The organism is Zeimonas sediminis (assembly GCF_023721795.1).
Taxonomy (GTDB): domain Bacteria; phylum Pseudomonadota; class Gammaproteobacteria; order Burkholderiales; family Burkholderiaceae_E; genus Zeimonas; species Zeimonas sediminis.
Window position 1 is genome coordinate 2345288 of the sequence record NZ_JAMQYE010000001.1, and the last position, 53871, is coordinate 2399158.

The 53871-nt window shown below is 67.8% G+C and carries 63 protein-coding genes (1 of these 63 running past the window's edge); 26 read left to right on the forward strand and 37 right to left on the reverse strand.

The genetic code is table 11. The features are described 5' to 3' along the window. Positions 1-44: 44 nt before the first annotated feature. Positions 45-1025: a LysR family transcriptional regulator gene (locus M6I34_RS11060; protein WP_272485736.1), complete on the reverse strand. Its 981-nt coding sequence runs from the start codon at positions 1023-1025 to the stop codon at positions 45-47. A 25-nt stretch (positions 1026-1050) separates the two neighbouring features. On the opposite strand from M6I34_RS11060, the gene M6I34_RS11065 reads away from it, so the two are divergent. The 5 genes from M6I34_RS11065 to M6I34_RS18270 all read left to right on the forward strand — a co-directional run bounded on the left by M6I34_RS11065 (position 1051) and on the right by M6I34_RS18270 (position 5082). Continuing rightward, the gene (locus tag M6I34_RS11065) at positions 1051-1950 is read left to right on the forward strand and encodes a LysR family transcriptional regulator (protein ID WP_272485737.1); all 900 of its coding nucleotides are present in this window, start codon (positions 1051-1053) and stop codon (positions 1948-1950) included. A gap of 152 nt (positions 1951-2102) precedes the next feature. Next, positions 2103-3557, forward strand: a complete 1455-nt coding sequence (locus M6I34_RS11070) for an aldehyde dehydrogenase family protein (protein ID WP_272485738.1) — start codon at positions 2103-2105, stop codon at positions 3555-3557. Beyond that, positions 3550-4389, forward strand: coding sequence for an aspartate dehydrogenase domain-containing protein (locus M6I34_RS11075; RefSeq protein WP_272485739.1), 840 nt, complete (start codon positions 3550-3552; stop codon positions 4387-4389). The genes M6I34_RS11070 and M6I34_RS11075 overlap by 8 nt, the downstream gene beginning before the upstream one ends. A gap of 57 nt (positions 4390-4446) precedes the next feature. Next, on the forward strand, positions 4447-4737 hold the full coding sequence (locus tag M6I34_RS11080; protein WP_272485740.1) for a nucleotidyltransferase family protein: 291 nt from the start codon (positions 4447-4449) through the stop codon (positions 4735-4737). 93 nt (positions 4738-4830) lie between these two features. Continuing rightward, positions 4831-5082 carry a HepT-like ribonuclease domain-containing protein gene (locus tag M6I34_RS18270; RefSeq protein ID WP_418953553.1) on the forward strand — a complete coding sequence of 84 codons (252 nt, stop codon included), beginning with the start codon at positions 4831-4833 and terminating at the stop codon, positions 5080-5082. 10 nt (positions 5083-5092) lie between these two features. On the opposite strand, the gene M6I34_RS11085 is transcribed toward M6I34_RS18270, so the two are convergent. After that, the gene (locus tag M6I34_RS11085) at positions 5093-5887 is read right to left on the reverse strand and encodes an SDR family NAD(P)-dependent oxidoreductase (protein ID WP_272485741.1); all 795 of its coding nucleotides are present in this window, start codon (positions 5885-5887) and stop codon (positions 5093-5095) included. A 223-nt stretch (positions 5888-6110) separates the two neighbouring features. Between M6I34_RS11085 and M6I34_RS11090 the strand changes: the two genes are divergently transcribed. Beyond that, entirely contained in the window at positions 6111-6806 is a 696-nt protein-coding gene (locus M6I34_RS11090) for a TVP38/TMEM64 family protein (RefSeq protein WP_272485742.1), read from the forward strand. Here the strand turns inward: M6I34_RS11090 and M6I34_RS11095 are convergent. The 7 genes from M6I34_RS11095 to M6I34_RS11125 all read right to left on the reverse strand — a co-directional run bounded on the left by M6I34_RS11095 (position 6803) and on the right by M6I34_RS11125 (position 12085). Beyond that, a complete protein-coding gene (locus tag M6I34_RS11095; protein WP_272485743.1) occupies positions 6803-7495 on the reverse strand; it encodes a thioesterase family protein in 693 nt (230 codons plus the stop codon). The genes M6I34_RS11090 and M6I34_RS11095 overlap by 4 nt on opposite strands. 278 nt (positions 7496-7773) lie before the next feature. Continuing rightward, positions 7774-8613 (reverse strand): restriction endonuclease, encoded by an 840-nt coding sequence (locus M6I34_RS11100; RefSeq protein ID WP_272485744.1) that lies wholly within the window; start codon positions 8611-8613, stop codon positions 7774-7776. 106 nt (positions 8614-8719) lie between these two features. Beyond that, positions 8720-9037, reverse strand: coding sequence for an addiction module antidote protein (locus tag M6I34_RS11105; RefSeq protein ID WP_272485745.1), 318 nt, complete (start codon positions 9035-9037; stop codon positions 8720-8722). A gap of 6 nt (positions 9038-9043) precedes the next feature. Beyond that, positions 9044-9337 (reverse strand): type II toxin-antitoxin system RelE/ParE family toxin, encoded by a 294-nt coding sequence (locus M6I34_RS11110; RefSeq protein WP_272485746.1) that lies wholly within the window; start codon positions 9335-9337, stop codon positions 9044-9046. Positions 9338-9523: 186 nt separating this feature from the next. Beyond that, a complete protein-coding gene (locus tag M6I34_RS11115) occupies positions 9524-10339 on the reverse strand; it encodes an acyl-CoA thioesterase (RefSeq protein ID WP_272485747.1) in 816 nt (271 codons plus the stop codon). 121 nt (positions 10340-10460) lie between these two features. Further along, positions 10461-11411, reverse strand: a complete 951-nt coding sequence (locus tag M6I34_RS11120) for a hypothetical protein (protein ID WP_272485748.1) — start codon at positions 11409-11411, stop codon at positions 10461-10463. A gap of 113 nt (positions 11412-11524) precedes the next feature. After that, a complete protein-coding gene (locus M6I34_RS11125; RefSeq protein WP_272485749.1) occupies positions 11525-12085 on the reverse strand; it encodes a TY-Chap domain-containing protein in 561 nt (186 codons plus the stop codon). Between the two features lie 117 nt (positions 12086-12202). Between M6I34_RS11125 and M6I34_RS11130 the strand changes: the two genes are divergently transcribed. Together M6I34_RS11130 and M6I34_RS11135 are read left to right on the forward strand one after the other, a co-directional pair. Next, a complete protein-coding gene (locus M6I34_RS11130; protein ID WP_272485750.1) occupies positions 12203-12868 on the forward strand; it encodes an NUDIX hydrolase in 666 nt (221 codons plus the stop codon). Further along, positions 12865-13404: a cyclin-dependent kinase inhibitor 3 family protein gene (locus tag M6I34_RS11135; RefSeq protein ID WP_272485751.1), complete on the forward strand. Its 540-nt coding sequence runs from the start codon at positions 12865-12867 to the stop codon at positions 13402-13404. Before M6I34_RS11130 ends, M6I34_RS11135 begins: the two co-directional genes overlap by 4 nt. 7 nt (positions 13405-13411) lie before the next feature. Here the strand turns inward: M6I34_RS11135 and M6I34_RS11140 are convergent, their stop codons facing one another. From M6I34_RS11140 to M6I34_RS11155, 4 genes are all read right to left on the reverse strand, one after another. Further along, positions 13412-13747, reverse strand: coding sequence for a helix-turn-helix domain-containing protein (locus M6I34_RS11140; protein ID WP_272485752.1), 336 nt, complete (start codon positions 13745-13747; stop codon positions 13412-13414). Positions 13748-13916: 169 nt separating this feature from the next. After that, positions 13917-14198, reverse strand: coding sequence for a helix-turn-helix domain-containing protein (locus M6I34_RS11145; protein ID WP_272485753.1), 282 nt, complete (start codon positions 14196-14198; stop codon positions 13917-13919). 19 nt (positions 14199-14217) lie between these two features. Continuing rightward, positions 14218-14433 carry a type II toxin-antitoxin system RelE/ParE family toxin gene (locus M6I34_RS11150; RefSeq protein ID WP_272485754.1) on the reverse strand — a complete coding sequence of 72 codons (216 nt, stop codon included), beginning with the start codon at positions 14431-14433 and terminating at the stop codon, positions 14218-14220. Between the two features lie 167 nt (positions 14434-14600). Continuing rightward, entirely contained in the window at positions 14601-15482 is an 882-nt protein-coding gene (locus tag M6I34_RS11155) for an arginase family protein (RefSeq protein ID WP_272485755.1), read from the reverse strand. A gap of 175 nt (positions 15483-15657) precedes the next feature. Between M6I34_RS11155 and M6I34_RS11160 the strand changes: the two genes are divergently transcribed. Continuing rightward, positions 15658-15837 (forward strand): protein-tyrosine phosphatase family protein, encoded by a 180-nt coding sequence (locus M6I34_RS11160; RefSeq protein ID WP_272485756.1) that lies wholly within the window; start codon positions 15658-15660, stop codon positions 15835-15837. A 29-nt stretch (positions 15838-15866) separates the two neighbouring features. Here the strand turns inward: M6I34_RS11160 and M6I34_RS11165 are convergent, their stop codons facing one another. The 10 genes from M6I34_RS11165 to M6I34_RS11210 all read right to left on the reverse strand — a co-directional run bounded on the left by M6I34_RS11165 (position 15867) and on the right by M6I34_RS11210 (position 26203). Next, positions 15867-16715 carry a TetR/AcrR family transcriptional regulator gene (locus M6I34_RS11165; protein ID WP_272485757.1) on the reverse strand — a complete coding sequence of 283 codons (849 nt, stop codon included), beginning with the start codon at positions 16713-16715 and terminating at the stop codon, positions 15867-15869. Then, a complete protein-coding gene (locus tag M6I34_RS11170) occupies positions 16673-17449 on the reverse strand; it encodes an SDR family oxidoreductase (protein ID WP_272485758.1) in 777 nt (258 codons plus the stop codon). Before M6I34_RS11170 ends, M6I34_RS11165 begins: the two co-directional genes overlap by 43 nt. After that, positions 17446-18690, reverse strand: a complete 1245-nt coding sequence (locus M6I34_RS11175) for a thiolase family protein (protein WP_272485759.1) — start codon at positions 18688-18690, stop codon at positions 17446-17448. Before M6I34_RS11175 ends, M6I34_RS11170 begins: the two co-directional genes overlap by 4 nt. Before the next feature lie 32 nt (positions 18691-18722). Continuing rightward, the gene (locus M6I34_RS11180; protein WP_272485760.1) at positions 18723-19589 is read right to left on the reverse strand and encodes an enoyl-CoA hydratase/isomerase family protein; all 867 of its coding nucleotides are present in this window, start codon (positions 19587-19589) and stop codon (positions 18723-18725) included. Next, positions 19586-20767, reverse strand: a complete 1182-nt coding sequence (locus M6I34_RS11185; protein ID WP_272485761.1) for an ABC transporter substrate-binding protein — start codon at positions 20765-20767, stop codon at positions 19586-19588. Before M6I34_RS11185 ends, M6I34_RS11180 begins: the two co-directional genes overlap by 4 nt. Positions 20768-20831: 64 nt before the next feature. Continuing rightward, positions 20832-21878, reverse strand: coding sequence for a branched-chain amino acid ABC transporter permease (locus tag M6I34_RS11190; RefSeq protein ID WP_272485762.1), 1047 nt, complete (start codon positions 21876-21878; stop codon positions 20832-20834). Further along, on the reverse strand, positions 21878-22750 hold the full coding sequence (locus M6I34_RS11195) for a branched-chain amino acid ABC transporter permease (protein ID WP_272485763.1): 873 nt from the start codon (positions 22748-22750) through the stop codon (positions 21878-21880). The genes M6I34_RS11190 and M6I34_RS11195 overlap by 1 nt, the downstream gene beginning before the upstream one ends. A gap of 2 nt (positions 22751-22752) precedes the next feature. After that, positions 22753-24645 (reverse strand): AMP-dependent synthetase/ligase, encoded by a 1893-nt coding sequence (locus tag M6I34_RS11200; RefSeq protein ID WP_272485764.1) that lies wholly within the window; start codon positions 24643-24645, stop codon positions 22753-22755. After that, positions 24642-25415, reverse strand: a complete 774-nt coding sequence (locus M6I34_RS11205) for an ABC transporter ATP-binding protein (RefSeq protein ID WP_272485765.1) — start codon at positions 25413-25415, stop codon at positions 24642-24644. Before M6I34_RS11205 ends, M6I34_RS11200 begins: the two co-directional genes overlap by 4 nt. Further along, positions 25412-26203 carry an ABC transporter ATP-binding protein gene (locus tag M6I34_RS11210; RefSeq protein WP_272485766.1) on the reverse strand — a complete coding sequence of 264 codons (792 nt, stop codon included), beginning with the start codon at positions 26201-26203 and terminating at the stop codon, positions 25412-25414. Before M6I34_RS11210 ends, M6I34_RS11205 begins: the two co-directional genes overlap by 4 nt. Positions 26204-26533: 330 nt before the next feature. Here M6I34_RS11210 and M6I34_RS11215 point away from each other — a divergent pair, with 330 nt between their 5' ends. The 7 genes from M6I34_RS11215 to M6I34_RS11245 all read left to right on the forward strand — a co-directional run bounded on the left by M6I34_RS11215 (position 26534) and on the right by M6I34_RS11245 (position 33754). Further along, a complete protein-coding gene (locus tag M6I34_RS11215) occupies positions 26534-27157 on the forward strand; it encodes a methionine adenosyltransferase domain-containing protein (protein WP_272485767.1) in 624 nt (207 codons plus the stop codon). 344 nt (positions 27158-27501) lie between these two features. Continuing rightward, complete coding sequence (locus M6I34_RS11220; RefSeq protein ID WP_272485768.1) at positions 27502-28440, forward strand: hypothetical protein; 939 nt, start codon at positions 27502-27504, stop codon at positions 28438-28440. Between the two features lie 4 nt (positions 28441-28444). Then, complete coding sequence (dbpB, locus tag M6I34_RS11225) at positions 28445-29587, forward strand: DGQHR domain-containing protein DpdB (protein WP_272485769.1); 1143 nt, start codon at positions 28445-28447, stop codon at positions 29585-29587. Beyond that, positions 29584-30876 (forward strand): tRNA-guanine transglycosylase DpdA, encoded by a 1293-nt coding sequence (gene dpdA, locus M6I34_RS11230; RefSeq protein WP_272485770.1) that lies wholly within the window; start codon positions 29584-29586, stop codon positions 30874-30876. Before dbpB (M6I34_RS11225) ends, dpdA begins: the two co-directional genes overlap by 4 nt. Further along, on the forward strand, positions 30873-31946 hold the full coding sequence (dbpB, locus tag M6I34_RS11235) for a DGQHR domain-containing protein DpdB (RefSeq protein ID WP_272485771.1): 1074 nt from the start codon (positions 30873-30875) through the stop codon (positions 31944-31946). The genes dpdA and dbpB (M6I34_RS11235) overlap by 4 nt, the downstream gene beginning before the upstream one ends. Positions 31947-31952: 6 nt before the next feature. Further along, the gene (queC, locus tag M6I34_RS11240; RefSeq protein WP_272485772.1) at positions 31953-32660 is read left to right on the forward strand and encodes a 7-cyano-7-deazaguanine synthase QueC; all 708 of its coding nucleotides are present in this window, start codon (positions 31953-31955) and stop codon (positions 32658-32660) included. Then, positions 32657-33754 carry a 6-carboxytetrahydropterin synthase gene (locus M6I34_RS11245; protein WP_272485773.1) on the forward strand — a complete coding sequence of 366 codons (1098 nt, stop codon included), beginning with the start codon at positions 32657-32659 and terminating at the stop codon, positions 33752-33754. The genes queC and M6I34_RS11245 overlap by 4 nt, the downstream gene beginning before the upstream one ends. A 223-nt stretch (positions 33755-33977) precedes the next feature. On the opposite strand, the gene M6I34_RS11250 is transcribed toward M6I34_RS11245, so the two are convergent. The 3 genes from M6I34_RS11250 to M6I34_RS11260 all read right to left on the reverse strand — a co-directional run bounded on the left by M6I34_RS11250 (position 33978) and on the right by M6I34_RS11260 (position 38441). Next, the gene (locus M6I34_RS11250) at positions 33978-34691 is read right to left on the reverse strand and encodes an HNH endonuclease (RefSeq protein WP_272485774.1); all 714 of its coding nucleotides are present in this window, start codon (positions 34689-34691) and stop codon (positions 33978-33980) included. 204 nt (positions 34692-34895) lie between these two features. Then, positions 34896-36392 (reverse strand): ParB N-terminal domain-containing protein, encoded by a 1497-nt coding sequence (locus M6I34_RS11255; protein WP_272485775.1) that lies wholly within the window; start codon positions 36390-36392, stop codon positions 34896-34898. A 489-nt stretch (positions 36393-36881) separates the two neighbouring features. Next, positions 36882-38441, reverse strand: coding sequence for a DUF2779 domain-containing protein (locus M6I34_RS11260; protein WP_272485776.1), 1560 nt, complete (start codon positions 38439-38441; stop codon positions 36882-36884). A 161-nt stretch (positions 38442-38602) separates the two neighbouring features. On the opposite strand from M6I34_RS11260, the gene M6I34_RS11265 reads away from it, so the two are divergent. Continuing rightward, complete coding sequence (locus M6I34_RS11265; RefSeq protein WP_272486661.1) at positions 38603-38938, forward strand: helix-turn-helix domain-containing protein; 336 nt, start codon at positions 38603-38605, stop codon at positions 38936-38938. A 134-nt stretch (positions 38939-39072) separates the two neighbouring features. Here M6I34_RS11265 and M6I34_RS11270 read toward each other — a convergent pair whose 3' ends face one another. Continuing rightward, entirely contained in the window at positions 39073-39318 is a 246-nt protein-coding gene (locus tag M6I34_RS11270; RefSeq protein ID WP_272485777.1) for a FitA-like ribbon-helix-helix domain-containing protein, read from the reverse strand. A gap of 132 nt (positions 39319-39450) precedes the next feature. On the opposite strand from M6I34_RS11270, the gene M6I34_RS11275 reads away from it, so the two are divergent. Next, positions 39451-40161 carry an HAD family hydrolase gene (locus tag M6I34_RS11275; protein WP_272485778.1) on the forward strand — a complete coding sequence of 237 codons (711 nt, stop codon included), beginning with the start codon at positions 39451-39453 and terminating at the stop codon, positions 40159-40161. 60 nt (positions 40162-40221) lie between these two features. Here M6I34_RS11275 and M6I34_RS11280 read toward each other — a convergent pair whose 3' ends face one another. Further along, complete coding sequence (locus tag M6I34_RS11280; protein WP_272485779.1) at positions 40222-40539, reverse strand: HigA family addiction module antitoxin; 318 nt, start codon at positions 40537-40539, stop codon at positions 40222-40224. A 289-nt stretch (positions 40540-40828) separates the two neighbouring features. Between M6I34_RS11280 and M6I34_RS11285 the strand changes: the two genes are divergently transcribed. From M6I34_RS11285 to M6I34_RS11300, 4 genes are read left to right on the forward strand one after another with little or no spacing between them, the layout of a single operon-like run. Beyond that, entirely contained in the window at positions 40829-41200 is a 372-nt protein-coding gene (locus tag M6I34_RS11285) for a type II toxin-antitoxin system RelE/ParE family toxin (protein WP_272485780.1), read from the forward strand. Then, positions 41197-41487, forward strand: a complete 291-nt coding sequence (locus M6I34_RS11290; RefSeq protein WP_272485781.1) for an XRE family transcriptional regulator — start codon at positions 41197-41199, stop codon at positions 41485-41487. The genes M6I34_RS11285 and M6I34_RS11290 overlap by 4 nt, the downstream gene beginning before the upstream one ends. A 45-nt stretch (positions 41488-41532) precedes the next feature. Further along, positions 41533-41775: a type II toxin-antitoxin system Phd/YefM family antitoxin gene (locus M6I34_RS11295; RefSeq protein ID WP_147705128.1), complete on the forward strand. Its 243-nt coding sequence runs from the start codon at positions 41533-41535 to the stop codon at positions 41773-41775. After that, on the forward strand, positions 41772-42035 hold the full coding sequence (locus M6I34_RS11300) for a Txe/YoeB family addiction module toxin (RefSeq protein WP_272485782.1): 264 nt from the start codon (positions 41772-41774) through the stop codon (positions 42033-42035). Before M6I34_RS11295 ends, M6I34_RS11300 begins: the two co-directional genes overlap by 4 nt. On the opposite strand, the gene M6I34_RS11305 is transcribed toward M6I34_RS11300, so the two are convergent. The 4 genes from M6I34_RS11305 to M6I34_RS11320 all read right to left on the reverse strand — a co-directional run bounded on the left by M6I34_RS11305 (position 41983) and on the right by M6I34_RS11320 (position 44744). Continuing rightward, positions 41983-42621 carry a 3'-5' exonuclease gene (locus M6I34_RS11305; protein ID WP_272485783.1) on the reverse strand — a complete coding sequence of 213 codons (639 nt, stop codon included), beginning with the start codon at positions 42619-42621 and terminating at the stop codon, positions 41983-41985. The genes M6I34_RS11300 and M6I34_RS11305 overlap by 53 nt on opposite strands. 41 nt (positions 42622-42662) lie before the next feature. After that, a complete protein-coding gene (locus M6I34_RS11310) occupies positions 42663-42911 on the reverse strand; it encodes a YlcI/YnfO family protein (RefSeq protein ID WP_272485784.1) in 249 nt (82 codons plus the stop codon). Between the two features lie 125 nt (positions 42912-43036). Then, positions 43037-43246: an antitoxin gene (locus M6I34_RS11315; protein WP_272485785.1), complete on the reverse strand. Its 210-nt coding sequence runs from the start codon at positions 43244-43246 to the stop codon at positions 43037-43039. A gap of 10 nt (positions 43247-43256) precedes the next feature. Then, positions 43257-44744, reverse strand: a complete 1488-nt coding sequence (locus M6I34_RS11320; protein ID WP_272485786.1) for a CoA transferase — start codon at positions 44742-44744, stop codon at positions 43257-43259. A gap of 49 nt (positions 44745-44793) precedes the next feature. Between M6I34_RS11320 and M6I34_RS11325 the strand changes: the two genes are divergently transcribed. After that, a complete protein-coding gene (locus tag M6I34_RS11325) occupies positions 44794-46668 on the forward strand; it encodes an ATP-binding domain-containing protein (protein ID WP_272485787.1) in 1875 nt (624 codons plus the stop codon). 215 nt (positions 46669-46883) lie between these two features. Here the strand turns inward: M6I34_RS11325 and M6I34_RS11330 are convergent, their stop codons facing one another. The 4 genes from M6I34_RS11330 to M6I34_RS11345 form a co-directional block, all read right to left on the reverse strand. Then, positions 46884-48785 carry a TRAP transporter permease gene (locus M6I34_RS11330; protein WP_272485788.1) on the reverse strand — a complete coding sequence of 634 codons (1902 nt, stop codon included), beginning with the start codon at positions 48783-48785 and terminating at the stop codon, positions 46884-46886. 6 nt (positions 48786-48791) lie between these two features. Beyond that, positions 48792-49757, reverse strand: a complete 966-nt coding sequence (locus tag M6I34_RS11335; RefSeq protein WP_272485789.1) for a TAXI family TRAP transporter solute-binding subunit — start codon at positions 49755-49757, stop codon at positions 48792-48794. Positions 49758-49842: 85 nt separating this feature from the next. Beyond that, positions 49843-50214: an AtuA-related protein gene (locus M6I34_RS11340; protein ID WP_272485790.1), complete on the reverse strand. Its 372-nt coding sequence runs from the start codon at positions 50212-50214 to the stop codon at positions 49843-49845. Beyond that, positions 50211-51578: an acyclic terpene utilization AtuA family protein gene (locus tag M6I34_RS11345; protein ID WP_272485791.1), complete on the reverse strand. Its 1368-nt coding sequence runs from the start codon at positions 51576-51578 to the stop codon at positions 50211-50213. The genes M6I34_RS11340 and M6I34_RS11345 overlap by 4 nt, the downstream gene beginning before the upstream one ends. A gap of 195 nt (positions 51579-51773) precedes the next feature. Between M6I34_RS11345 and M6I34_RS11350 the strand changes: the two genes are divergently transcribed. The 3 genes from M6I34_RS11350 to M6I34_RS11360 are packed head-to-tail and all read left to right on the forward strand — an operon-like array spanning position 51774 to position 53185. After that, positions 51774-52724: a LysR family transcriptional regulator gene (locus M6I34_RS11350; protein WP_272485792.1), complete on the forward strand. Its 951-nt coding sequence runs from the start codon at positions 51774-51776 to the stop codon at positions 52722-52724. Positions 52725-52743: 19 nt separating this feature from the next. Continuing rightward, positions 52744-52947, forward strand: a complete 204-nt coding sequence (locus M6I34_RS11355) for a BrnT family toxin (RefSeq protein ID WP_272486662.1) — start codon at positions 52744-52746, stop codon at positions 52945-52947. Further along, entirely contained in the window at positions 52913-53185 is a 273-nt protein-coding gene (locus M6I34_RS11360) for a BrnA antitoxin family protein (protein ID WP_272485793.1), read from the forward strand. The genes M6I34_RS11355 and M6I34_RS11360 overlap by 35 nt, the downstream gene beginning before the upstream one ends. 13 nt (positions 53186-53198) lie before the next feature. Here M6I34_RS11360 and M6I34_RS11365 read toward each other — a convergent pair whose 3' ends face one another. Beyond that, positions 53199-53871, reverse strand: partial view of an ABC transporter permease gene (locus M6I34_RS11365; RefSeq protein ID WP_272485794.1) — the 3' portion only. 536 nt of this gene lie beyond the right edge of the window; the window shows 673 of its 1209 coding nt (coding positions 537-1209); its start codon lies beyond the right edge, outside the window; it ends in the stop codon at positions 53199-53201.

Genomic DNA, 53871 nt, shown 5'->3' on the forward strand with positions numbered 1-53871 from the left:
TGGATTCGCGAATTCAGTCTAGCGGCAGCCCCGCTTCCAGAGAATCACCGATTTTCGACCTTAGCCTTCTGATTTCGAGAACGCTTGGCCGATCGACTCGGCGCGCTGGCGCGGGGAGCGGCGCGGCCGGCGCCCTCGGCCATCCTTTGCTTCAGCGAGTCCGCCACGCGCTCGGCCGCCACCGACAGGGTGCGCGAGGCGCTCGCCACCAGCGTGACCCGAGTGCCCCGCAGCAGCGCGTCCTCGAGAGGCACGGCGACCAGCCGGCCGTCGGCCACCTCGGCCCGCACCGAGTCCATCGGCAGGAACGTCACGTAGTCGGTGCGCTCGACCATCCGCCACGCGAAGCTCAGCGTATTGGTCTCGAGCGCCGCGTTCATCGCCAGCCGGCCGGTGGCCCGCACCCGGTCGATCAGCTGCCGGATCCCGAAAGAGCGATCCGGCAACACGATTCGCCAGGCGACCGCGTCGGCGAGGCGGCAGGCCCGCTTGCCGGCGAGCGGGTGATGCGGGGCGACGATCGCGCAGAGCGGCTGGCTCATGGTGGCCAGCTCGAGCAGGTCGCGCCGCGGGGACTGCCCGAACAGGATCCCGATGTCGACCCTGTGTTCGGCAACCGCCTCGGCCACCGCCTGGGAGCCCATCGCCGAAACGGTCAGCGCGAGGCCCGGATGCCCGGCCAGGAAATCCTCGGCGAAGCCGGGCATGAAGCCCGAGAGCAGTCCCTCGACGCACGCGATGTCGACCTGGCCGCGCTCCAGCGCCTCGAATTCGTGGATCTGCCCGCGCAGCTTCTCCAGCCTGGCGCGGGAGTCGTCGGCGTACTGCAGCAGCAGCCTGCCCGCGGGCGTCAGTGTCATCCCGCGCGCCCGCCGCTCGAACAGCGCAACCCCGAGTTCGTGCTCGAGCACCGCGATCTGCCGGCTCAGGGCGCTCTGCGCCACGAAGAGGCGCTCGGCCGCATGACGCAGCGAGCCTTGCAGCGCGACTTCGCGGAAGTACCTTAGACTCGTCGTTTCGATCACCGCTCGCCCTCTTCGATCGCCACGGATGATGCAGCCGCAGGCCCTCAAGTACTTCGCCGAAGTGGCCCGGTCCGGCTCGCTGCGACACGCGTCCGAAGTCTTCGACATAGTACCGAGCGCGATCAGCAGACAGATCGCCCAGCTCGAGCAGCAGCTCGGTGTCGTGCTGTTCGAACGCTCCACTCGCGGCATGGCCCTCACCGAGGCCGGGCGGGTGCTGCTCGAGCACGTCGACGACGCCGACCGCCGGATCGGCGCGCTGCGGCGCCGGCTCGACGACCTCAGCGAGCTTCGGCGCGGCACCATCCGGCTCGCGGTGGTCGAGGCGGTGACCAACGACTTCCTGCCGCGCACGCTCGCGCGCTTCGCCGAGCGCCATCCGGGCATCGAGTTCCACGTCTCGGTCTGCGGCACCGGGGACATCGCGGACCGGCTCGCGTCGAACGCCGCCGAAGTGGCGCTCGCCTTCAACTCACCTTCGCGCGACGACCTTCTTCTGCGCGCGCGGATTCCCCAGCCCCTGCAGCTGGTGTGCGCGCCCGGCCATCCGCTGCTGGCGCACGGCTCGCTGTCGATGAGGCAGCTCGACGGCGTCGCGGCCGCCCTGCCCGATCGCAGCTTCGGCATCCGGCGCCTGATCGAGCAGGCCGAGGCGTCGGCGCGCGTGCGCCTGCGGGTTGCCCTGGAAAGCGACTCGCTGCAGCTGATCAAGAACGTGGTGGCGAGCACCGAGCTGGTCTCCTTCATGCCGCCGATGACCTTCACCCGGGAACTGGCGACGGGCTCCCTCGCGGCGATCGACCTCCAGGGGCCGGTGTTCGCGAAGGCCTCGATCGACGTGCTCACCGCGCGCGGCCACGAGATCTCGCACGCGGCGCGCCGCTTCCTCGACTTCCTGGTGCGCGCGGCCCGCAAGACACGCTGAGCCCCGGCCGCGCTGCCGCGGGGCCGCGCGCCGAGCGCGCCGTTCTCCGCGGCGTTCTCATTCCAGCAACGCGCCGTTGCCGCCCCGTGCCTTTTCCTGCCGCGGCGAGGGGCGTCAAATGGCGGTTTTCGCACCATTCCGGAGCACCCGAATTGCAGACCGAAGCGATCCTCTCCCCCTACGATGGCTCCAAGGTCGGCGACATGCCGGTCTGCTCGGCCGAGGACATCGAGCGTTCGATCGGCCGCGCGCAGGCCGCCTACCAGGTCATGCGCAAGCTGCCGCGCTTCGCCCGCGCCGACATCCTCGCCCGGGCCGCCGAGATCCTGCGCAGGCGCCGCGAGGAGTTCGCGCGCCTGATCGCGGCCGAGGCCGGCAAGCCGCTGTACGACGCGCGCGGCGAGGTCTCCCGCGCCACCTTCAACCTGTCGAACGCGGCCGCCGAGGCCCGGCGCTTCGGCGGCGAGGAAGTGCCGCTCGACATGGACGCCGGCGTGTTCGAGTACCAGACGACCGACAGCGAGGGCCGCGCGGTCTCGCTGGACAAGCTCGACCTGGAGGCGCTGGCGAAGATCCGCCGGCGCGTGGGCATCGCGCGCCGCTACCCGATCGGCGTGGTGCTGGCGATCGCGCCGTTCAACTTCCCGCTGAACCTGGTGCTGCACAAGGTGGCGCCGGCGCTGGCCGTGGGCAACAGCGTCGTGCTCAAGCCCGCGCCGCAGACGCCGCTCACCTCGCGCCTGCTGCAGGAGGTGCTGGCCGAGGCCGGGCTGCCCGACGGCGCGCTCGAGGTCTGCCACTGCCCGGTGCCGCTCGCCGAGGCCATGGTCCGGGACGAGCGCTTCGCGATGGTCAGCTTCACCGGCAGCGCGAAGGTCGGCTGGCACATCAAGGACATCGCGGGCCGGAAGAAGGTCGCGCTGGAGCTGGGCGGCAACGGCGCGGTGATCGTGGCCGAAGACGCCGACCTCGACTACGCGGCGGCGCGCTGCGTGCGCGGCGGGGTCGTGTACGGCGGGCAGTACTGCATCGGCGTGCAGCGAATCCTCGTGCAGCGCAGCGTCGCGGCCCGCTTCACCGAGTTGCTGGTCGAGAAGGTCAAGGCCTGCAAGGTCGGCAACCCGATGGAGGAAGGCGTCGACGTCGGGCCGGTGATCGACGAGAACGCCGCGATCCGCATCCAGTCCTGGGTCGACGAAGCCGTTTCGCAGGGCGCCCGGCTGCTGTGCGGCGGCAAGCGCGAGCGCGCAGTCGTCCTGCCCACCGTGCTGACCGACACCCGGCCCGGCATGAAGGTCGAGGACGACGAGATCTTCGGGCCGGTGCTGACGGTGAACGCCTACGACACCTTCGACGAGGCGGTGCAGCGCGCCGCCGACTCGCGCTACGGCCTGCAGGGCGGGCTGTTCACCCAGGACCTGCGCCGCGCGTTCCGCGCGATCGAGGACTGGGAGGTCGGCGGCCTGATGATCAACGACGTGCCGATCTACCGGATCGACAACATGCCGTTCGGCGGCTGGAAGGAGTCGGGCTTCGGCCGCGAAGGCACCCGGTACGCGATGGAAGAGATGAGCGACATCCGGCACCTGGTGGTCAACTATGCCTGAGGCCGGCCCGCGCGCCGGCCGCTCGCCCGCCGCTGCCGCAGGCGGCGGGTCGGCGGCGCCGCTGGCCGTCGGCATCGCCGGCCTCGGCAACATCGGGCTCGACGTCGCGCGCTGGCTGGTCGGCGCCGCGCCGCCGGGGCTGCGGCTGGCCGCCGCGGGCGGCCGCGACCCCGCAGCCGTCGCGGACCGACTGGCCGCACTCGGCAGCGATGCGCGCGCGGTCGCGCTGCCCGAACTGATCGATCACTGCGACGTGCTGGTCGACTGCCTCGCGCCCGAGGCCTCGGCCGAGCTGCTCGACGCCTGCGTGGAGAGCGGCAAGACGCTGGTGCCGGTCAGCGTCTGCGTGCTGCTGCTGAACCCCGGGCTGCTCGAGCGGGCGCGCCGGTCGGGCACCCGCGTGATCGTGCCCTCCGGCGCAGTGGCCGGGCTCGACGCGCTGCGCGCCGCCGCGATCGGCGAGCTGCGCGCGGTGCGGGTCAAGACCAGCAAGCCCCCGGCGGGACTCGACGGCAAGGCGGCCGACGCACCGCAGCAGCTGTTCGCCGGCGACGCGCTCGAGGCCTGCCGCGCCTGGCCGCGCAACGTGAACATCGCGGCCACGCTTGCGCTGGCCGGGCTGGGCGGCGAGCGCACCGAGGTGCAGATCTGGAGCGACCCGGCGCTCGCGCGCAACGTTCACGAGATCGAGATCGACAGCGACGCCACCTCGATCCGGATGCGGATCGAGAACCGGCCGAGCGCGGCCAATCCGCGAAGCAGCGCGCTGACCGCGCAGAGCGTGTGCGAGGCGCTGCGGGGGCTGGTGGAGCCGGTGCGGGTGGGGACCTGAGCCGAGCTTTTGCCGCGGGGCGGCGAGGACTACAATCGGCTGCACGTGGAGCCGATCATGAATGCCGCCGAAGCGCTGAGGTTACTCAGGGAGAGCAAGCCGGTGCTCGCCGCTCGCTATGGCGTCACCGAGCTCGCCCTGTTCGGCTCGACAGCGAGAAACACGGCCCGTTCCGACAGCGACGTCGACGTTCTGGTTTCCTTCGACGGCCCCGCCACTTCAGAGCGCTACTTCGGCGTCCAGTTCTACCTCGAGGATCTGCTCGGTCGCCCGGTCGATCTGGTCACCGACAAGGCATTGCGACCCGAACTTCGCCCGTACGTCGAGCGCGAGGCGGTGCATGTCTGACCCGGTCGGCCGCGCCTGGCACTTCTACCTCGACGACATGATTCGGTTCGCCGAAAGGGTTGCCTCCTATACGGAGGGATTCGATCGATCCGGATTCGCGTCGAGCGGGCTCCGTACGACGCCACGCTCCGCAATCACGAGTTGATCGGAGAGGCCGCGACGCACATTCCAGCCGAGATTCGGGCAGCAAACCCACAGATTCCTTGGCGGCAGATCATCGCGACGCGCAATCGCCTGATCCATGGGTATCTTGGGATCGACGACGACACCTTGTGGAGCATCGTCGAAGCCGACATACCCGCACTACTGCTCGCACTTCGGGCGCTCCGAAAGGCTGTCGCCTGAGACAACCCGCTCAGCGAGTCGCGGCCACCAGCCCGCCGTCGACCACGATTTCGGTCGCGGTGATGTAACGGCTCTCGTCGGCGGCGAGGAACACGACCGCGTTGGCCACGTCCCAGCCGCTGCCCATGTGCTGCATCGGCACCTGCTTGTGGCGGTGCGCGATGAAGCCCTCGGTGTCGCCCTTCGCGTACTTGGCGGCAAGCCCCTCGATCAGCGGCGTGTGCATCAGGCCCGGCACCACGCAGTTCAGCCGGATGCCCTCGGCCGCGTGGATGATCGCGGTGGTGCGGGTGAACTGCATCAGCGCCGCCTTGGCCGCGGCGTAGGCCACCTGCGGCTTGCCGATGTAGCGCAGGCCGGCCACCGACGAGATGTTCACGATCGAGCCGCCGCCCTGCTTCTGCATGATCGGGATCACCCGCTTGCACGACAGGAAGGCGCCCTTCAGGTTGACCTCCAGCTGCTGGTCCCAGGTCTCCTCGGCCATGTCGACCGGGCCGCCGGGCTGCGACAGGCCCACGTTGTTGACCAGGATGTCGATGCGGCCGAAGCGGGCCAGGCAGTCGTCGACCACGCGGAAGACGTCTTCGGCGCGGGTCACGTCGCAGGCCTCGACGTGGATCGCGTTGCCCTCGGCCTCGATCGCCTTCTGCGTGACCTGGGCATTCTCGAGCTTCAGGTCGGTGCCGTAGACGCGCGCGCCCTGGCGTGCGAGCAAGGCAGCGGTGGCACGGCCGTTGCCCCAGCCTTCGGCGACGGCGCCGCAGCCCATGACCAGGGCGACCTTTCCGGTGAGATCGAGCATCGGGGAGTCCTCGGCAGATGGCGAATGCGGCGATGCTACCAAGCGGGCCGCCCGCCCGGCGCGGCGCCGCCCCGCGAGCGTTCCGGGAAGATTCCCGCCCGCCACGGCCGGGGCCCCGGAAAGCCGCGCCAGCGCGCCCCGCGAGGCGTATAAAGGAAGCTTGGGACGCGCGGGCCGGCCCGGTGCGCGCGCCGACCGGAAACGGCTCGACCCGCACACACGCATGAACGCCCGCAGGAAGCTGCTCGCAGGCGCCCTGGCCGCGGCGCTCGCCGCCGGCCTGTACTGGGCGCTTCGCGAGACCGGCGCACTGGCCACGATCATGGACGCCGACGCGCTGCACGCGCAGATCGTGCGGATCGGCGCCTGGGGACCCGCGCTCGTCGTCGCGCTGATGATGCTCGCGATCGTGGCCAGCCCGCTGCCCAGCGCGCCGATCGCGCTGGCCGCGGGCGCGGCCTACGGCGACGGCTGGGGCACCCTGTACGTGCTGCTGGGCGCCGAGCTGGGCGCGCTCACCGCGTTCGCGATCGCCCGCGCGGCCGGGCGCGACACCGTGCATCGCTGGTTCGGCGACCGGCTCTCGGTGGGCCTGATCGGCTCGCAGAACACGCTGATGGGGATCGTGTTCGTCAGCCGCCTGCTGCCCTTCGTGTCGTTCGACGTGGTCAGCTACGCGGCAGGCCTCACGCTGATCTCCGCGTGGCGCTTCGCGCTCGCGACCCTCGCGGGGATCGCGCCCACCAGCTTCCTGCTCGCCCACTTCGGCAGCGAGATGGGCAGCGGCGAGCCCGGGCGAATCGGTTGGTCGGTGCTCGCGCTGGGCAGCTTGACCCTGGTGCCGCTCGTGGCGGCCTGGCTTCGGGACAGGCGCGCGCGGCGGCGCGATACTACCGGCGGGCCCGACCGGCCTGCCTAGCGCATCCGCACTGCGAGGCTCTGCGTGGCGCGACCGATGAAGCCCCGCACGTCGTAGAGCGCCGACTCGGCCAGCCCGGAGCCGTCGGGCCCGATCGCGGTGCGCGCGTCCAGGCAGATCCACTCGCCGACCGGCTTGCGCAGCAGGTTGATCGTGAGGTCGGCGTTCACGTACAGGTAGCGCTCGATGTCGAGCACCGCGCTGACGCCGTTGCCGGAGTCGGCCGCGACCGCGACCCGGGCGTAGGGGCTCGGCGCCTCGCCCTGCACGAGCGGATACCGCAGGCGGAACCAGATCGCGCAAGGCCCTTGCCACATCGCGCCTTGCGCGAGCCGCGTTTCCACCAGATCGGCGTAGCCGACGTGCTTGCCCGCGAACGGGAAGTTCACCGGCGGCGAATCGTCGGGCGCGCGCGGTGCCTTCGGAAAAGGGTGGCCCGGAAGCGAAGCGGGCAGCTCGACAGCCGACTCGCGCTGCGCGAGCGCGGTGAGGCGAGCGATGTGGCCCAGGCCGTGCTCGCCTGCGGCAACCTCGATCGCCCGGCAGGCCAGCGCGACCGGCGGGCCGCCGTGCTGGTGGGCGGGATCCCAGGGGCCGCGGGGGAGCTCGGTGGCGTGGAAGCGGCCGAGGGCGGAGGAGATGTAGGCGGCGTCGGGAAGGCCTGGCTTGCTAGGCGGAGTGTCGGTCATCGGGTGCTTCGAATCGAGGAGGGCAATCCCCGGGGATTCTGGCACGGGAGGTATGCTGGTCAACGCCCTTGGCCGCTCAGGAGAAACCGATCCGCTCGCGATATCAGCGATCGCTTCCACCGCCCGCACGCGGCCTGCGCCCAGGCTCGAACAGTCGGCACTCATGAAGCAGTTGCGGCCAGCTGCGGAAGCCGTGCCTCTCAGGAGTCTCCTCCGGATAACGGGTGGCGAGCAGATCGCCTCGATGCTCGCTCTGCGATCTCGAAGTGCTCGGTTGGTCAGGAATCCGCAACGCGGGTGCCTCTACACGCCGGGTAAGTCGTGCAGCCCCAGAACGCTTTGCCGGCATTCGCGCCGCGCGTGGCAACTCGCCGGACCATTGCACTGGCGCACTGCGGACACGCCGGCGCTTCGGCAGCCGGGGCTGCAGGGGCCGCCGCCGGCGACCGCGGCGTCACAGCCCCGATCAGCTTCATCAACGCTTCGCCGTCGACGAGCCTCAAGTTGCGCCCCTCAGCGAAGCGCCGTGCCTCGTCAGTAAAGCGACCCGAGGTCACGACGAAGCCGCCCGCCGCGCCGCGTGCGGCCATCACGCCGTAGAGCTGACGAACGACGTCGACACCGACCTTCAGCGCCCTCCACTGCTTGCATTGCACGAGGAAGGTCTCCGCGCCCTTCTTCAGGACGAGATCGACACCGCCGTCCGGGCCCGCGCCGCCGGTCTCGTCAACGCGGAATCCGCGACGGCGAAAGGCCTCGCCGACCAGCATCTCGAACTCCTGCCACGACATCCCGTCGAGCGCGCCGGCCGCCTTGCTCGCCTGCACGTTCCGCGCCAGCGCGCACCGGGTCGAGCGGCGCCACGCGGAAGCCGCCGCGCCGACCAAACACAGGAAGGGCAGGAGGTACTGGCCGATCGATGCGAGGGTCCGCAACAAGGTCGCGGCAGCCACCCCGCCGATCTGGCCAGGCTGCACTGTCGGTGCCGACTGCGGCACGGCCATCGTACTGAGGAGCAGATACGAAAGGGCCGCGAGTCCGACTCCCATCCACCATGGGAGAACCGCGACCAACTCGGTCACGTCTTCCAGCGTGCTCGAACGACGTCTACGCGACATGGGGCCTCCCTTTCCCACTCGGATCATCCGAGCGAGGATAGGGAGGGCGGCACCGCCACGCGGCCGCAAGAGGCCGGGCGGCGGAACGCGGTATACCAGCGGCTGCTCAGGCCACCTCGACCCGCAGCCGCAGCCCCAGCGCCCGCACGACCCTGAGCACGGTGGAGAAGCCCGGATTTCCGTTCTCGCTCAGCGCGCGGTACAGGCTCTCGCGACTCAGGCCGGCGTCGCGCGCGACTTCCGTCATGCCCTTGGCGCGCGCCACATCGCCGAGCGCGCGTGCGATCCCGGCCACGTCGTCTGGCGCATCCTCGAGCCACGCGTCCAGATAGGCGGCCATTTCCGCGGGGCTACGAAGTTGCGCGGCGACGTCGTAGGGCAGCGTCTCGTGGCGCGCTGTCATGGTCTCCGATGCTTTCGCCATCGCTGCTTACTCCCGAAAACTCCTGGCGAGATCGATCGCCGCTTCGATATCGCGCTGCTGGGTGGACTTGTCGCCACCGCCCAGCAGGACGATCAGTTCTTCGCCGCGCACCATGTAATAGACGCGGTAGCCGGGGCCCACATCGATCCGCAGTTCGAACACACCGGCAACGAGGTAACGATGGTCACCCGGATTTCCATGGCATAGGCGGTCGACACGGACCTGAATTCGGGCCCGAGTTCTGGTATTCCGCAGGCCGTCGATCCAGTCGACATAGAGCCGAGTCGTGTAGGTTCGCATGGCAAGTATGTAGCCTGTAGGCTACAAAGACAAGTAGCGCGTGCGAACGAGCGTATCGAGCGGATGAGGGCGCGTCTGTAACACCGAAGGCCGACCCCCGATGCGCGTGACCGGCCTAGGTCATTGGAGCGAAGAATCGGCGCGGCAAGGCGGCAACTCGAGCGCCGCCAACCTGCGATGCCCCAGCTACTCCTTGAAGTACACCACCTGGTGACTCGTCGCCAGCAGCTCCCCGCCCTCGCTCCAGATCTCGGCCGACTGGTCGTGATAGCCGAGCCCGAAGCGAGAGGCGCGCGCGGTGGCCAGCACGTGCTTCTCGCCCACCCGGGCCAGGTGCTTCGAGTCGGCGTGGAAGTAGGTGGTCAGCGACACGGTGCCGGCCGGCACCCGGCGCGGGCGGCGGATCATCACCCGCGGGAAGAAGGAGTCGCAGATCGCGGCCAGCGACAGGAAGTCCATCGGTCTCGGCGGCTCGTCGCGGATCCACAGCGTGCTGACCGAGTCGAGCTCCTGCTCGGGCTTCGAGCCGTCGGGCCAGTAGCCCTTCACGAAGCGCATGTCGTAGCACCTGGTCCACTGCGCGAAGCGGCTGCTGTCCATGCGCGGCAGCGCGTCCGCGGCCGGCACGTGCGGGAAGCCGGCCTCGGTCGAGGCCCAGGTCTCGCGACGCAGCGCGAAGAACGCGGTGGCGGTGGTCGTCACCGCGTCGCCCTGGCTCATGGTCATCGACCAGTGCTGCGTGGAGCGGTTGGTGCGCATCGGCACCGCGTCGATCCGGAACTCGCCGTCGGCCACCGCGCCGGCGTAGTTGATCGTGAGCGCCACCGGGTCGCCGAGGCGATCGGGGTGAGTGAGCGCGGCGTTGAGCATCGCCGCCGCGGTCGTGCCGCCGAAGGGGCCGACCATGTTGGCGTAGGCCGGCTCGGTTCGGCCGGCGAGCGAGCCGTCGGGGTTGCGGACCAGGCGGGTGGCGCGGTCGATGGGGTGGGCGGGGTCGGTCATGGCGGAACGGGCGGTGCAGTCGCGAGATGTCCAGCAACTATAGGCCAGGCACTCCGCGGCCTTCGCGGCGCGGCGATCCGGAATCTGGCCGGCACGCGCGCCTCGCCACGGCCTGCGCCGCTCACTCCTCCGCCAGCTTCCTGCGCGCCTCGCGGCGTTCGATCGCCTTCTCCTTGCGGCGCTTGTCGTACTCGATCTTGACGAGCTTCTCCTTCTCGCCCAGCTCGGCCGCCCGGGCGGTGAGCGCCTGCAAGTCGGCCTGGCCGCCCATCATCATCGTGCTGAACAAGGTGCGCTCGGACTGCAGCGCCTGCAGCTCGGCCCTCTCCTCCCAGTCGATCGCGAAGTCCTCTTCCATGTTCGCCAGGTCGAAGGCGCGCAGCTTGTCGCCGTTGCGGTACTTCGCCAGCGACTTCCTGTTCCGGTCGCCCACGCTGGCCACGTGCTTGCGCTCGCCGTCGTTCCAGCGCTGCTCGTCGCGGGTCAGCTCGCCACCGATCGGCTTCGCCAGGATCGGCTCGGGATCGCGCGCAAGGCCCATGGATTCGGCCTTGGCGAGCAGCGCCTGGTCCTGCTCCTTCAGCAGGGCGTGCTTGCGCCGCTCGACCGCCAGCCGCTCCTGGTGGACCTTCCCCGCGGCCTGCTTGCGAATGCGGAACATCTCCGCGGAGAGCGACTTCATCGCCGACTCCATCTTCGCCATCCGGGCCTCGGCCGGCTCGGCGCTCGTCGACATCAGGCTGTCGGACAGGCGCTTCTGGAACTCGGCTTCCGCCTTGGCGACGTTCGCGTCGTGCTCGGCCTGCAGCTGGACGCGGCGCAGCTCGAACTCCACGTCCACCTGCCGCAGCTTCTCGCGATAGTCCTGCTCGACCGCGCGCGCCTGCTCCTGGAAGTCGCGGCGCGCGTCGTTCAGCGCCTGGTCGCGGTCGCGCTTCTGCTCGCGCCGCTCCTTCTGCGCGGCATTGCGCTGGTCGCGCAACTCCTTGTCAGGCTGCTGGGCGTGGGCGGAAACCGGCTGCAACCCGATGCCGGCGGCAAGCGCCAGGCAGGCGAAGAAGGCGTGCTTCATCGGCGTCTCCTCGGAATCCGCGGGCGCGGGGCGGCCCGGCAGTTCCGAGGGTAGGACAGCGGGGGGCGGCTGTCACCCGGTCTCGGGCGTGGATCGCCGAAGCCGGAACGGATTCAGGACTCCGCCTCCTCGATCCTCAGGTCGGGAAACCGGAGCGGCGTGCCATCCTCGGCGAAGGCGCTGTACTCGAGCCGGTCCGGCGAGCCGGCTCCGAACACCGAGGCCAGCGTGGCCACCCCGAGCGCCGCCAGCCAGCCGTGGTCCACCGGCGGCACGAGCTCCACGAAGTAGTTCGGGGAGCCTTCCAGCTCGTGCGGACCGATGCCCTCGGGCAGGTTCGTCGGCGCACCCCAACCGAGCCGCAACAGCGCGCGGTGCTGGCTGTCGCTTATCGTCGCGTCCTCGGGCAGGTAGTAGGCCGACGTGGCCTCGGCGCGCATGCCGAACACGCCCTGCGCGGCGAACTGCACGTACAGGTTCGTGCCGCGGATCACGACGATCAGGTACTCGTCCTCTCTCATGGCCTGCAGGGCCAGGCCCAGCCGCACGACCAGATCGTGCCAGGGCGTCGTGTCCGTCGCCTGCGCGCTGCTCGCGGCCGCCCGCGCGATGGCCCGGGCCGCGATCCGGCTCGCCTTTTCCGTCGGCGAATCCCCATTCTTCCGGTCTGCCATGACGCTTCCTCCCGATGACTCGTCTGCCGGCCGGCTTTCGCCGTCCCCGTTGCCACTCCTGCTGGTTAGTGGCATAATGCCAATATCTTAGCTTGTTAGTGGCACCGCCGCAATAAGATGACAGGCCCTCAGCTCTACCCCTTCGTCGCGACCAACGTCGCGCTGTTCACGCTCGACGGCGACTCGCTGCGGGTGCTGGTCGGCAAGCGCGCCAACGCGCCGCAGGCCGGCCGCTGGGCGCTGCCCGGCGGCGCGCTGAAGCCCGAGCTCGACGACGACCTGGCCGCGTCGGCCCGGCGCGTGCTGCGGGAGAAGGTCCGCTTCGACCCGACCCTGCTCGAGCAGGTGCGCGCGTTCAGCGGGCGCGACCGCGACCCGCGCGGCTGGTCGGTGGCCACCCTCTTCTACGCGCTGCTGCCGCAGGACAGGATCGACGCCGCCGCCGGCCACAAGACCGAGGCGATCGACTGGGTCGATGCGGCCCGGCCCGGCCGGCCGCTGGCCTTCGACCACGCGCAGATGCTCGCCGAGGCGGTCGCCCGGCTGCGCGCCAAGGTCGAGCACGACGCGCTGCCGCTGCACCTGCTGGCCGACCGTTTCACGCTGACCGAGCTGCAGCGCGCCTGCGAGGCGATCACCGGCCAGCCGCTCGACAAGAGCGCGTTCCGGCGCCGGCTCAAGGCCCGGGAAGGACGGGACTTCGTCGAGGTGCCCGGCGAGTTCGCGCAGGGCGCGCACCGGCCGGCCCAGTACTACAAGCGAGCCAGGGGGTTCAGGTTTTGAGGACGAGCCACACACATCCGCTGCGGATCGACGAGGTCGCTGCGGGCGAAGCCGGCGGCGTCATCGGCATCACCTTCTGCCCCGGCAAGCAGGGCGACAGCTACTCGGGCGCGCCGTGGGCGCGCGACCTCGAGGCCGACCTCGACGCGATCGCACGCTGGCAGCCCGGCGCGATGCTCACGCTGATCGAGGACCACGAGTTCGACATGCTCGGCGTGCCGCGGCTCGGCGAGCGCGCGCCGGCCCGCGGGATCGAATGGCATCACCTGCCGATCGTGGACGTGCAGCCGCCGGACGAGCGATTCGAGTCGTTGTGGGTCGAGCGGGGGCCGGGGCTGGTGCGGTTGCTGCAGGAAGGCGGCAAGGTTCTGGCGCACTGCCGCGGCGGGCTCGGGCGGGCGGGCACGGTGGCGGCGCTGCTGCTGGTCGGGATGGGGGTGCCAGGCGGGGAGGCGGTGCGGCGCGTGCGGGCGGCGCGGCCGGGGGCGATCGAGACGGGCGCGCAGTTGCGGTACGTGATGGCCGCCGGGCGGTGAGCGCGCATCAACCCAGCGCAAGCAGCGCCGCCTCGGGCGCCTTGTCCAGGATCTTGAGCAAGGCCTTGGCCGCACCGGTGGGGTAGCGCTTGCCCTGTTCCCAGTTGCGGATCGTGTCGAGAGGCACGTCGATCCGCCGGGCGAATTCCTGCTGCGTGAGCCCCAGGCGCCGGCGCACGCGCCTGGCGAATCGGCCGGCATCCTGCATTGCATCGACATCGTCCTCGGCCCGCTGAAGGGCGAGGTCTGCCTCGGTCGTGGCGTCGAGCCGACGGCGGTCGACCCGTGCCTTCGGCAGGGTCGAGGGCTGGCGGAAATCAACGCTGACGCGGACTGTCTTCATGCGGGGATCCTCGCGGCACGCTGTAGTTCAATGGCCGACATCCAGCAACAGTCCCGCGGGTCGTCAGCCTGAGGAATGACTCTCGCTCATGTCGCCAGCGACGACATATCCACGAAACGTGTCGCCAAAACGCGATTTCGGCGACATGTCCTCGAGCCAGGCCCGGCGGTCATAGCACCGCCTCGAGCCCCTTGCGTTCGATGAGGTTGAGCAACTTCAACGACGGGCCGCTCGGCTTCTTGTCGCCGGCCTCCCACTTCTGGACCGTCGACAGGCTGGTGTTCAGCACGGCGGCGAACACAGCCTGGCTGACATGCGCGCCCTCGCGCAGCGCCTTGATCTTCTGCGGGGGCATCTCGGGAACGTCGAGATGACACAAGGCCTCGAACTCGCCCATGCGGCGCTTGCTGATCAGGCCCGCTCCGTGGAGCCCCTGCGCGGTCTCGCGCATTTCTTCGAGGATTCGACTCTTACGCCTGGTCGTTGCCACCACCGATCTCCACAAGTTCGCCGGCTGCGAGAGCGGCGGCCAGTTGACGATCGCCGAACCCAACGAGCTCCTTCGCCACTTCCTGAAGCGCCCGCAGTTCGTCCGTATCGATGCTCGAGCGCTCGTTCTTGCTGAAGCCGTAGATGAAGAACCAGCGGGCGAAGGTGCGGGTCCGGAAAACTCGCAACGTTTTCACTATACCACCAGGTGCAATACTTATCCAGCCTTCGGAAGTTCGGCGATGAGCGACTGCGAGCAGTCGCACCGCCGGATGTCTGGTTCGATCCTATGCAACCGGGAACGCGAAGTCTGTAGAACGTTCGGCCGAGTCGGGGACCATCGCCAGGCGCCGCGGGCGCCCCCTCACCCCGCAGACCCCCCATAAACCGCCACGCACTCCCGCATCGTGTTCACGTGGATCTCCACGATCCGCCGGCGATCCTCCTGGTACCCGCCCGCCAGGTTCCAGGCCACCGGCAGGCCGAGGCGCCGGCAGGCCTCGAACACCAGTCGATCGCGGCGGCGCAGCTGCCCGGTGGTCAGCCATCCGCCGAGCGGGTCGTCGACGTGCGGGTCGGCGCCGGCCTGGTAGAGGACGACGTCGCAGCCCGCCATCGTGTCGACGATGGCCGGAACCTCCGCCAGGAAGCGCTCGGCCTGCGCCGGCGAGCGCCAGTGCCGCCCCGCGCTGTAGTGGACGACCCAGTCGGCGCCGAGCCACGCGACGATCTCGTCGGTGCCGTCGCCGTAGTGCTCGTCGAAGTCGAGGATGCCGATCTGCCCGGCGCGCCCTTCCTGCTTCAGCACGCAGGCCGCGACCATCAGCCCGTTGAAGGTGCAGAAGCCCGCGGCGCCGTCGTGGCGGGCGTGGTGGAAGCCCGAGCAGGGCGCCGCCGCGACGCCGGCGAAGGGCGCGCTTTCGCGAGTGCCGTCGATCGCCGCGCGCGCGGCCGCCAGCATCGCGCCCGAGGTGAACGGCAGCGAGGCGGCCACCGCCTGCGAGCGATTGCCGAAGCCGTTGGCGATGCGACCGTCGAGCACGCCGTCGACGAAGGCGCGCTCGTGGGCGAGCGCGAGCTGCTCACGGCCGACCGGCCCGGGCTCGACGAGCTCGATCGGCAGGCCGGCCTCGCGCCAGGCCTGCACGACCCACTCGGGCTTGGACGCGCTGGGCGAGAAGCTGCCCGAGTCGGCGACCATCTTCGGCGAGTAGAAGACCTGCACGCTGGCCTCGGATGTGCTCATGATCGCCTCGCATTCGACGACGGCGACGCGCCGCCAACGATCATCACGATGCCAGAGGCTCACAGCGGGACCTTCTCATGTCGTCGGCAAGCAGGGCAACAGCATGACCGGCGCGCCGTGGGCGCAGGACTAGGAGACGGACCTCGACGCGATCGCGCGCTGGCGGTCGGCGGCGATGCGCACGCCGATCGAGGACCACGAGTTCGACATGCTCGGCGTGCTGCAGCTCGGCGAACGGGTGCGGGCGCGCGGCATCGCCTGGCACCAGCTTCCGATCGTGGACCTGCAGGTGCCGGACGAGCGGTTTCGCTACCTAATGGCCAGCCGACAAGCGCGCATCGACCCGGTCAGGTAGCGCTTGCCCTGCCACATGGCGGCCTGCTCTCAGGCCTTCCGGCGCTTTCCTGGCACCGCCGGCTCGACCACCCGCTCCAGCCTGCCCAGCGCGGCGTCGAAGCGGCGCAGTCGCTCGTCCTCGCCCTCGTCCGCCCGGACACCCACGCCGCCGAGCACCACGGCGAGAATCTGGTCGGCCAGCGTCTCGACGTCGAGCTCCCCTTCCCCCGACAGGTAGCGCCAGGCATGGTGCTCGATGCACCCGAAGATCATGTCGCGGACCAGCCGGACCGGCGTGTCCCGCCTGAGCTCGCCCTTGGCGACCCCTTCCTCGATCGTCCTGCGCAGGAATGCCGAGTAGCGCCGGTTCAGGTCGCCGATGACCGCCTGGTACTCCTGGTCGTCGGTCCGCAGTTCGCGGATGATCAGCCGCATCAGGCCGGGGTCGTCGCGCAGCGCCCGCAGGTGCGACGAGATCAGGAAGCGCAGCCGGCTGCGCACCGAGCCGATCGCCGCGCACTCGCGCTCGAGTTCGGCGATCGTCTTCTCGTACCAGTCCGAGACCACGCGCGTCAGCAGCTCGCGCTTGGACCGGAAGTACCGATAGATGTTGCCCTCGACGACGCCCACACGCTCGGCCACCTCGGCGATCGTCGCCGCCTCGTAGCCGACGCTCGCGAAGGTCTGCTGCGCTGCGGCGAGGATCGCCTCGTAGCGCTCGGCCTTCGGCAGGCGCCGCCGGACCGGGGCCGCGGCCGGCCCGCCCGGCCCGGCCGATCCGCCCGCCCCACCCGGCGCGCGATCCGCGCCGTTGCTTGCCTCGCCGTTTCGTTGCGCGCCGCTTGCCATGTCGGTCAGCGCGGCGGAAGACGAAAGGCGCCGTCCAGGCGCACGCATTCGCCGTTCATGTAGCCGCTCTCGCAAAGGAAGGCGCACAGGCCCGCGATCTCGTCGGGCGTGCCGAAGCGCTTCGGGAACTGGAAGTCCGAAGCGATCCGGCTCAGCACGCTGTCGGGAAGGCTCTTGATCATCGGGGTCTCGAATGCGCCAGGCGCGATTGTATTGACCCGGATGCCGAGTTCGGCCAGTTCCCTGGCGGCGGGCAATGCCAGCCCCACCACGCCGGCCTTGCTCGACGCATAGGCAGACTGCCCCACCTGCCCATCGAAGGCGGCGCCGGACGCGACGTTCACAACGACGCCTCGCTCGTTGTCGGCATCGGGCTCGTTCCGGGCCATCCACTCGACGCAGTGTGCCATCACGTTGAAGCTGCCCACCAGGTTGACCAGCACCGTGGCGCGAAAGCGCGCGCCGTTCGAGGCCCGGCCTTCCTTGTCGAGGATGCGCATCGGCGAGACCACGCCGGCGAAGTTCAGGCAGGCGTGGATCGCGCCGAAGGCCGCGGCCCCCGCGTCGATCGCGGCCGCGACCGCCGCTTCGTCGGTCACGTCGGTCTCGTGGAAGCGGCATGAGCCATCGCCCAGTTCGTCGACGAGCTCGCGACCGCCGGCCGCGTTCCTGTCGAGCACCACGACGCGCGCGCCCTTCTCCCGGACCATGTAGCGCGCTGTGCCACGCCCCAGGCCCGAGGCGCCCCCCGACAGCACCACCACCTTGCCCGCGAGATTCATCGGTCTCGCCCGTAGATGCCGATGTGCGCGACCGACTCCTCCACGCCCCAGATGCCGCCGCCGTTCTCCTGGACCGCGAGCCGGGCGGATTGCACTTGCCGCAGCCCGCACTCGCCCCGCAGCTGCGAGACGATCTCGAAGACCTGTCCCAGGCCGGTCGCACCGATCGGATGACCCTTTGACTCGAGGCCGCCCGACGGATTGATCGGGATCCGGCCCCCGATGGCCGTGGCGCCGCTTTCGGCCAGCCGGCCGCCTTCGCCGAGCGCGCACAGACCGAGGTCCTCGGACTGCATCAGCTCACCCATCGCGGTCGCGTCGTGGACCTCGGCCAGATCGATGTCCTCCGGGCCGACACCGGCAGCCTCGTAGGCGTCATTGGCCGCAAGCCGGGTCAGGTGCTGCGCCAAGTCCTCGGGGTCGCGCGCCGAGGCCGACCGGACCACGCTCGCCAGCACGCGGATCGCGCGGCTGCGGTCGAGCCCCAGGCGGTCCAGCGCCCGCCCCGTGCACAGCACCGCGGCCGCGCCGCCGTCCGAGATCGGCGAGCACATCGGCAGCGTCAGCGGGTACACGATCGGCGGCGCCGCCAGCACCTCGTCGATGCTCATCTCCTGCCGGAACTGCGCGCGTTCGTTGTGCACCGCATGCCGCCGGTTCTTCGAGGCGATCGCCGCCAGCTGCCGCTGCGTGATGCCGAAACGCCGGATGTACTGCCGCGCGAAGGATGCATAGACATCCATGAAGGGGCTGTACTGCGCCGGCGAGGTGGACCCCGGCGGCGCCTCGACCCCCTCGCCCATCGCCAGGATTCGCCGGTGGTTCTGCTCGGGCGTGTCGACGTCCCAGGCGGCATCGAAGATCGCGAAGCGCGTAGCCTTGTCCTGCACGAACATCTTGTCAGTGCCGACCGCCAGCGCAACGTCGCAGGCGCCCGAGCGCAGGTAGGCGATCGCGAGGTGAAGCGCAGTGCTCGCCGTGGCGCAGGCGTTCTCGACGTTGAACATCGGGATGCCCTGGAGCCCCAGCGGCAGCAGGGCCACCTGCGCCTTGACCAGGTGCTGCCCGTCGATCAGCCCCTGGGCGCAGTTGCCGTAGAACGCGGCCTGGACCTTGCGGGCATCGCAGCCGGCATCGCGCAGCGCATCGCCGACCGCGAGCGCCGCGAGGTCCTTGACGCTCTTGTCGAGGTGCCGCGTGAAGGGCGTCATGCCGACGCCGACGATGTAGACGGGTTCCATCCGCTCTTTTCCTTGTCTCGGCGCCCGATGCCTCAGCGCCCAATGAACCTGGGTTGCCGCTTCTCGACGAAGGCCGCCGTGCCTTCCCGCATGTCGTAGGACCTCATGTGATTGCGCAGCTCGAGCATCTCGTGCCTCAGCGCGTCGTCGAAGGACTTGTCGTTCGCCTCGTTTGCCACCCGCTTCATGCGCGCGAGCAGCAGCGGGCTGCGCTGCGCGAGCTCGTTTGCGAGCGACTGCGTTCGCCCGTGGAGCGCGTCCGGCGCGATGATCTCGTTGACTACACCGAGCGCCTTCCACTCCTCGACGCCGAGCAGCTGGCCCGTGAAGAGCAGCTGCTTGGCCAAGTTCAGCGGGATTCGCCTGGGAAGCCCCACCGACGAACCGCCGCCCGGGAAGATTCCGAAGTTCGAGTGGCCGTCACCGATCCGCACGCCTTTTGCCGCGACGACAAGATCGCAGCACAGGATCATCTCCAGTCCGCCGCCCACCGCCACGCCGTTCACGCTCGCGATCACCGGCTTGGGCATACCGCGGAGGATGCCGAAGGTCCGGAAGACGCGATCGAGGTAGTCCCCGTCGGCGGCGTCGCCGCGGCTCGTGGCCTCGTCACCAAGCTCGCCATTCGGGTCGCCGTTCAGCTCGCCGGACAGCGCCTTGATGTCGCCGCCCGCGCTGAACGCGCGCCCGGAACCGGTCAGCACGACGACCCTGACCGCGTCATCGGCCCTCGCCGCCTCGAGCCGGTCCGCCAGCTCGTCGAGCATCTGCCGGCTCAGCGCGTTCAGCGTGGACGGGCGGCTCAGCCTGAGCCAGGCGACGCGGTCAACCACCGAGTAGTCGACTGCGGGCCCCGTTTCAGCATCCGCGAGGGCCGCCACCTCAGGAGCCTCGCTCATTTCGTGGCGAAGTCGGTCAGCGCCTTGACCGAGCTCGTCTTCGTGTCGACCTGGAACAGCTTCAGCGCGGGCACCGCGTGGCCGGCCGGGTTGTCCAGCGAGATCGGACCGCTCAGGCCCCCGGTGGAGAAGTCCTTCAACTTGCCCAGCTCGGCAATCACGCAGGGCCGGGTGACGGCCTTGCCGCAGCGCGAGATCGCCTCGCCCATCACCTTCATCGCGACATAGCCGCTGACCGCGTAGCGGCTGAGCGACGCGACTTCGTCGGCCGAGAGGTGGTTCTTCGCGCTCTCGACGAACTTCTGGCCCGCCGGATCGGTCAGCGCGGCGTAGTAGTCGTTGAACAGATAGTCGTAGCCCGAGGGCGCGGTCAGCCGTATCGTCGCCGGCAGTCCGGCCGCCCAGTTCCCGAGCACCGTCATCTCGGCGTTCAACCTGCGCGACTCGGACAGGATGCCGCCGGCCTCGGCGATCACGGTGCCCAGGTAGAGCACCTCCACCCCCGCGCTCTTGAACCGCAGAGCCTCGGCCGAGAAGTCCTTGGCGCCGCGCTGGTAGGGCAGCTCGGCCACGCTGTTCAGGCCGAAATCCTTCATCGCCTGCTGGTAGCCCTTCAGCACGCTCTTGCCGTAGTCGTCGTTCTGGTAGATGAGCCCGAACTTCGCGCCCTTCTTGCCCATCTTCTCGACCGCGTGGCGGATCGACTGGTAGGCCGCCAGGTCGTAGTCGGGGCCGATCATGAAGATGCTCGGCCGGCGCGGGTTCAGCACAGTGGGGTTGGGCGCCACGTGCACGATGGTCGGCACCTTGGCATCGTCGAGCACCGGCAGCACCGCGGTGACGCCCGAGCCGCCGGTGGTGCCGGTCACCGCGAACACCTTGTCGACGTCGACCAGCTTGCGCATCGCCGAGACCGAGCGTGCCGGCACGTAGCCGTCGTCCTCGTACAGCACCTTCAGCTTGCGGCCGTTGATGCCGCCCGCGGCGTTGATCTCGGCCGCGGCGAGCTTCGAGCCTGCCGCCGCCGACTTGCCGATGAAGGCCGCCGGCCCGGACAGCATCAGCACCTCGCCGATCAGGATCTCGCTGTCGGTGACCCCGACATCCTGCGCCGCCGCCGCTCCCGCGATCAGCGCAGCCAGCGCCGCGCCCGCCACCTTGAATGTCTTGCGCTTCATCTCGTGTCACCTCCGATAGTTGTCGACCCTTGCCCTCGATCGCGCCTCGCGCGACCGGGCCGGGTCATTGGGACAAGGGCCATTTCACCCAGAACCGCTTGGTCTTTCGCCAGATCCCGGCCAGGCCCTCGGGCTCGAGCCGCAGGAACAGCAGGATCACCACGCCGTACAGGATTTCCTTGATCTCGTAGATCCGGTCGGTCAGCAGCGCCTGCAGCGCGGAGCCGCCGTAGCCGAAGGCGATCCGGATGACTTCGTGCAGCAGCGACAGAAAGACAGCGCCCATGATCGCGCCGTGCGTGCGGCCGAGCCCGCCCACGATGATCATCGCCAGGGCCTCGACGCTCAGCAGCAGGCTGAAGTTGTCGACGTTCACGTAGCGGATGTGCAGCGCCATCAGCGCGCCGGCCACCCCGGCGTAGAAGGCGCTGACCATGAAGGCCAGCAGCTTGTAGCGGGTCAGGCTGATGCCCATCGCCGAGGCGGCGATGTCGTGGTCGCGGATAGCCTTCCAGGCGCGCCCGACCTTGCTACGCATCAGGTTCAGCGTGCACAGCGTGAAGGCCACCAGCAGCGCCAGCACCAGCAGGTAGAAGTGCGCCTGCTGGTCGAGGCGCAGCCCGGCCACCGCGAGCGACGGCACCGGCATGCCGCTGGACCCGCGGGTGATGTCCTCGGAGATCAGGATCAGGTGACGAACGATGTACGCGAAGGCGAGCGTCGTCAGCGCCAGGTAGAGCCCGCGCAACCGCAGTGACGGAATGCCCACGACCAGGCTCGCGGCCGCCGCGATCGCACCGCTCAGCGGCAGGGCGATCCAGCCCGGAACGCCGTAGTCGGTCACCAGGATCGCCTGGGCGTACCCGCCGAGCGCGAGGAAGCCGGCATGGCCGAGCGAGAGCTGGCCTGCCACGCCGCACAGCAGGTTCAGCCCCAGCACGCCGATCGCCGCGATGCCGGCCATCGTGGCCAGGTTGATCACGTAGCCGCCCGCGAACACCGGCAGCAGCGACAGGGCCAGCACCGCGCCGGCGGCGTAGACCCAGCCGACCGGGTTCCGGGCCAGGACCACCAGCTGCCCGTAGCTCTCCTTGAAGTCGCCGCTTCGCATCAGACTCGCTCGATATGTCGCTGGCCGAACAGGCCGTAGGGCCGCACCATCAGCACGACGACGATCAGCAGGAAGCCGGCGATCTCCTTGAGGCCGCGCCCCAGGTAGCCGCCCGCCAGGTTCTCGACCACCCCGATCACCAGGCCGCCGAGCGCGCCGCCCAGCACCGAGTCCAGGCCGCCGAGGATCGCCGCCGGGAACGCGCGCAGCCCCATGCTGGACATGTCGGGCTCCACGCTGAACATGAAGGCGAAGGCGAGCCCCGCGGCGGCCGCGAAGCACGCCGACACCGCCCAGGCCACGGCGGAGACCAGCCGCACGTTCACGCCCATCAGCAGCGCGGTGCTCTCGCTGTTGGCGGTCGCCCGCATGACGACGCCGAAGCGGGTGCGATTGAAGAAGACCCAGGTGACCACGCACAGCACGGCGACCATGACCAGGGTCCAGACCTGCGCCGGGTAGAAGGACACCGGCCCGATGCGAATCAGCTCGGTGCCGAGCAGCCGCGGCATCGCGTAGGGCTCCTGGCCCCAGATCAGGATCGTCACGCCGCGGATCACGACCGCGAGTGCGATCGTGACCATCACGCGGGAGAACATCGGCTCGCCCATCATCGGCCGGATGAAGACCCGCTCGATCAGCAGGCCCAGCAGGATGGCCGCCACGAACACGCCGGCGAGCAGCACGGGCAGGTTCGCGCCGAAGGTCGACGCGAGGCCGAACGCGATGTAGGCCACCAGCATCATCAGCTCGCCCTGCGCGAAGTTGAGCATGCCGGTGGCGCGATAGATCATCGCGAAGCCCATCGCGATCATCGCGTAGACCGAGCCCGCCACCAGCCCCGACGCCACGAGGTTGACGAAGTACTCCATGCTCAGGCCTCCGCCACGGCCGGGCCGTAGATCTGGGCGATCTCGCCGGCGAACTTGCGCTCGATCACCGCCCGCCGCACCTTCATCGTTGCGGTCACCTCGCCGTCGTCGTGGTCGAGCTGCTTGCGCAGGATCACGAACTTGCGCACGTTCTCCACGCGGGCGAAGCGGCCGTTGACGTACTGCACGTGCGCATCGACCAGCTCCCGCACCTCGTCGAGCGACGAGAGATGCTGGTAGTTCGTGTACGGGATGCCCCGCTCCTGGGCCCACTTGCCCACGGTGTCGAAGTCGATCTGGATCAGCGCGGCGAGGAAATGCCGGCCGTCGCCCAGCAGGATCGCCTCCTCGATGTACGGGCTCTCCTTCAGCGCGTTCTCGATCAGCGAGGGCGTGATGTTCTTGCCGCCGCTGGTGATGATCACCGACTTCTTGCGGTCGACGATCCGGATCTCGCCGGTGGCCGGGTCCTGCTCGGCGATGTCGCCGGTGTGCAGCCAGCCGTCCTCGATCGCCGCCGCGGTGGCGGCCTCGTCGAACAGGTAGCCGTTGAAGACCATGTCGCCGCGCACCAGCAGCTCGCCGTCGTCGGCGACGCGCTGCTCGATGCCGGGCACGGGCGGACCCGCCCAGCCGAGGCGCACCCGGTCGAAGCGCTGCACGTTCACCAGGCCGCTGGTCTCGGTCATGCCGTAGACCTGGTGCACGGTGAGCCCGATGGCCCGCAGGAACACGGTGACCTGGTCCGGCATCGGCGCGCCGCCCGCCGCGGCGAGGAACATCCGATCGAGGCCCAGCGAGGAAAGCAGGTTGCCGAACACCGCGAACTTCAACACGCGCATCGTGATCCGGTCGCTCAGCGACTGCGGCCGTCCGTCGCCGTCGAGCGCCCGGCGGGCGATCGGCAGCGCGGTGCGCAGGGCGCGGTCGAAGACGAAGCGCGCCACCGGATGCGACTCCGACGAGCGAATCCTTACGTCGTGCTCGATCTTCTCCCAGATCCTCGGCACGCCGAGGAAGTAGCTCGGCGCGATCTCGCGCAGGTCGTGAGCGACCGTATCGATCGACTCGGCGAAGTTGACCACGCCGTTCCAGGCGAGCTGGACCACGGTGGAGAACAGCCGCTCGGCAACGTGGCAAAGGGGCAGGTAGCAGAGCGCGGAAAGCTCGCGCCCCTCGAATTCGTAGACCTCTCCGAGCACGCGCGCGGCGGTGATCACCGCGCGGTGCGGAATCCGCGCCCCCTTGGGCATGCCGGTGGTGCCCGAGGTGTAGACGATGATCGCGTCCTGGGCGGGCACCAGCGAAGCCACTGCCTGGTCGAAGCCGGCCCGGCCGCTGTCGTCGTCGAGCCGGCTGCCCTCCTCGACCGCCTGCTCGAAGCTCGTCAGGATCGGATCGTCGTAGTGCTGCATGCCCTTGCAGTCGATCGTCACCACGCACTCGACATCCGGCAGACCGCCCTCCTCGGCCAGCGCGGTGAGAACCTTGTCCGCCTGCTCCTGGTCGCCGCAGACGACGAAGCGGGACTTGCTGTGCCGGACGATGTACTGCAGCTCGGGCCAGGGGTTGGTCGGATAGATGCCCACGGTGACGCCGCCCAGGCTCTGCGCGGCCAGGTCGGCGAAGAACCACTCCGGGCAGCCGTCGCCGACGATCGCCAGGCGGTCGCCCGCCTGGAAGCCGCGCGCCTTCAGGAACAGCGCGAAGCGGCGCACGTTCTCCAGGTAGTCGGCCCAGGTGTAGCGCCGCCAGATCCCGCGCAGCTTGACCCGCAGGGCGAGCCGCCCGGGCTCGGCGCTGGCCCGGGCCTGCAGCAGACCCGGAAGCGTGGCCGTGCCGTCGCGCACCGAGGGCGCGAGCGAACCCCGCAGGATCTCTCGCCGGCCGATCATGCAGTCACCGCCTTGCCCAGATAGGCGGCCACCACCTGCTCGTCGCTGGCCACTTCGGCGGGCGAGCCGTCGGCGATCTTGCGGCCGAAGTTCAGCACGCAGACGTGATCCGAGATGTCCATGACGATGCCCATCTCGTGCTCGATCATCATCACCGTGATGCCACGCTGCTCGCGGATGTCGAGGATGAAGCGCGCGATGTCCTCGGTTTCCTCCTGGTTCATGCCCGAGACCATCTCGTCGAGCAGCAGCAGCCGGGGCCGCATGGCCAGCGCGCGGCCGAGCTCGACCCGCTTCTGCAGGCCATAGGACAGCGCGCCCACCGGCAGCTCGCGGATCGCCTCGATCTCGAGGAACTCGACGATCTCCTCCGCCTCCTCGCGAGCGCTGATCTCCTCTCGGCGAGTCCAGGGCGCGAAGAAGGCCGCGGAGAGGACCCCGGTGCGGATGCGGCCGTGCATGCCGGTGAGGATGTTCTCGATCACCGTGCCGTGCTTGAACACGGCCAGGTTCTGGAAGGTACGAGCGACACCGAGCGCGGGCAGGTGGTGGGCGCGCAGGCCCGTCAGGCTGCGGCCGTCGAGGACGATCTCGCCGGAGCTCGGCTCGAGCAGGCAGGACACCAGGTTGAACAGGGTCGTCTTGCCTGCGCCGTTGGGGCCGATGACCGAGCAGATCTCACCCTGCGCGACCTGCAGCGAGATGTCGGCGAGCGCCTCGACCCCGCCGAAGCGCTTGCCGACACCGCGTACTTCGAGCAGCGCGCTCATGACAGCCAGCGCTTGCGGCGCTTGTAGTGCTTGACCTCCTGCATGCGCCGGCGCGTGCCGCCGCTGCCCACGCCGAGGTAGAACTCCTGCACGTCGGCATTGGCGAGCAGGCGGTCGGGCGTGCCGTCGAGCGCGATGCGGCCGCGATCCATGATGTAGCCGTAGTCAGCCAGCCCAAGGGCCAGCGCCGCGTTCTGCTCGACCAGAAGCACCGTGAGCCCGGAATCGTCGCGCAGGCGGCGGATCGAGTCGAAGATCGTGTCGATGATCTGCGGCGCCAGACCCAGCGAAGGCTCGTCGAGCAGCAACAGCCTGGGCGAGGCCATCAGCGCGCGGCCGATCGCCACCATCTGCTGCTGGCCGCCGGAGAGATACCCGGCGACGCGCCTGCAATGCGGAACGATCTGCGGAAACAACTCGAGGACACGATCGAGCTCACGCCGGGCCTCGGCCGCGGGCCGCGTGGCGCCGCCCACCATCAGGTTCTCCTCGACGGTGAGCGTGTCGAAGAGCCGCCGGCCCTCGGGCACGTGCACCAGCCCGCGCCGGACCACCTCGTGCGGCGCGCAGTGCAGGATGTCCTGGCCGTCGAAGCTCAGCGTGCCGCCGGTCGCCCGCCCCTTCTCTGGGAAGAGCACGCCGGAGAGCGTCTTGAGAACCGTGGACTTGCCGGCGCCGTTGCTTCCGAGCAGGGCCACGATGCGGCCCTGCGGCACCGACAGGGATACGTCGCGCACAGCTTCGACGACACCGTCGTAGAACACCTGCAGGTTGCGTATCTCCAGCACCTTGTCTCCTGTGGTGAGTCTCGTTCATCCTGAAGGTGAATGGACCTCACTTCTCTACCGCCCCTGCTCCATCCGGCTGCCACCCGCCCGATTGCCAAAAGCACGCGACCGGCACCAGCCACTGATGAGGCGTCCTCATTATAGGTATCACAACCCCGAGTTTGTCAATCTCCGTCGCGCAAATCACGCGGCCGCGCGCCGGCGGACGGGGTACCCGTCTACCTCGACGTCTCGGGCTCGAGGGAGAGCCCAATCGCGCTGGGCCTCTGCGAGCGCGAGCACCGCCACCTCTCCGACGACCAGGCGATCTGCATCGGCTACGCCAACACGATGGCCGACACCAACCACCTACCGCCCGCCCACTGGCTGGCCAACCGGATCGGCCGCGAGCTGTTCCGCCTGCGGCTGGAGAAAGGCGCCGGCCAGTTCGGCCCCGACGGCAAGGTGCTGGCGCAGGTGCGCACCGACGGCCACGGCCGGCAGCCCGAGCGCGTGTCGATCTCGCTGCACAACCACGAAGGCTCCGACTGGTTGCTGCTGCGCAGGATCGCCGAAGAGGCGGTGGCCCGCGCCTGCGCCGGCAAGAACATGCCCGCGCTGGTGCTGAACGGCGCCGGCATGTTCGTGGCCGGCGGCCCGAACGGCGACAACGGCACCACCGGCAAGAAGCTGGTGATGGACGCCTACGGCCCCACGGTGCCGATCGGCGGCGGCGCCTGGTCGGGCAAGGACTTCAGCAAGGTGGGCCGGGCCGGGGGGATGCTGGCGCGGGAGCTGGCGCTGGTGGCGGTAAGGCGGGCGAGGAGGGAGGCGCGGGTGGAGTGGAGGTACGAGCCGGGTGGGGCGGGGCCGGCCGGGGTGGGGGTTTGGGTGGATGGCCGGGCAATAGGGTCGGCAGAGATGTGGACGCTATCGGGAGCCGCCACTATGACTTCGGTGTCGCGCGAAGGTTGATTGCCGAGCTCAACGGGCCACTGGCAGAAAGGGGACGATGGGAGCATTTCAACGCGGTCACCACCAGTGATCGAGGCCGACGGCACGCCGCATGAGGGCCCGACTGGAGATCAAGAGACGTCGTCGCGCCGCCCGCCTGATGCTCGCGGGACCACGTGGGTACCGCCCTCTGGGCGGCTGCGATCGTCGCATGTGGCCAGGGCACCCATCGGTAGGCCTCTGAAGCGCCTAGCCTGTAGTTACTAATCCGTTTGTTCAGACTTCGTCCCGCAGTTATTGGCCAAGTCAGAAGCGCATCAGTTACACTAATCGGAATCGATTACTCTGCTTGTGAAACTGCTGCGATGTCCGGTGACTATGTCGTGGTCACAAACTGCACCGCGCGCAAGCGGGCCGGTGCTCCGCTGGTCCGCTTCGACCCGAAGCCATCGGCCGCCGCGCTCTCCGAGATCGTCGAGGAATGGCGTTCGGCGCTGCGTTCACAACCCGTGCGCTTGCCTGCGAAGGAGCTCTATGTCGGCCGCTCGATCAGCGAGGCGAAGTGCGTTGCTCAACAATTGCGATGTTCGCTCTTCGTCGTGTCCGCCGGCCTCGGACTGGTCGAAGAAGATGAGATGGTGCCGGGCTACGACCTTTCCGCCGCTGGCGCCACCTCCGGCTTGACGCCGGTGTTGGCCCGTCACGGCGCATCCGTCGGCGAGTGGTGGAACACCCTAACTGACGGCCGCGGATTGCGCTGGTTGCTTCAGCGCGCCTCGGGAGCAGTCGTTCTCCTGGCACTGCCTACGGACTATCTTCGACTCGTCAAGGGGGAACTGCAGGAAATGCAGCCCGGCGAGATCTCTCGGCTTCGTGTACTTACATCCGAAGCTGGTCGTAGGGAGTTAGCCACTCTCCCCGCTTTACCAGTGATGCCTTATGACGACCGACTGGAGTCGATTCCTGGCCTTGCGGGAACTCGGTCGGACTTTCCTCAACGTGCCCTCCGTCACTTCACCGAGCGCCTTGAAGCTCACAGGCTACCAGCAGACGTGGCTACCCGAGAGGTGCTGCTCGCCTTGGCTAGATGCGAACACCGAGTTCTCCCGCAGCGAGCACGACTGAACGACGAGGAGATTTGCGGCCTAATCCGCAGCGGTTGGCCGACGTTCGGCGGGAACAGCGCACGACTATTACGCCATCTCCGAGACGACCACAAAGTCGCGTGCGAGCAGGGGCGCTTCGCTGCCTTGCGGCGCCGCGTCCAACAGGAACTCGTTGAGAGCTCTGCTGCCTCAGGGTGACAACATGGCAACTTCAAAGAAGGGAAGGGAAATTGTCATTCGCGCTCTGCGGACAAGGCAGGGCCCGGGTCTAGACGTCTACGCATTCTTCATTCGCGGCTCGGACATCATTCGCGTGGCCGACATTTCGCGTATCGGACGAGACGAACAAGAAGGACTGAAAGGCTTTCAGCGACCGGAGATCCGCACTCATGTGCGCAGCATCGTGGAGTATCTCAATCAAGGCAGCGTGCTGTTTCCGAACGCCATTATCCTTGCCCTTTCGCCCGAGGTTCATTTCGCCGCGTCCCGCGGCACCCGTCCGTCCGGTGACGAAGGCATCGCCCAGAGCGGCACCTTGACCATCCCGATCTATGAAGAGGGGCGGCGCGTAGCTTGGATCGTTGACGGTCAGCAACGCTCGCTCGCCCTCGCACAGACAGAACGGAAAGACATCTCCGTTCCCGTCGTTGGGTTCGTTTCCGACAGCCTGGAAGTCCAACGCGAGCAGTTCATCCTCGTTAACAAAGCGAAGCCTCTACCCACGCGTCTCATTAACGAGTTGCTGCCCGAGACGCGGTCAGTGCTTCTCCCACGGGAACTCAGTGTTCGGCGAGTGCCTGCGGAATTGTGCGGCCTTCTCAACAGAGACCCTGCATCGCCATTCTTCGGGCTCATCAAGCGCCCGTCCGATGACTCTCGCGACCGCAATTCTGTCGTCACCGACACGGCGGTTATAAACGTCATCAAGAACAGCATGAACAATCCACTGGGCGCCTTGGCCACCTTCCGCCTTAGCTCGAACGGGCGCGATGGCGTCGATGTCGAAAGCATGTACGCCCTATTGGTGACTTTCTGGTCGGCGGTAAAAGTTGTGTTTCCGGACGCGTGGGGCCGTGACCCGCGCCATAGCCGCCTGATGCACTCCGCGGGCATCGAAGGAATGGGCGTGCTAATGGACCGCATCTACGCACGGCTTCAGCCCAGCGCCGACGTTAAAGCCGTCGAGAGCGAATTGCGTAGGGTCGCGCCCTACTGCCGCTGGACAAAGGGTGTCTGGGATAGCCTCGGGCTGGCGTGGAACGAAATCCAGAGTACGCCGCGCGATATTCGACGTCTGCAGAATGCACTGGTCCAGGCCTACTCGGCAGCAGGGGCCGCGCGTTGAAGTTCCTCTATTCCGACACCCAGGATTACGTCGACCCAAAGTACGACTTCCTTAACGACCGCCCGAACCCAAAGCGTGAACGGTACTGGAACGACGCCTACGCGCATGAACTCATGCGCGAGGCACCCTACGACGGCCTCCTTGTGGCTATGAGCGCAGTGCGCCAAGCCGAGGGCGTCGCTTCGTCGAAAGTGCGCTACTCGACAGCCGAAGAGCAGCGAATGCTGCGCATCGGCGCCCGAAAGTACCTGCGCTTCGATGGGCCGAAGTTCAAGGATCTGATGCTGATGGGGGATTGCGGTGCATTCGCGTACGCGGAGCACCCCCAACCCGCCTACTCGCCAGAGGAAGTGGTCGAGTTCTACCTGGACGCCGAGTTCACACACGGGGTCTCGCCTGACCACATCATCTTTGAGTGCGACTTGGAGAATCCGCCAGCGAGCGCTATGCCCGAGGCTCAGCGGCGATTTGAGATCACGCTGGAGAACGCCCAAGAGTTCATCAAACTCGTCCACCAGGAGGGTGACTTCTTCGAGCCAATGGGTGCCGTTCAGGGTTGGTCGCCGCAGAGCATGGCCGACGCTGCCGACAAACTCGTCAAGATGGGATACGGCTACTTGGCAATCGGCGGACTCGTTCCACTGAAAGTAGACGTTATCAAAACGGTGCTGGAGGCCATCAGGAACAAGATCGGCCCGGAGCCAAGGCTTCACCTGCTCGGCTTTGCGAAGGCTGATCATATTCATCAGTTCGTCCGCTACGGCATTACCAGTTTCGACTCGACCTCGCCGCTTATCCGTGCCTTTAAGGACGACAAGGCCAATTACTACATCGAGAACGGCGAAGGCGGTTTGGACTACTACACTGCAATCCGCATCCCACAGGCTCTCGAGAACAGCCGACTGATGCAGGGCGTCAAGCGCGGTTCGTTCAGCGCTGAAGACCTTGCCAAGCGAGAACGGGTCGCCCTTAAAGCGTTACGCGACTTCGATCAAGAGCGGGGCAGTATCCAGGGGACCGTGGATGCCGTAATGGACTATCACCAGTTCCTAGTCTTGGGTGAAGGGGGCGACGAGAGCGCTCACGCCAAGGCGTTGTCCAAGATCCGCGAGCGCGTGCAGCGCACACTCGAGGCCCGCCCGTGGAAACGGTGCGATTGCGCAATCTGCGAGGCCGTGGGCGTGGAAGTCATCATCTTTCGTTCCAGCAACCGGAACAAGCGACGTGGATTCCACAACCTTGGCGTTTATCACCGACACCTGAAGAGAACCCTGGAGCATTCCGCGTGAGCGTCTATCAATACTCTGCAATCCGAGCACGCCAGGCTGCGGAGCATGACGTCTTCGTCTTCGCTGCGAACCCCAAAGAGGTACTGGAATTCGCGCAGATCGAACGCGTTGGACGCTCGGACGATGGGCAACTCAAGGGATTTCAGCGGCATCAGATCGCATCGCATATCCGCGATATCCGAGACTATCTGAGCCGCGCAGATGCGCTTCTGCCCAACGCTGTGATTGTGGCCTTTATCGAGGGGGTGACAGTCAGGGACGTCGGCGACGGGCGGCTGGAAGTGTCAATTGACGCCCGCAAGACCCCTCCAGGATTTGTCGTCGACGGACAGCAACGCCTAACTGCGCTTTCTGGGCTGGACAAGCCAGATTTCCAGGTGTTCGTATCTGCCGTCGTGTGCAAGAACTACGACGAGCTTCGCCAGCAGTTCGTACTCATCAACAGCACTCGGCCGCTCCCCAAGACCCTGATTTACGAGCTACTGCCAACTGTTGAGGGCCTGCCGCAGCGGTACACGTCGCGCCGCTTTGCGGCCAGGGTGGTAGAGCGACTCAATTTCACCGGCGGCCGGGCACTGCGCGGCGAGATTCGTCAACACACCAATCCATCCGGTGTCATCAGTGACACGGCCATGCAGAAACTCGTGATGAACTCGGCCGCGCACGGCGCTATCCGCGAGTTCATCCAATACGAAGATCGTGAAGATCGTGCCGTCTCCCTAATCAACGAGTTCTTCGAAGCTGTAGCCACGGTATTTGGCGGCCAGTGGGTCGGCATGAGTCCACGCGTTTCGCGTCTTCGTCATGGAGCGGGGATCGTCGCCATGGGCTTTGTGATGGATCTGCTCCACTCCTCCCAGGGGGCGACCACCAAAGATGGCTTCGTGCCCGGGCTCGAATTGCTCAAACCCTTTACGGCTTGGACCTCTGGCACTTGGAAGATGGACGACTGCGAGTTTGTCTGGAACGACATTCAGAACACTCCCTCCGACATCGACCTCCTTACGCGTCATCTCGTGTCAGCCACAAAGCGGCAGCTTCGCAAACTGCGTCGGGCCGCCAACGCTTGAATAGTCATGAGCACTTCCGCACTCGTCTTGTTCTCCGGCGGTCAGGATTCCGCCACGTGCCTTGCATGGGCGTTGGACCGTTATGACTTCGTCGAGACGGTGGGCTTCGACTATGGTCAACGGCACAGGGTTGAAATGGAGTGCCGAGAGATCTTTCGAAGCGAACTGCGGAGTCACTTCCCTGCATGGGGCGGGAGACTTGGCGATGACCACCTTCTGGATCTAGGACTTCTTAGCCGAATTAGCGACACAGCACTCACCGCCGAGAAGCAGATTGAGTTCGACGAATCAGGGCTTCCGAATACGTTTGTTCCAGGCCGCAATCTCTTGTTCTTCACTCTGGCCGCCGCGATTGCCTACCGTCGCGGCCACAAGATCCTCGTGGGCGGGATGTGCGAGACTGACTATTCGGGCTATCCGGACTGCCGCGACGACACGCTCAAAGCTCTTCAGGTAACACTGAATCTTGGTTTGAACTCTCGCCTTGTCGTTGAGACCCCGCTTATGTGGATCGACAAGGCCCGCACGTGGACACTCGCCCAACAACTTGGCGGAGACGCGCTAGTTGCCCTCATACGAGAGAAGACGCACACCTGCTACCTGGGCGATCACGAGACTTGGCATGACTGGGGCTATGGCTGCGGGACTTGCGCGGCCTGCGAATTGCGTCTCAGAGGCTATGAGGCATTCGCCCGCGAGGAGGGAGCCAAATGAACCAACCGGTTATTGTGACCCAGGCGACGGCGGGGTTTGAGGCGGCGCGCCAAGTGGACGTATTACCCGAAGGACATCGGTGTCGCTCACTGCACGGCCATAGCTTTCAGGCCACTGTGTTCGCTGAACTGCCAGAAGGCTTTGCCGCTTATCCAGGCGGCGAAGTCGACGCACTTAGCGCCCGTCTCGACGAGTGCGTGTCTCAGCTGAACTATGCGTATCTCAATCGTGTGATGCCGCAACCTACCGATGAGAACATCGCGCGATTCCTCCGTGAACAGTTGAGGATTCCGGGTATCGATCGTGTCGCGATCCAGAGTACGACAATGCAGGGAGTGGATCTGAATCGGGAGGGACAGGCCCACGTGTGGCGGCGATTCCGATTTCAAGCAGCACACCGACTTCCGAACGTACCGCTAGGGCACAAGTGCGGCCGAATGCATGGCCACGGTTTTGAGGCGATCATCCACGCAAACCAAGACCTTGGAACTCGTCCATTAAGCACTGACTACGACCACCTTGATTCCGTGTGGGCACCGTTGCACGCGCAACTTAACTACCAGTGCCTAAATGAAATCGAGGGCCTCGAAAACCCAACTAGCGAGAACCTGGCCGGGTGGATCTGGCGGCAACTGAAGCCCGCACTGCCCGAGCTATCTTGGGTGACCGTTTTTGAGACGGCATCTTGTGGTGCGCACTTCGACGGCGAGAACTACCGCATCTGGAAGGAATTCACACTCGATAGCGCCGTGCGTTGCGAGCGCGCCCCGGAAGGCTCAGATCGTAACCGTACGCACGGTCACACTTATACGCTTCGACTCCACCTTGACGCACCACTGAACGAGATCCTCGGTTGGACCGTCGACTTCGGTGACGTCAAGACCATCTTCGACCCAATCTTCAAGTCTATCGACCACCAGATGCTCAATGGGCTCCCGGGATTGGCTGACGGGAACGCGGCCAGCGTGGCACGATGGATTTTGGATCAGGCCCGACCAAAACTTCCTCACCTCTCCCGCGTCGATCTTCACGAAACCCCCGGCACCGGTTGCCTCATAGCAGATAACCTCGACGGTCCGACAATGCCGGTCTGACCAACACTAAAGGCTGATTTCGCGAGGAAATAACACATCACTTACCTCGACTACCTGGAGTTGTAGCCACAGCGACCTTCTAGCCGACCCGAATGAGAATCATGCGGGGAGTCACGCCACCACCTACCTCGACCTCCACTGCTGCCAACATACGGGTACTTGACACCTGCACACCAGTGTCAAAGCCAACAAGAGTCGCTACCTCCGTTCTCGATCATCTCTGCTAACCCCCTTCTCGACCTGGCACCTGCCGCCCTTTTTCCCTCGGACTCCAGTCCACCGACAAAGGTGCCACCATTCTTTCCCTTATACAAGCCTGACACATCGTCGAGCAATTCGCCGGAATACTCAAGCCCGTCCGCACTCGCTTATAGACAAAAAGCTCAGCGTAACTCGGCGAAACGCCGCATCCATCACACTTGCCATCGCGGCACAGAACGATCCACCGATGGGTTAGCCCGATCTGCCCGACCGCCTGAAAATCATTTCGCTCAAAGAAATCGAACGCAAACTGGGATGTAGCCCACGAAAGGAGATCGCGCTTGCCCGCATTGCACGACAAACAGGCAATCGCCCAGTTCTTCGCCTCCGGTGGGTCATCACCGATGTGCTTGGGCAACATATGCTCCAAGCTCTCTTCAACGTTGGGATCACTAAAGAGCGCCCCGCACCAAATACAACGCCCACCTTGCCTTCCCATAACCTTTGTGTACAACGGGTAGTCCGACTTAAGCGTACCGATCTTCGCCACCTGCGCCCTCGCGGCAGTTGCTGTCAGACCCCGAAGTTTGGCGATATTAATGATCAGATTACGAAGTTCCGCTTTGCTTTCGCTCGAGATCTGAATACCCAATTCTCCCAGATGCTCGTCGATAAGGGCGTCGTAACTCACGTTTGCAGGCGCGTGCAACGCCTTCTCCGGAATCAGCGTAAACAATATAGAGTGCCGAATTGCCGGTTCTAGACCGGCAGTGAGACTTTCCAAGGGTTTCCCCAAGGTTCGCGCCCAATCCACCAAGGCAGCGAAAAGAGTCGGCCACGAATCTGATCTGCCCCTTACGCCCTCCAAGAAATAAGTGTCACTTCTGAGCACCTGGGACACGAGGGAATTTAAGATCTCGCTCGACATTTCTTTTTCTTCTCACTTGAACCAAGAATCGGCCTTCCAATTTTTCGCAACGCGCCCTTCTATCTTCCCGTCATTGATGAGTTTAGATAGCAGCTTGCGCAATTCATCTCTACCCTGATTAGTATCAAGACTAACCTTCTCCCAGGGCACGCTCCACATGTCGACCGGGACATACGCCAAGTTCGTGCGGACCACGTCCTCAAATGCCACCCTGAGCGATTCCACCCTCTCCTCCATCGACGCCTCTGGAGCAACTTTCCAGTGCGACTTCATTTGCCCGTCGGCCTCTATGAGAAGCGCTTCCTGCAGAGCCCACAGACTGGCACCAATGAAGAATCTGTTCCCCTCGTATTTCTTCCAGTAACTGTTTGGATAATGATCCCGGACAATTCCCCAAAATAAGCAGAAAAAGTCAAACCAAATTTTACTGGAACGCCACTCGCTTCGGGCTTTATTTGCATTTTCGGTGGAGAACAGGCTCTTCGCAATTTGAACGAAGGAGTTGCGCTGGGCCGTGTACCACACCTTCGCTACGCGCTTAATGGCGGCATACCCCAGGAGATCGCTTTTTGCGGATTTTTCTCCGACACCCATGTCAATAAAGTTGCTGAATGGGCTCTGGTCATCATAAGCAACCATACTCATGATTTCCACTTCGGTCATCTTGACGCCAGCCTGATTTAACCTACCCCGCAACTGTGATTGCTCAACCTTCGACAGACTCAGCGCGGCAATTGAAGTTATCAGCGAGGGAGGAATCTTCTTAGGCTTGATGTTTACCACGGTGAACTGGAAAACCTGCTCCGACCATGTCGCGTCGTAAAGACCGCAGACCATAAACGGCAATCCTTTCGGTCCAAATTTTGCTCCCGCGGAAATCCTGTGTTGGCCATCGATCACCATTGCCGGTTTTACGTAGTCCGCGATCGCGTCTCGAAAGGCCGGATTGACCCAGTTCTCTTTATCCCTTAGGAGATCTCGCATCTTGGCAAGCGTTTCGGTGCCGAGATGAACGGAGATGTCTGTGGCGCCGCCGTTTTCTTCCTCGTCTTCAATCTCGTCAAGATCTTGGTCATCGTCTTCCGAAACCTCCTCTTCCGATTGTTCAGCGTCTGCGCCCAAACGTTGTTCAATATAAGAAAGGGCTTGCTCGAAGATCGCGTCAGTTTTCATGGCGTCTTCGTCCATCTCGATCTCTAATTGGGTCTCGACGACTTCGCCAACGGGCATCTCGGTGTTTGCGAGGACACATCTTCCAATGCCGGTGTCCGCACGGAGCGCAATGATGACTGCGGTGGGACTGCAGTTAGCCGGGTTCTGGAAGAACGGTACGATCGAGCGATTGATGCGGTCGTCGTCCTTAAATCGCTGATAACCAGTGAGCAACTCGTCGGACTTTCGAGGGATTCCGGCCCATGTCAAGACGTCACCCGCGTTTGCAACGAATGCAACCTGAATCGGTGACTTGGCCTGCTGGCGAAAGGCGAAGACTGAGTAAACCAGTTTCATTGTAGGAGTCTCGATAGTTGGACTGGGTTGAGATTCAAAGCCAGCGTAGAACGCGGCGCCCTAAATTGAATGTGAATGCAGTTACGACTGCAGATGTTCTTTTAAAGGAAACCGGGTTCACCGTCACCTTGTAACCGGGCAAAACCAGTTGCGGAAAATAGTTGTCGAGCACTTGTGACCTCTGGCTTCGAAAGCTCCTTTGCTTCTAACGCGAAAACGGAACCCTGTGGCCTCGAGCACTCAGATGTAAGGGAACCACACGGGCTCCTCTAACCCACCGAGCAACGCGATTGCGCAACCTTCCGATCTAGTCAGAAGTAGGCGGGATATTCGCAATGGCCGTCAAGGTGGACATGGGGCTTAGCCAAGAGAGGGGACCAGGCCCTCGCTTGGGACCATTCTTGATTTGGCGCACGAGGTGGCAAATCAGATCCTCCGTGCGCTCACACAGACAGACCCGTGGGCGCGTTCTTGGCGCGACTGGTCGCGTCACCTGTCGGATGCGAGGAACCTGGCCAACACCACCATCGCCCACGTATCCATCGCGCAGTACCTCCTCAGCGCCCCCTCCAGCTCCGCCCGCCTCGCCTCGCCGGTCTCCGGGGCGATCGCCTCCAGGTACGCCGCCTGCGCAGCCGCGCCGTGCTGCACTTCGTCGAGCAGGCCGTAGTCGACCCCGCCGGGGATCGTGGGCAGCACCGCCTTGATCGAGCGCGAGCCGCACATGTCGGGGTGGTAGTAGTGCGCGCGCACCAGCGGCAGCAGGTCCACCAGGCGCCGGGCGATCCGGTTGAGCGGCCTTGCCAGGTCGGGGAACTCGCCGGCGAGCGCGCGCAGCACGCTGCGCTCGAAGCCGGCGTTGTAGACGATGACCGGGCCTGCGGCCGGCAGCTCGCGCGCGAGCGCTTCGGCGCAGGCGCGGCGCGGGTCGGCGCCGCTCAGGTCCAGGAAGGCGGCTTCGCGCACCTGGCCTTCGTCCGACGGCCCTTCTTCTGATGACCCTTCTCCCGGCGGCCCTTCCTCGATCTGGCACGACCACTGGAACGGCAGCTGCTGGTAGGGCCGGGTACCGGGCCACTGGGGCACGGCGAAGCCGATCGTTTCGAAGTCCAGGTAGGCGCGCGGCCAGCCCAGCCCGGCGAGCTTCTCGGCGGCCTGCGGCTCGAGCAGCGGCGCGCCTTCGCGGGTGACGCGGGCGATCATGGCCAGCTCGGGGTCTTCGATGCGCCCGGGCGGTACGCTGCGCAGGTCATCAAAGCCTTCGGCCAGCAGCTGGGCGGCCAGCTTCTTGCCCTTGGTATTGGGCAGCAGCGTGACCGGGTACTCGGGCTGCGGGCCCGCTAGACGCGCGCAGTGCGCCTGGAACGGGCAGTCGAAGGGCGAGCGGCACTGCTCGCCCATCGCGATGGCGGGCTCGTCGCCCTGCAGGATGCGTTCGGCCTCGCGCACCCAGCGCGGCACCTGGTCGAGCAGCGGCTCGGTGGCGGCGGTGAGGTCCTCGCGCGCGAACAGGCCCGCGTAGTCGGAGCCGCCGGGCCAGATCCAGCTGGTGTCCACGTGCCACTGCTCCACGCCTGCCAGCGGCGCCAGGGGGCCGGCCGCCCAGGAGTCGTCCTTCAGCTGCCCCTGCAGCACCCAGCGCTGGATCGCCACGTCGGCCAGGTGGTAGTCGCGCACCGAGCTGGTCGACTTGACCTCGGCGAGCCGCCAGCCGCCGGGCGCGGGCAGCAGCAGGTCGGCGCGCACCAGCACGCCGTCGCGCTCGAAGGTGGCCTCGTAGAGCGGGCGGCGCGGCGCGGCGGCGAGCAGCTCGCGGGTGAGGCGCAGCGCCTCGGCCAGGTCGGGCCGGTCGGTGCCGGGCACGCGCGGGTCGATCAGCGTGCCGCCGGGCGCCAGCGTGCGCGCGACCTCGCCCACCCGGTGGCCGGCGGCGAATACCAGCTGGGTGACGGCCGAGTCTTCGCGCAGCTCGGGGTGGCGGACCTGCAGCCACAGGCGTTTGGGGCACTGCTGCAGGTCTTGCAGGCGGGATTTGGAGAGGCGGGGCATGCGCGAGGGGGTGGCCGGGTCAGGGGGGAGTATGCGGCGGGTGGGGCTCAGGGGGTGAGCCTGTTGGGGTCATCTCATAACCGATATAAGCTGGTGACCCACGTTCGCCAGCACTCGAGCCTGGCAGAGGAAATCGCGCGGGACGCACGAACATGAGCAGGATGAGAAGGGAAGTGATCGGCGGAACCGAGGTCTTGTGGAGCTCGGACAACATCTACGCGGACATGGGCATCCCCAATGCCGAGAGGTTCCGGATCAAGGCGGACCTGGCCATCGAGATCACCCTGGCGATCCGCCGGCTCGGCCTCACGCAAGACGCGGCCGCCAGGCGCATGGGCATCCCCCAGCCCCGGGTCTCCGCGCTGACGAACGGCGACTTCACGAACCTGTCCGAGCGCAAGCTGATGGATTGCCTGACGCGGCTCGGTTACGACGTGGAAATCTCCGTGAGGCCGGCGCGCGAGGGGACGGGGCGGCTCACGGTAGCGAGGGGCTGACTGGGGGCGGGCCAGGATCCGGTTTCAGGCCGCGGTTAGCGACACCGCGTGCTGCGGGAAGGCCTTGAGCAACTTGCTGTCCATCGTCACGAGCTTCACGCCCAGGCGCATGCGCACGGCCAGGTTGCTGCGGATCACGGGCGCCCCTCTCGCTTAGTAGCGTCGACGTCCGGCGCCTCGAACCGGGTCCTTTGCAGTGCGGCCCGCAAGGCGCGGGCACGGGCCAGTCTTTCGCCAGGGTCGATCCGCCGAGGCAGCAGCACGGTCTCCAGGCACGCGATCGCTTCGCTGCTCAGGCTGCGCCTATGCAATTTCGAGGAGGCCTTCAGGCGCTGGTACACCTCGTCGGGGATGTTCTCGAGGGTCAGGGTCGTGGGCATGGGAAGCTCCCGTGCAAGTGCGGCAATATGGTTCGGTTGCGCATGCCCGTCAAACTTCGGGCCGATTCTTTGCCCCCAGCCTGCCTCTCTGCCCCGCTCTGCCGCGCCGAGCCTCGCCCGTAGAATCCCGGCATGACCCCCGCACGCTGGCGCCCCCGCGCGATCACCCTCGACCTCGACGACACGCTCTGGCCGGTCGGCCCCACGCTGGTCGCGGCCGAGCAGGTGCTGGCCGACTGGCTGCGAGACCGCGCGCCGCGCACCGCGGCCGGCTACGGCGCCGAGACCCGGGCCGTGATTCGCAAGCGACTGTTGGCCGAGCATCCGCAGCACGCGCACGACATGAGCTTCCTGCGCCGCGAGGGCCTGCGCCTGGCGATGGCCGACGCGGGCGACGATCCGGGCCTGGCCGACGAGGCCTTCGCGATCTTCCTGGCGGCTCGCCAGCGGGTCGAGTTCTTCGAAGACGTGCTGCCGGTGCTGGCCCGCTGGTCGGCGCGATTCCGGCTGGTGGCGGTCAGCAACGGCAATGCCGACGTTCGCGCAGTGGGGCTCGGCTCTTATTTTTCCGCCGCAGTGAGCGCTCACGAGGTGGGCTGCGCCAAGCCCGATCCGCGGATGTTCCACGAGGCCTGCCGGCTGGCCGGCGCCGCGCCGGAAGAGGTGCTGCACATCGGCGACGACCCGCATCTCGACGTGCTCGGCGCGCGCCGGGCCGGGCTGCAGGCAGCCTGGGTGCGCCGGCCGCAGTTCGTCCATCGGCACCCGGCCGAGGGGCTGGGGCCCGAGGTGGGGCCGGCGTTCGAAGACCTGCGCGCGATCGACGCGATGCTCGCGGGGTGAGGGGCCGGAGCTCGGCTGCCTCCGAAACGGCAATCCGAAGGGACCCGCCGGGCAGCGACGTCAGGCAGCCCGGGCCGCCTCGCGCGCCTTCTCCCGCGCCAGCTTCCTGAACGGAACCACCTCGATGCGCCTGGCCTCCTTCAGGACCTGGGCCACGTCGTACTGCCGTTGCAGCCTAAGCCAGAAGTCGGGATCGTTGCCGACCGCCTTGGACAGGCGAACCGCCATCTCCGGGGTGATCCCCGACTTGCCGCTGACCACGTTGTTGAGCGCCTGCCGCGTGACACCGAGGGCGCCGGCCGCTTCGGCCACCGTCAACCCGAACGCCTCCAGGCACTCCTGGCGGACGATTCGGCCGGGGTGAGAGGGGTTCTTCATCTGCACTAGCCGATCCGGATCGCGGCAGGTTTCCGCAGCGGGTTGACACCGAACCCAGAATGTAAAGCGTCGCTTGTCACTTTACAACATGCACGGGGATGCGCCTGCCCGGCCGAGTTCCATCCCGGCGCACTTGCCGAGACCCTCGGCCGAACGGACTCGGCCTTCTAGCCAATAGCCGCAAACCCGTTGGCTAGACAGACTTATTCCGACGCGGGCTCGCCGCGCGTGCATGCAGGGCCCGGCAACGCCTTGGCACGCAAGCTCCCTGGCCTGATACATATCAATAATGATACACTTCGATCCGTCGTCGAGCCCGCCGTCGACTCTCGTCGCGCGGTTCTACCGCGGGACGTCCGGTCGAGAGCCCGTGCGGGACTGGCTGAAGTCGCTCCCCCAGGAAGAGCGACGGCAAATCGGCGCGGACATTCGCACGGTCCAACTGGGCTGGCCCATCGGCATGCCGCTCGTGGGGCACCTCGACGGCCAGATATGGGAGGTCCGTACGCAACTTGCACACCGGATCGCCCGCGTGCTGTTCGCTCAGGTCGGAGGCGAAATGATCCTTCTCCATGGCTTTATCAAGAAGGATCGCAAGACGCCGAAGCCTGACCTGGACCTGGCCCGAAACAGGTTGAAGAAGCTCCGGAGCGCCTCATGAAACGCAACCCTCACCTTGGCTCCACGTTCGACGACTTCCTGCAGGAAGACGGAAGCTACGACGAGGTGCAGGCGATCGCTGTGAAGCGCGTCCTCGCCTTCCAGGTCGAGGAAAGCATGAAGAAGGCCGGCCTCACCAAGACCGAGATGGCCCGGCGCATGCGGACCACTCGCGCGCAGCTGGACCGGCTGCTCGACCCGGACAATCCGTCCACGACGCTGCAGACGCTCGTGCGGGCAGCGGGGGCGGTGGGAAAGCGCCTGCGGATCTCGCTGGTCAAGGCTTGATGATACGTACGTTATAGCGTACGCTCGTGGGCTCTCGGAGCCCCCATGTCCACCCTGACCGCCAGCGAAGCCCGCGCGAACCTGTACCGCCTGATGGACGAAGCGGCGGAGTCGCATCAGCCCATCCATATCACCGGCAAGCGAACGAATGCGGTGCTGATCGCGGCCGAGGACTGGCAGGCGATCCAGGAAACGCTGTTCCTGCTGTCCGTACCGGGCATGCGCGAATCGATCAAGGAGGGCATGGCGGAGCCTCTCGACGAAAGCGCCCGGGAACTCGACTGGTGACCTGGACGGTCGTCTTTGCGAAACACGCGCTCAAGGACGCCAGGAAGCTGGCGGCGGCAGGCCTGAAGCCCCGGACCGAGGAACTCCTGAAGCTGCTGGCCGAGGATCCGTTCCGGAACCCGCCACCCTACGAGAAGCTGGTCGGTGACCTTGCCGGCGCCTGGTCGCGCCGCATCAACATCCAGCACCGGCTGGTCTACGAGGTCTTCACCGAGCGAAGGACCGTGCGCGTGCTCCGGATGTGGTCCCACTACGAATGAACCGGCCAAGCTCCCGCGCCGGCATCCCCTGGATCTCGCACAACAAGCCGTGCGTGACCGCCCCCAGCCGGAACCTGGCCACCAGCTCCTCCTCGAGCCGAACCAGCAGGCTCGCCGCCATCTCGGCGTCGGCCAGCGCGCGGTGGTAGCGGCCGGCCACCGGCAGGCCGGCGAACTCGACCAGCGTGCCCAGCTTGTGGTTGGGCGCATGCGGAAGCAGCCTGCGCGCGAGCAGCATCGTGCAGGCGAAGTCCTGCGTGCGCGAGCGGCCCGCGCGGGCCAGCTCGGCGTCCCAGAACTTTCGGTCGAACGACGCGTTGTGCGCGGCCATCGGATTGCCGCCCACGAAGTCGGCCACCTCGCGCATCACCCTGGCGGCCGGCGGCGCGGCGCGGACCATCTCGTTGCTGATGCCGGTCAGTGCCTCGATGAAGGGCGGCACCCAGGCGCCCGAGTTCATCAGGCTCTGGTAGCGGTCGACGACCACGCCGTCGCGCACCAGCACCGCCGCGATCTCGGTGGCGCGCGCGCCGTGCTCGGGCGAGATGCCGGTGGTTTCGAAGTCGATGACGGCGATGGTGTCCATCAGCTCTGTTGCGCCAATCGGTGAACAGTGAATCTCGAGGGTCAGGGGCGCTCGTCGCCCTCTCGCGGAGGAACGCCGCCTTTGCGCCGGAGGATCCGCCGGAATGCTTCGAGATCCGCGCGGCCCTTGCGCTCGGCGAAGTAGGCCGCCGTGTTCATCGCTGCCAGTTTCTCGGCCACGGCGGTTGCGACGAACTGGTTCATGCTGATGCCCTCCTCGCGCGCGAGCTTCTCGACGGCCGCTTTCAGCGACTTCGGAAGGCGCAGCGAACAAGTCGAGGTTTCACCCATGTCTGCAAGCTCCGGATCTCGCCTGTGCACCCAGCCTGTGCACCCAATTGACGCGTTCTGGACAAACGCGGCCGATGCGTCACATGGCACTTGGCGAGCTGGAATGATCGCATGCCATCGCAAGCCTACTTCCAGCGCAGATCGAGCTTCCTGCGCGAGGCCACGTAGTCTCTCGAGTAGAGGTTGATCAAGCTCTGGAAGGGAATGCCGACCTCCTCAGAGATCGCCTTGCAGTAGTCGATCGATTCCAGGTCCAGGCGGATCGTGATCTGCTTCTCGGACTGCGACGCGTACGGGCTCTTCCTCGACTGGCTGAAATCGTATTCCTTGCGCATTGGTGCACCTTCAAGCCGGCCAAACCGCCGCATGACTCCCCGGCGGCATCGAAGGCCTGGCCCACCCCGCCGGCGTGCGCGACAGCAGCGCCGCATGCCGCACCGCGGTCAGCTCGCCGAAGCCCGATGCCGAGGTCTCCAGGTAGGGCCCGAGCTCGGGCTTGCCGGCCGAGAAGCCGTCGGCCACCCGCCCCAGCCCGCGCAGCCAGTGGCCGGTCTGCGCGAGCGACACGCGCACCAGCCAGCTGCCGCCCTCGAGCTGCTGGCGGCGCAATGCGGCCGCGGCGCCGAAGGCGATCAGGTAGCCGGTGGCTTGGTCGAGGATCTGCATCGGCAGGGCTCGCGGGGTGGGCTCGGCTGCCTTGCCGGCGGCGCCAGCGGAGCCGGCAGCCGCTGCAGCCGCCGCCGCCTCGCCCTCGGCCCGGTTGAAGCCCATCGCGGTCTGCACCAGCGAGTCGAAGCCGCGCCTGCCCGCCCACGGCCCCTCCGTGCCGTAGGCCGACAGCGACACGCACACGATGCCCGGCCGCTTGCGGGCCAGCTCCTCGGGCCCGTAGCCGAGCGAGTCCAGCCCGCCCGGCCGGTAGCCCTGCACGAACACGTGCGCGTCTTCGAGCAGCCGGTCCATCGCGGCGCGGCCTTCCGGCTCGCGCAGGTCGACCAGCGCCGACAGCTTGCCGCGGCTGGTGTCGGCGATCGCCTCGATGTTGGGCAGGTGCGGCGCGTTGACCAGCATCACGTCGGCGCCGTAGGCGGCGAGCGCGCGCCCGCCCACCGGGCCGGCCAGGATGCGGGTGAGGTCCAGCACGCGGATGCCGGCCAGCGGCGGCGCGTCGTCGGAGAGCGCGGGCAGGGCATGCGACGGCGCATCCCCGATCCGCTCGATCGTGAACAGCGGCTGCGCGGCCACCGCCCTGCCCTGCGGCGTGGCGTCCCACTCCTCGAAGCTGCGCAGCGCGGTGGCCACCAGGCCGGCCTCGGCGGTGGCGGTCTCGAAGTCCAGCGCGCGCCAGCCGAGCATCGCCTGCTGCGCGTCCTCGCGCGTGGCGGTGGCCGGGTCCAGCCCCATCAGCCGCAGCGCGCCCTCGCGGTGGTGCGCGAAGTTGGCGTGCACCCGCACCCAGCCGTCGGCGCAGCGGTACAGGCCCGAGAACTTGTCCCACAGGTCGGGCACCTGGCCGTCGATCGCGAACCAGCCCAGGCACTCGATCGCGGCGTGCAGCATGTCGACCGAGACCTGCTGGCGGCCGAAACCGGCGGCGGCCGACCCCGCGCTCGCCGAGCCGGCGCCGCGCCCTGTCTCCAGCCTCAGCGCGCCCAGCTCGCAGGCCGCCAGCGCCGCTGCGGCGATCGTGGCCTGCGCCGCGGTGCCCACCGCGAACGACGAAGGCAGCACCGGCTCGCTGCCGGTGAGGCGAACGTGCCCGAGGGCGTCGGTCGGCAGCCCCGCCAGCTGCCAGAGGTCGGCAAGGACCTTCGCGGAATCCGGATCGCGCATGGCCGAAGTCTGCCACCGCTTGCGATGCTTGCGTCCTAAACTCGGCGACATGGCCCGAATCGTTCCCGAAGAGATCGACGCCGCGAAGGCGCGCGGCCAGGCGCGCCGCGAGATCGAGACGCTGGAGGCGCTCGAGCGTGAGCTGTCCGCCGAGTACACCGTGTACCACGGCGTGCACTGGGCACATTCGGACGCCTCCGCCGCCTTCTACGGCGAGATCGACTTCGTGGTCGTGAACCGTTGCGGCCGGGCGATCGCGATCGAGCAGAAGAACGGCGGGCTGGAGTCCGACGGGCAGGACCTGCTGAAGCGCTACGGGACCGGCGCGAAATCGGTGAGCGCGCAGGTCGGCCGCAACCTGCGCGGCCTGATGCGCGAGTTCTCGCGCCGCTTCCCGAAGGGCGGGCGGCTCGACATCGACCACCTGCTCTACCTTCCCGACCACGCGCTCGCCGGCCCCACGCCGGCCTCGGTGGACCCGGCTCGCGTCGTCGACGCGCGCTCGCCCGAATCGCTGGCGAAGCGTATCGAGGCACTGTTCGACGAGCGACCGATGCCGGCGAGCCAGGGCGCCACCGGTCTGCGGCCTGCCGACGCGTCGGACGTGCACGCCTTCCTGTCCGAGCGGCTGGACCTGGTGCCGAGCATCGACGCGATCTCGCGCAACGCGCGCGAGCAGTACGCGCGGCTGTCCGGCGGCCTGGCCACCTGGGCGCGCCGCCTGTCGATGCAGCCCTTCAGGCTGCGGGTGCGCGGCACCGCCGGCTCGGGCAAGACGCAGCTGGCGCTGGCCGAGCTGCGCGCCGCGCACGAAGCGGGCCGCAGCGCGCTCTACCTGTGCTTCAACCGGCCGCTGGCCGACGCGATGCGCAAGGCGGCGCCGAAGCCCGGCACCTGCATGACCTTCCACGAGCTCGGCGACCGGCTGCTGAAGCAGCGCGGCGAGCCTGTGGACTACGCGCAGCCGGGCGCCTTCGAGCGGCTGGCGGACGCGGTGGTGGCGGCGGCCGGCGGCGCGAGCGATGCGCACCGCGACCCGGATGCGCGCGGCGCCGCGGTCGACGACCTGCGCGCCTCGGTCGACTTGCTGATCGTCGACGAGGGCCAGGACTTCGAGCCGCGCTGGGCCGAGGCGCTGGAGCGGATGGTGGCGCCGGCGGGCCGGCTGCTGTGGCTCGAGGACCCGTCGCAGAACCTGTACCGGCGCGAGTCGGCGGCGCTGCCCGGCTGGGTGACACTGGAGTCGCCGGTCAACTACCGCTCGCCGCAGGTGATCGTGGCGCTGGTCAACATGCTGGGCCTGGTCGATCACGAGGTCGAGGCGGGTGGCGCGGTGCACGGCTTCGAGATTCCGCTCACCGAGTACGCCGACCGCGGGCCCGGAGCCGCCGACGGCGATTGCGGGGAGCCGGAACCCTTCGGCCTCGACCGCTGCCGCACGATCGCCGAGCCACGGCCGTCGGCGGGTGGCCGCGAGGCGCCGGGTGATCGCGGAGCCGCCGCGACCGGGTCACGCGCCGATTCGCGCGCTGATTCGCTGCACGCCCGGACCGACCAGGCGGTCGGCGCGCTGCTCGACGCCGGCCACGCCCCGGCCGACATCGCGGTGGTCTGCTGGCACGGCCTGGCGAGCTCCCGGATCGCCGGCGCAGACGAGATCGCCGGCCTTCGCACCCGCCGGTTCGCGGGCCGCTACGACGCCGACGGAAGGCCGGTGTTCACCGACGGCGAGCTTCAGCTCGAGACGCTTTTCCGGTTCAAGGGCCAGGCCGCCGACTGCGTCGTGATCACCGAGATAGACTTCGACGACTGGACCGACGACGTGCGCCGGCGGCTGTTCGTGGCGCTGACGCGGGCGCGGCTGAAGGTGGCCTTGGTGGCGTCGGCGCGGGCGGCGCAGGCGATTTCCGAGCGCCTTTCCTGATCGGACGCCACCCCTGCGGCCACTCGCCGATCAGCGCTCCGGTTTGCGTGCCGTCGGCACCGGAAGGCGTCGTCCCTTGGCCCTGGCCCGTAGCCACTCCCGCATTTCTTGCCACGCAATCGTTTCGCCGCTGGCGAGGATCTCCGCAAACCGCCGGTCGGCTTCGCGGAGAAGATCCGCCCGACGTGCGACTGTCTCGTTGTTCCTCTGCGTGTTCACGGCTGCCACGAATTCACCGTCGCCGCCGCACCCGCCGGCCCCGCGCCCGCGCGCAGCCTGTCCCGCCGCAGCACCCACAGCCCCACCAGCGCCGCGGTGGCCACGCCCAGCCCGTACCAGGTCGGGAACACCGACAGCGCGGCGATCGCCAGCAGCACGATCGCGTTGAGCACGCGCGAGTCGAACAGCCGCGCGCCGCCGAACAGCATCGCGAAGGCCATCGTGAAGACCAGGCCCGACACGACCGCCTCGAAGATCTCCAGCCAGCCGCCCTCGGCCAGCATCCCCGGGTAGGCGATGAACATGAACGGGATCACGTAGGTGACCGCGCCGAGCTTGACCGCCTCGACCGCCACCTCGGTCCATCTCGTCTGGGCAATGCCGGCGGCCACGAATACCGCCACGCAGACCGGCGGCGTGATCACCGAGATGGTCGCGTAATAGAACACGAACATGTGCGCGACGATCGGCTCGATGCCGACCTTGGTCAGCGCCGGCGCCAGCACCGCGGCCACCAGCACGTAGGCCGCGGTGGTCGGCATGCCCATGCCGATCACCATGCAGACCAGGCCGGTGACCAGCGCGACCATCCACACCGAGTTGGCGGCCAGCGCCACGATCATCGTGGACAGGGTCACGCCGAAGCCGGTGAGGTTCACCATGCTGACCAGGATCTGCGCGCCAGCCAGCAGCACGCCGATCATCACCAGCGCCTTGCCGGCGTCCTCGAGGCTGTCGAGGATCACCTTCAGCGAGCGCTTCAGGTCGGCCAGCGAGCGCACGTTCAGCAGCAGGAAGGGCACGAACAGCCCGATCACGCCGAAGAAGGCGGCGGTCTGCACCGAGCGGCCGGTGACGATGCCGGCGATCAGCGCCGCGAACGCGGCCACGATCGGCACGGTTCGCTTCGGCGCCATCACGCTGGCCCACGAGGGCATCTCGGACTCGGGCACCACCCTCAGGCCGCGGTTGACCGCGATGAAGTGGATCGTGGCGAAGCAGCCTAGGTAGTACAGGAAGGCGGGCAGGAAGGCCGCCTTCGCGATGTCGAAGTAGCTGCGGCCGATGATCTCGGCCATCACGAAGGCCGCCGCGCCCATCACCGGCGGCGCGATCTGCCCGCCGGTGGAGGCCACCGCCTCGATGCCGCCGGCCAGCGGCGCCGGATAGCCGAGCCGCTTCATCAGCGGGATCGTGAAGTTGCCGGTGGTGGCCACGTTGGCCACCGCGCTGCCGCTGATCGTGCCGAACAGGCCCGAGGCCACGGTGGCCATCTTGGCGGCGCCGCCGGGGCTGCGGCCGCTCACCCGGATCGCCAGGTCCATGAAGGTCTGGCCGCCGCCGGTGAACAGCAGCACGCTGCCGAACAGCACGAAGGCGCCGATCGTGGTGCTGGCCACGCCGACCAGCAGGCCCCAGATGCCGAGGTCGCCGAGCAGCAGGGTCTCGGTCACGAAGTACACGTCGAAGCCGCGGTGGCCGAGCGGCCCGGAGATGTACTGGCCGAAGAACGCGTAGGCGATGCCGGCCAGCGCGATCACCGGGAAGATCGCGCCGATCGCGCGCCGGGACACCTCGAGCACGGTGAGCACCAGCCCGGCGGTCAGCGCGATGTCGAGCGCGGTGGCCGTGGGCAGGCTCTCCATGATCTCGTCGTAGTTGACGATCACGTAGCCGCAGGCGGCCAGCGTGACCGCCGCCATCGCGACGTCGGCCGCGATGCCCGCCGGGCGCCAGCGGCGACCCTCGCCCAGCGGAAACATCAGCAGGCCCAGGCAGACGACCAGCGCGAGGAAGATCGCGCGCTGGATCAGGCTCTCGAAGGCCCCGAAGGCCGAGGTGTAGAGGATGAACAGCCCCAGCAGGGCCGCGATCGTCTTGCTTGCCCAGGCGCGCATCGCTGTTTACTTCGGCATCAGCTTGGCCGGGATCTGCACGCCCTTTTCCTTCATGTAGCGCGCCACGCCCGGGTGCAGCGGGATCGTGCCCTGCTCCAGCGTGAGCTTCATGATGTCGATGCCCTTCAGGCTGGACAGCGCGCCGACCTGCACCGTGGTGTCCTCGAACACGGCCTTGGCGATCTGGTAGGCGGTCTCCTCGGGGAAGTCCGGGCGAACCGACACGGCCAGGCCGAAGCTCCAGGTGCTGTAGGCCGGGATGCCCTCGCCGGCGCCGGCCGGGATGTCGACCACCGCGATGTCGGGCATCTTCTCCTGCAGCAGCTTCTTCTGCTCGGGGCTCAGGCCGAGCACGCGCACCGGCGTGAAGGTGGCGATGTCGAGCGACGAGCCGTCGAGCTTGTTTCCGGCGCCCGACTTCACGTAGCCGATCACCCGGTTGTCCTTGATCGAGTTGACGATGTCGGTGGTGGAGCCGCGCACCCAGTCGGGCGCCGTGCCCAGCAGCTTGAACACCGCCTCGGCGGTCTTCTCGGTGGCCGAGCCCTTCAGGCCCGGGTTGAAGCGCTTTCCGGCCAGCTCGGCCAGCGACTTCACGTTGCTGTCGGCGCGCACCACCACGTTCTGCGGCGCCGGCGAATAGACGAACATCAGCCGGTTGTCGACCTTCTTGCCCTCGAAGGCCTGCTCGCCCACGTAGGCGTGGTAGCTGACGTTGGTGGTGACCAGGCCCAGGTCGACCTGCTTGCGGTCCATGCGGCGCAGGTTGTCGACGGTGGCGCCGGTCTCGACGACCGAGCTCTCCACGTTGGGCACCTTGGCGTTGATCAGCTGCGACAGCGCCACGAAGTAGCCGTACTGGCTCGACGAGGCCGAGGTGGAGCCGATCAGGATCTTGTCCTTGGCCAGGGCCGGGGTGGCGAGTGCGACGGTGGCGCAGGCGGCGAGGGCCGCGACGAGTTTGCGGTTCATGCTCCGGTTCCTTCCTTCTGGGTGCGGGGATTCATGGGCGCGAGGATTCGCGGGTGCTTGGGTCGTTGCGGATTCGGGCAGTGTGTCACTGCGCGGCGCCGGCCGCCAGATCGGCGCGGGGCACCCGCACCGTGAGCGACAGCAGCAGGAAAGAGTTCGACTTGCCGTGGCCGTCGAGGTTCAGCGCGTCGTTGACGCCGCCCTCGAGCACGTCGTCGATGACGAAGTTCAGCGCCCACAGGCGCGGCAGCTCGTGGCGCGCGACCGTGCTCGCACCGCGGTGCGCGAACAGCGCGTGCACCCGCTCGGCGCTGACCTGCTCGCGGATCAGCGGGTAGTGCTCCTGCCGGTACGCGATCACGCTGACGTTCAGGCGGTCGCCCTTGTCGCCGGCGCGGCCGTGCGCGATGCGGTGCAGCGGCACCTCGACCAGGTCGGCTTCGGCGGTCGCGCTCATTCGATGATCTCCACTTTCGGCTGAACCAGCTCGCGGCGGATGTAGCCCGAGGTGGTCGAGATGCGCCGGCGCAGGCTGCTGCGCACGCCGCCGCCGCCGGCCGGCCCGCTGCAGTACAGCGCGAGCACTTCCTCGGGCGCGCGCGCTGCGGTGGCGCGATCGGGCGCGCTGATCGCGATGCGCACGCGCACGTCCTGCAGAAGGCTGGCGGCGTCGCTCGCGTCGGCGCGCCCGGCCAGGAAGTCGCCGCGGTCGTCGCCAAAGACGCTGGCCACGCCGATCAGGTCGCCGCGCACCCGGATGCCGGGCGGCAGGCGCTTGCGCACCACGTCTAGCGCGAGCCGGGCGCGCGCCAGCGCGTTGGGGCCGGCGTAGGAGATCTCGCCCTCGCCGAACCAGCCGGCCTCGTGACCGACCGTCACCTTGAGCCGCGCCGGCTTCTCGCGGCCGCGCGCGCCCTCGACCCGCACCTGGTCGGGGCCGGCCTCGGCCAGCTCGATCTGCGTGATGTCGAGCGTGACGTCGGGCGTCAGGTACGCGGACGGGTCGTGGATCTCGTAGAGCAGCTGCTCGGTGACCGTGTGCCGGTTCACCAGCCCGCCGATGTCGTCGCCCTTGCCCACGGTGAAGCGGCCGTCGGCCTGCATGGCCACGACCGGGAAGGCGATGCGCTCGGGGTGCGGCACGTCCTTGAAGCCGGGGTCGGCGTAATAGCCGCCGGTGACCTGCGCGCCGCACTCGAGCAGGTGGCCGGCCGCGGTGCCGGCGGCGGCGAGCGTCGTGTCGTCGAGCGACCAGCCGTGGAAGTGCGCGAAGGGCGCCAGCGCGAGCGAGGGGTCGGCCACCCGGCCGGCCACGACCACGTCGGCCCCGGCCGCGAGCGCCTCGACCATCGGTGCGGCGCCCAGGTATGCGTTGGCGCAGATCACGTCGCCGAGCGGCCGCGGCGCGCCCTGCTCGTCTTCCAGGCCGGAGATCGCGCCGCTGGCGATCAGGTCGTCGCCGGTGACCACCGCGATCTTCATCGGGCGGCAGCCTAGCCGCTCGCCGAGCGCGCGGATCGCGAGGGCTGCCGCGCGGGGGTTGGCCTGGCCGAAGTTGCCGAGGATGCGGATGCCGTGGGCCAGGCAGGGCTCGAGGATCGGCTCGAGCATGCGCTCGAGCAGCGGCTCGTAGCCGAGTTCCGGGTTCTCCAGGCGGGCGAGCTGGGCCAGCGCCAGCGTGCGCTCGCCGAGCGTCTCGAACATGATCGCCGCCGGGCCGCCCGAGGCGATCAGGCTGCGCACCACCGGCAGCGGCGCGTCCAGCCGGTCGCCGGAAAAGCCGGCGCCGCAGCCCACCCTCACCGTTTCGTGCCCGGGCACCTATCGTCTCCTCTTTCGTCGATCGTCGCCGATCCGGTCTCGTTCTCGAACCCGCAGGCGCGCTCGAACCCGCAGGCGGGCGGCTCGAAGCCGAGCGCCATCGAACCCGCGGGCGCCAGACTGCCTCAGCGGACGCGGATCTGGCAAACTGATTTATCCGATCGATTGATAAACGGTGTTTATGCAGGTGGAACCGTGCACCTGAGCATCCGGCAGATGCAGGCCTTCCGGACGGTGGCCGAGGCCGGCAGCTTCAGCGAGGCGGCCGAGCGGCTGCATCTTTCGCAGCCGGCGCTCAGCGCCGCGATCCGCAAGCTCGAGGAGACGCTCGGCGTGCGGCTGTTCGACCGGACCACCCGGCGGATCGCGCTCACACCCGAGGGGCAGGAGCTGCTGCGCCTGTCCGCGCGGCTGATCGACGAGTTCGAGGCGGTGACCGGCGACCTGAGCGACTACCTGGCCCGCCGGCGCGGCCGGGTCGTGGTGGCCGCCCTGCCCTCGCTGGCCGCGATCACGCTGCCGCCGGCGCTGGCGCGGCTGAAGGCCGCGCACCCCGGCATCGACGTGGCGATCCGGGACACGCTGCACGACGAGATCCAGGAGATGGTGCGCAGCGGCGCCGCCGACTTCGGGCTGACCGTGGCGCCGGCGCCGGGTAGCGGGCTCGCCTTCCGGCCGCTGATCGTGGACCGCTTCGTGCTGGTCTGCCCGCCCGGCCACGAGCTCGCCGGCCGGCGGCAGGTGAGCTGGGCGCAGGTGGTGCGCTACCCGATCGTGGGCATGGCGAAGACCTCGAGCGTGCGCCAGCACATCGATGCCGCCTGCGCGCAGGCCGGCATCGAGCTGCGCAACGAGTACGACGCCGAGCACCTGGCCACCGTGGGCGCGCTGGTGCGCGAAGGCTTGGGCGTGGCGGCCCTGCCCTCGCTGACCACGCCGCTGCTGCGCTTCGCCGGGCTGGCCGAGGTGCCGATCGTGCGGCCGCGGGTGGAGCGCACGATGGGGATCCTGACCCGGGCCGGGCGCAGCGCGTCGGTGGCGGCCAGCGCGCTGGTGGAGATGCTCATCGGGGGGGCTTTCGGCCAGGGCGCGCCCGCCGCTGGCGCTCGGCCGAATCCCCGAGCCGCGCAGCCGCGCTCCCGCTGAGCGCCCGCTCCATCTCCGCATCGAGCTCGCCTATCATCCCCGACACAGCGAGCGCGAACCCAGGTTCCACGCGCTGGGCATGACCGACGAGGGGCGTGGCCTGCACATCGCATTCACTCTGCGCGGCTCTGGAACGAAGATCCGAGTCATCTCGGCGCGACCCATGCACCGCAAGGAACGAGCCATCTATGAACAAGCATCCAAAAGCCAAAGCGGTTCCTGAATTCAAGTCCGAGCAGGAGGAGCGCGCTTTCTGGGACAAGCACGACTCGTCCGAGTATCTCGACTGGTCGAAGGCACGGAACGTCGTCTTGCCCAACCTCAAGCCTACGACCCGGACGATTTCGCTTCGTCTTCCGCAGCATCTGCTCGACTCGATCAAGGCGGCCGCGAATGCGAGGGACGTTCCCTACCAGTCCCTGATCAAGATCTGGCTGCAAGAGAAAGTGCACGGCAACTGAGCGCCGCGCCCGGTCACTCGTGCCGCAACGCGTCGATCGGGTTCATCCGCGCCGCGCGCCGCGCCGGGAAGTAGCCGAAGACCACGCCGATCGCCGCCGCGAACAGGAAGGACACCAGGTTCACCGTCGGGTCGAACAGGAAGGGCACGTCCATCAGCCGGGCCAGCACCACCGACGCGCCCGCCGCCAGCACCACGCCGACCAGCCCGCCGAAGGCGGCGAGCACCACCGCCTCGATCAGGAACTGCAGCAGAACCTCGCGCTCGAGCGCGCCGATCGCCAGCCGCAGCCCGATCTCGCGAGTGCGCTCGGTCACGCTGACCAGCATGATGTTCATGATGCCGATGCCGCCCACCAGCAGGCTCACCGCGGCCACCGCGCCGAGCAGCATCGTCATCACCTGGGTGGTGCCCGACAGCGTGTCGGCCAGTTGCTGGGTGTCGAGGATGTTGAAGTTGTCGTCGTCGGTCGACGACAGCTTGCGGCGCTCGCGTAGCAGCTGGCGCAGGCCGGCCTTGACCCGCGCCGGGTCGCTGCCGTCCTGCATCGACACCAGCAGCGTGGCCACGTTGGTGTTGCCGGTCACGCGCCGCTGCAGCGTGCCGAGCGGGACCAGCACGACGTCGTCCTGGTCGTTGCCCATCGCGCCCTGGCCCTTCGAAGCCAGCAGGCCGACCACCCGGCAG

Coding starts and splice junctions, on each gene's coding strand:
- M6I34_RS11220 (WP_272485768.1), top strand. CDS start 27,502: ATGTCCGGTGACTATGTCGTGGTCACAAACTGCACCGCGCGCAAGCGG.
- M6I34_RS11100 (WP_272485744.1), bottom strand. CDS start 8,613: ATGTCGCGTAGACGTCGTTCGAGCACGCTGGAAGACGTGACCGAGTTG.
- queC (WP_272485772.1), top strand. CDS start 31,953: ATGAGCACTTCCGCACTCGTCTTGTTCTCCGGCGGTCAGGATTCCGCC.
- M6I34_RS11140 (WP_272485752.1), bottom strand. CDS start 13,747: ATGAAGACAGTCCGCGTCAGCGTTGATTTCCGCCAGCCCTCGACCCTG.
- M6I34_RS11155 (WP_272485755.1), bottom strand. CDS start 15,482: ATGAGCACATCCGAGGCCAGCGTGCAGGTCTTCTACTCGCCGAAGATG.
- M6I34_RS11255 (WP_272485775.1), bottom strand. CDS start 36,392: ATGAAACTGGTTTACTCAGTCTTCGCCTTTCGCCAGCAGGCCAAGTCA.
- M6I34_RS11285 (WP_272485780.1), top strand. CDS start 40,829: ATGATACACTTCGATCCGTCGTCGAGCCCGCCGTCGACTCTCGTCGCG.
- M6I34_RS11200 (WP_272485764.1), bottom strand. CDS start 24,645: ATGATCGGCCGGCGAGAGATCCTGCGGGGTTCGCTCGCGCCCTCGGTG.
- M6I34_RS11185 (WP_272485761.1), bottom strand. CDS start 20,767: ATGAAGCGCAAGACATTCAAGGTGGCGGGCGCGGCGCTGGCTGCGCTG.
- M6I34_RS11275 (WP_272485778.1), top strand. CDS start 39,451: ATGACCCCCGCACGCTGGCGCCCCCGCGCGATCACCCTCGACCTCGAC.
- M6I34_RS11085 (WP_272485741.1), bottom strand. CDS start 5,887: ATGCTCGATCTCACCGGAAAGGTCGCCCTGGTCATGGGCTGCGGCGCC.
- M6I34_RS11195 (WP_272485763.1), bottom strand. CDS start 22,750: ATGGAGTACTTCGTCAACCTCGTGGCGTCGGGGCTGGTGGCGGGCTCG.
- M6I34_RS11260 (WP_272485776.1), bottom strand. CDS start 38,441: ATGCCCCGCCTCTCCAAATCCCGCCTGCAAGACCTGCAGCAGTGCCCC.
- M6I34_RS11245 (WP_272485773.1), top strand. CDS start 32,657: ATGAACCAACCGGTTATTGTGACCCAGGCGACGGCGGGGTTTGAGGCG.
- M6I34_RS11145 (WP_272485753.1), bottom strand. CDS start 14,198: ATGCGCGAGACCGCGCAGGGGCTCCACGGAGCGGGCCTGATCAGCAAG.
- M6I34_RS11340 (WP_272485790.1), bottom strand. CDS start 50,214: ATGAGCGCGACCGCCGAAGCCGACCTGGTCGAGGTGCCGCTGCACCGC.
- M6I34_RS11130 (WP_272485750.1), top strand. CDS start 12,203: ATGACAGGCCCTCAGCTCTACCCCTTCGTCGCGACCAACGTCGCGCTG.
- M6I34_RS11305 (WP_272485783.1), bottom strand. CDS start 42,621: ATGGACACCATCGCCGTCATCGACTTCGAAACCACCGGCATCTCGCCC.
- M6I34_RS11310 (WP_272485784.1), bottom strand. CDS start 42,911: ATGGGTGAAACCTCGACTTGTTCGCTGCGCCTTCCGAAGTCGCTGAAA.
- M6I34_RS11270 (WP_272485777.1), bottom strand. CDS start 39,318: ATGCCCACGACCCTGACCCTCGAGAACATCCCCGACGAGGTGTACCAG.
- M6I34_RS11295 (WP_147705128.1), top strand. CDS start 41,533: ATGTCCACCCTGACCGCCAGCGAAGCCCGCGCGAACCTGTACCGCCTG.
- M6I34_RS11180 (WP_272485760.1), bottom strand. CDS start 19,589: ATGAGCGAGGCTCCTGAGGTGGCGGCCCTCGCGGATGCTGAAACGGGG.
- dbpB (WP_272485769.1), top strand. CDS start 28,445: ATGGCAACTTCAAAGAAGGGAAGGGAAATTGTCATTCGCGCTCTGCGG.
- M6I34_RS11160 (WP_272485756.1), top strand. CDS start 15,658: ATGCGCACGCCGATCGAGGACCACGAGTTCGACATGCTCGGCGTGCTG.
- M6I34_RS11330 (WP_272485788.1), bottom strand. CDS start 48,785: ATGCGCGCCTGGGCAAGCAAGACGATCGCGGCCCTGCTGGGGCTGTTC.
- M6I34_RS11065 (WP_272485737.1), top strand. CDS start 1,051: ATGATGCAGCCGCAGGCCCTCAAGTACTTCGCCGAAGTGGCCCGGTCC.
- M6I34_RS11320 (WP_272485786.1), bottom strand. CDS start 44,744: ATGCGCGATCCGGATTCCGCGAAGGTCCTTGCCGACCTCTGGCAGCTG.
- M6I34_RS11190 (WP_272485762.1), bottom strand. CDS start 21,878: ATGCGAAGCGGCGACTTCAAGGAGAGCTACGGGCAGCTGGTGGTCCTG.
- M6I34_RS11215 (WP_272485767.1), top strand. CDS start 26,534: ATGGCCGACACCAACCACCTACCGCCCGCCCACTGGCTGGCCAACCGG.
- M6I34_RS11075 (WP_272485739.1), top strand. CDS start 3,550: ATGCCTGAGGCCGGCCCGCGCGCCGGCCGCTCGCCCGCCGCTGCCGCA.
- M6I34_RS11290 (WP_272485781.1), top strand. CDS start 41,197: ATGAAACGCAACCCTCACCTTGGCTCCACGTTCGACGACTTCCTGCAG.
- M6I34_RS11335 (WP_272485789.1), bottom strand. CDS start 49,757: ATGAACCGCAAACTCGTCGCGGCCCTCGCCGCCTGCGCCACCGTCGCA.
- M6I34_RS11115 (WP_272485747.1), bottom strand. CDS start 10,339: ATGACCGACCCCGCCCACCCCATCGACCGCGCCACCCGCCTGGTCCGC.
- M6I34_RS11265 (WP_272486661.1), top strand. CDS start 38,603: ATGAGAAGGGAAGTGATCGGCGGAACCGAGGTCTTGTGGAGCTCGGAC.
- M6I34_RS11360 (WP_272485793.1), top strand. CDS start 52,913: ATGAACAAGCATCCAAAAGCCAAAGCGGTTCCTGAATTCAAGTCCGAG.
- M6I34_RS11095 (WP_272485743.1), bottom strand. CDS start 7,495: ATGACCGACACTCCGCCTAGCAAGCCAGGCCTTCCCGACGCCGCCTAC.
- M6I34_RS11315 (WP_272485785.1), bottom strand. CDS start 43,246: ATGCGCAAGGAATACGATTTCAGCCAGTCGAGGAAGAGCCCGTACGCG.
- M6I34_RS11120 (WP_272485748.1), bottom strand. CDS start 11,411: ATGAAGCACGCCTTCTTCGCCTGCCTGGCGCTTGCCGCCGGCATCGGG.
- M6I34_RS11090 (WP_272485742.1), top strand. CDS start 6,111: ATGAACGCCCGCAGGAAGCTGCTCGCAGGCGCCCTGGCCGCGGCGCTC.
- M6I34_RS11105 (WP_272485745.1), bottom strand. CDS start 9,037: ATGGCGAAAGCATCGGAGACCATGACAGCGCGCCACGAGACGCTGCCC.
- M6I34_RS11205 (WP_272485765.1), bottom strand. CDS start 25,415: ATGAGCGCGCTGCTCGAAGTACGCGGTGTCGGCAAGCGCTTCGGCGGG.
- M6I34_RS11110 (WP_272485746.1), bottom strand. CDS start 9,337: ATGCGAACCTACACGACTCGGCTCTATGTCGACTGGATCGACGGCCTG.
- M6I34_RS11325 (WP_272485787.1), top strand. CDS start 44,794: ATGGCCCGAATCGTTCCCGAAGAGATCGACGCCGCGAAGGCGCGCGGC.
- M6I34_RS11175 (WP_272485759.1), bottom strand. CDS start 18,690: ATGGAACCCGTCTACATCGTCGGCGTCGGCATGACGCCCTTCACGCGG.
- M6I34_RS11125 (WP_272485749.1), bottom strand. CDS start 12,085: ATGGCAGACCGGAAGAATGGGGATTCGCCGACGGAAAAGGCGAGCCGG.
- M6I34_RS11165 (WP_272485757.1), bottom strand. CDS start 16,715: ATGCGTGCGCCTGGACGGCGCCTTTCGTCTTCCGCCGCGCTGACCGAC.
- M6I34_RS11170 (WP_272485758.1), bottom strand. CDS start 17,449: ATGAATCTCGCGGGCAAGGTGGTGGTGCTGTCGGGGGGCGCCTCGGGC.
- M6I34_RS11280 (WP_272485779.1), bottom strand. CDS start 40,539: ATGAAGAACCCCTCTCACCCCGGCCGAATCGTCCGCCAGGAGTGCCTG.
- M6I34_RS11080 (WP_272485740.1), top strand. CDS start 4,447: ATGAATGCCGCCGAAGCGCTGAGGTTACTCAGGGAGAGCAAGCCGGTG.